The organism is Luoshenia tenuis (assembly GCF_014384745.1).
Taxonomy (GTDB): Bacteria; Bacillota; Clostridia; order Christensenellales.
On the sequence record NZ_JACRSO010000003.1, the window covers coordinates 1 to 57671 of the forward strand.

The following is a 57671-nucleotide window of genomic DNA, read 5'->3' on the forward strand; positions in this document are numbered from 1 at the left end:
GCCAGCGTTCGTCCTGAGCCAGGATCAAACTCTTCAATTTAATCCTTTTATTCAAGCAGGGCTTCGTTTCCTACCCCCTGCTCTTTGGCTCTTACTCAAAGTCCTCTCCGTTTCCGCTTCCTTACTTACGTCAGAACTTCTTGCTATTTCGTCTCTTCTCTGTGCAGTTTTCAAAGGTCTTTTCTGCCGCCCTGGGGCCTCCCCCGTGCGACAGCTTACTTAGATTACCACAGGGGATATCCTTTGTCAAGCATTATTTAGGATTTTTTTATATCCATTTGCTCGAGCAATCCATATCCGACCGGGTTCTTTGATTATATAGAATCTATACACAATTGACAACTATCCTTTACAAAATAAAGATCGATATCGTCCGGCATTATACCGGAGGATATCGATCTTTTAATAATAATGTTCGGATTTTAATGAATTCGGGCGCAATCAGTCGATATAACCCTTCAATATGCTCTTAAAGCCCGATTGCATATCCTGTAACTGCTGCTGCGCTTGCTGCGCCGTTTTCCCGGAAACGGCATAATAGATCTTAATTTTCGGCTCTGTGCCGGACGGACGGATGACGGAAAATGCGCGTCCGCTCAACTCATAGTACAGCATATTTCCCGCCTTATCGCTCAGCGGCTGCTCAGAGCCGTCTCCCGGAACCGTACGCACCCCCGAAAGATAGTCCCGCACCGCGGCCACGAAGAAGCTGCCAATCGATGCCGGCGTATGCTCGCGGAGATATTCCATGATGCTGCGGATCTTCTGCATGCCCTCTACGCCGGTAAAGGTGTAGCTATCCACCTTTTCAACAAAATAGCCATATTTCTCATACAGCTCTTGCAGGCCTTGATACAGCGTCATCCCCCGCTGCTTATAATAAGCCGCGGTTTCTACCGCCAGCATCGCCGCGTTGACCGCATCCTTATCCCGTACTTTTGTGCCGGACAGATAGCCAAAGCTCTCCTCAAAGCCGAACAGGAAAGTATAATCCCCCGTCGTTTGGAACTGCTGAATCTTCTCGGCAATGAATTTAAATCCCGTGGGCACATCGAATAGTTCCACGCCATAATCTGCGGCGATGGCCGCGGCCATGGGCGTTGAAACCAGGGACTTTACCACCGCGCCATTGGCCGGCAGCACGCCCTTTTGTTTTTTCGCTTCTAATATATAATGTAGCAATAGCACGCCGATCTGGTTTCCCGTCAGCGGGAAATAGCGGTCCTGCTCATCTTTGACCACCAGCCCCAGCCGGTCTGCGTCCGGATCCGTGCCGATAATAATATCCGCATCCAGCTCCTGGGCCATCTGGATCGCCTCGGTAAAGACATCGCTGCGCTCCGGATTGGGGGCGACCACCGTGGGGAACGTCGGATCGGGCTTTTCCTGGGAGGGAACCACATGCACGTTTTTGACCCCGATCTCCTTAAGAATACGGCGAACCGGCTTGTTGCCAGAACCGTGCAACGGCGTATAAATTACCGTAAAATCGTCTGCGATCGCCGCCGTGCGCTCCGGCGCCACGGCCAATTCCTTTACCGCTGCAATATAGGCGTCATCCACCTGCGCGCCGATGATCTCCAGCAGCCCCTGCGCTTTAGCCTGCTCAACGTCCATCCGTTTGACGCTTCCATAATCCTCAATCGCGTTGATATGCTGCAGCACCACTGCCGCCGGCTCCGGGGGAAGCTGCCCGCCATCCTCCCAATAGACTTTATAGCCGTTATATTCCGGCGGATTGTGGCTAGCCGTAATGACGATACCCGAAATGCACTTTAAATAGCGAATGGCAAACGACAATTCCGGCACAGGGCGCAATTCGTCAAACAAGAAGGTCTTGATCCCATTTTGGCAGAGCACCTGCGCAGCGATGCGCGCAAATACGTCAGAATACAACCTGGAATCATAAGCGATGACCACGCCCCGCTTTGCCGCATCCGCGTCCGCCTCCAGAATCGTTTCAGCCAACCCCTGGGTGGCCCGGGCCACCACGTATTCGTTCATCCGGTTGGTGCCGGCGCCGATCACGCCCCGCAAGCCCGCCGTGCCAAATTCCAGATCCGTATAAAACCGATCTTCGATCTGTGCCGGGTCCCCCGCAATCGCCAACAGCTCCGCTTTAGCCTGCGCATCGATCCAGGACGCCTGACACCACGTATCATAACGTTTTTGAAAATCCATCCCTTTTCCTCCTTTAAATAGGGCGCCCCCGGCGCGTTTGCCCACCCACTTGGCGGGGGAAGGTCTCTTCAAACATATTTTACCACGTTCTGCCCCCCTGTCCAGTTCCTTTTTCCCTTTTGGCAGGATCGGCCAAAAACCGCTTTCCTTTCCGGCTGGTATGGGCTATCATGGAGGGTAGAAGAACGATTGGGAGGGGCTTTGCATGAGTATTGTTTACTATACCTTACATAACGGCGTCACCATCCCCAGCCTTGGTTTTGGCACTTATAAGCTGCAAGATACCGAACAGGCCCGGGACTGCGTGGCTTACGCGCTGCGCGCAGGCTACCGCAGCATCGATACGGCGGCGCTTTATAAAAATGAAACCGGCGTAGGACAGGGCATCCGTGAAAGCGGCCTGAAGCGGGAAGACATTTTCGTGACCACTAAATTGCCCAACGACCGCCATGGGTATGATGAAGCGCTGCGTACTTTTGACGAAAGCATGGCGCGCCTGGGGCTGGACTATTTGGACCTTTATCTGATCCATTGGCCCGGCAAAGACCGCTATGTGGAGACCTGGAAGGCCTTTGAGAAGCTCTATCGCGAAGGGCGGGTCCGGGCTATCGGCGTATCCAACTTTCTCCCTCATCACCTGGAGACCCTGCGCCAGCAAACCGAGATCATGCCTATGGTCAACCAGATTGAACTGCATCCCTATCTGTGGCAGCGCGAGGCCATCGATTACTGCCAAGGCCATGGTATCCTTGTAGAAGCCTGGTCCCCCCTGATGCGGGGCGGCGCCGCTTTTACAGAGCCCACGGTCAGCGCCATCTCACAAAAGCACGGCAGAACCAATGCTCAGGTGATCTTGCGCTGGGAGCTGCAGCACGGCATCCGGGTCATCCCCAAATCTGCCACGCCCGCACGCATTCTGGAAAACAGCGATCTGTTCGGCTTTGCGCTGGATCAGGATGATATGGCGGCCATCGACGCGCTGGAGCGCGACGGGCGCACAGGCGCGCATCCAGATGAATTCCTCTTTTAATTCAAGAAAGACACAAACAAAAAGCAGCAGGCATGGCCTGCTGCTTTTTTTGCTTTACTCGGTCACCTCATCCTGGTGGGCCTGGACAAACTCACGATACCAGCTCAACTGCTTTTTCAGCAGCGCCGGCGTATCCAGGCCATAGGGGCAGTGGTTTTTGCAGTGTCCGCAGTTGATACACGAGTCGATCCGCGCCATCTCCGCTTGAAAGCTCTTGGATATGAAGCGGGCATAGGGCGAGCGGGTGATCAACCCCTTCATCCTGGCGGCCATATTAATCGGGATATTGACCGGACAGGGCAGGCAGTAGCCGCACCCCCGGCAAAACGCGCCGGCCAGCTCCTTGCGGTCCCGTTCAATTACGGCCTTCATCTCGTCGTCCAGCAAAGGCGGATTAGCCGCCAGCGCGATAAACTCGTCCAGCTCGCTCTCCTTTTGTATCCCCCAGATGGGCACCACGTTTTCAAACTGGCGGATAAAGGTAAAGGTGGAAGCGGCATTGGTGATCAAGCCGCCCGACAAGCCTTTCATAGCCAAAAAGCCCATCCCCGCGGCCTTGCATTTGCGGGTCAGCTCGATGTCGCCATCGGAAGCCAGCGAAGAAAAGGGAAACTGCAAACTTTCGTACAATCCGGAATCGATAGCCGCGTGCGCATTGGCGGGTTTATGCGCCGTAATGCCGATGTGCCGGACCTTACCCTGCTTTTTGGCCTCCAGCAGCCCCTGGTAAAGCCCGTTTGGATCCTCGGGGTCGGGCAGATCAGCAGGATTATGCAGCTGATAAAGGTCGATATAGTCTGTTTTGAGCATCCTCAAACTGGTTTCCAGGTCCTTCATCAACCCCGCTTTGTCCTTTGCCGGCGTCTTGGTAGCGATGTAGATGTTCTGGCGCACATCGCTCAAAGCATAGCCGATCTTTTCTTCACTGTCGGAATAGCCGCGTGCCGTGTCGAAAAAATTGATCCCCGCGTCATAGGCTTTGCGTAAGATGCGCTTGGCCGTTTCCCGATCCACCCGTTGAATAGGCAGCGCGCCGAAGGAAGTGCGCGTGACCATCATGCCAGTAGAACCAAATGCGATCTTCTCCATACAACAGATACCCCCTTTATTTGTATTTATTATAACATATCCCACAGGGTGTAATCTGGCTAATATTGCCTCAGCGCGTTGAATCTTCCTGTGCCGCCAGCAAAATTTAGCTTGCCAACCCTGCCGTGCGGGTGTATGATGGCGGTGAGAAAAATTTTGCGCACTGCGCGAACGGAGGAAAACAAATGGCTAAAATCACCAAGGATATGATCATTAGCGATATTTTGAAACTCGACCAGCGCACCATCCCTGTGTTAATGAATGCCGGGATGCATTGCATCGGCTGCCCCATGTCCGCGGGCGAGTCTTTGGAGCAGGCCTGCATGGGCCACGGCATCAATGTAGACGCGTTGGTGGAAGAGCTCAACAAGCTGTTTGCGGAATAACTTCTAAAAACAGGCTTACGCACCGCGCGTAAGCCTGTTTTTTTCTCTAATTTGTGTATAACCCTGTGCATATGTTGATAAGGTTGTGCATAAACTAGATGCGGTTGTGAATAACCGAGATAATTCGACGGTTTTTTTCGCAGAAAATCATACCGAAGGGCTTGATTTACAGGAAGAATATGGTATAATATCAATTAGGATAAGTTCCTAATAAATAAGTTGAATACCAGAAAGGGGATCTCATAATGGCTAAATATGTTTGCTCGATTTGCGGTTATGTTTATGACGAAGAAGTAGAGGGTACGCCTTTTGATCAGCTGCCCGAGGATTATGAGTGCCCGCTTTGCGGCGCCGGCAAGGATGCTTTTGAGCAGGAAGACTAAGGCCCAATTTTAAGGGCAAGGCGCGGTGCCCGCCCAATTGGGCGGGCACCGTTTCTTTAATGGAGGGAATCAGAATGAAAGCAGTTCAGCCTAAAAAAATCGCGGATGGCATCACTTACGTTGGGGCGGCAGATCCCAACCTACGGGTATTTGACGTGATCATGTCCACCGAATATGGGACAACCTATAATTCTTATTTTATCGAGGGCACCAAGGCCCGTGCGCTGGTCGAGGTCGTTAAAGAGGGCTTTGGCGACGAACAGATCGCGGCGTTGCAGGAGATGACGGACCTGGCCTCTTTAGAGTATATCATCCTGGATCATACCGAGCCGGATCATAGCGGCGCGTTTTATAAACTGCTAGACGCCGCGCCGGATGCCACGGTGGTCGCTACCCGCGCGGGTATGACGCTGGCCCGGGAGCTGGCCAACCGCCCGTTTAAAGAGATGATCGTTAAGGACGGCGACAGTATCGACCTGGGCGGGAAGACCCTCCAGTTTATCATGGCGCCCTTCCTCCACTGGCCGGATACCATGTTCACCTATGTCAAAGAGGACAAGGCGCTGATCTCCGGCGACGTATTTGGCTGCCACTATGGCCTGGCCCCCGCCCAGTACGACGACGAGGTGAAAGATGACATCTCCCAGGTGCGCGCCTATTACTTCGAGGTGATCATGTCCCCCTTTAAGCCTTACATGCTCAAGGCGATGGACAAGCTGGATGGGCTGGCGATCGACCTGATCCTGCCCAGCCATGGCCCGCTGATGCGTGGCGCCGCCGTTGGAGAGGCGATCGCCCTGATGCGCAAGCTTTCCGCCCCGGATACCGCGGCGCTAAACCGTGCCTTTGTGGCCTATGTGTCCTCTTACGGCAATACGAAAAAGCTGGCGGAGACCATCGCCCAAGGCCTGCAGGATGCCGGCGTGGAAGTCGATCTGCAGGATCTGACCCAGATCAGCCTGGAGGATGCGCTGGCCAAGGCGGCCAACAGCGGCGCGCTGATCGTAGGTTCGCCCACCTTTAACCGCGACGCGCTGCCTCCGGTCTGGCAGTTTTTGACCAGCCTTTCCGCCCTGGCGAACCGCGACAAAGTAGGCGCGGCTTTCGGTAGCTACGGCTGGTCCGGCGAGGCGGCCCCCATGATCGAGGAGCGCCTGCGCTCCATAGGCCTTAAGATCGTTCAGCCCGCGGCGCGCGCCAAGCTGCGCCCCTCCCAGAAGGAGCTGGAAGGTGCAAAAGCGCTGGCCGCAGCCGTTGCCGAAAAAATGAAGAAATAAGCTAAAGCAATTGTTGAAGCCGGCGCTGTAACAGCGCCGGCTTTTTTATGGTCCCATGCGTTGCCAAGATGGATAAAATACGCTAGGATAAAAAGAGTTTAAATCAAACGATCGAGGTGGCGCCGCTATGGTATTAACCGTTGTACTCAACCCCTGCGTGGATAAAACGCTATGGGTGGAAAAGCTAACGCTGGACCTGGTCACGCGTGCCGGGCGTATGGATCTGCAATCCGGCGGAAAGGGCACCAATGTAGCCCGCGTGCTCTCCCGCCTGGGTACGCCCTGCCGTTGCCTAGCGCTGACGGGCGGCATCCAGGGCCAGTGGTACGCCACCCTCGCCCGGGAAGAGGGGATCGACTTGATACCCGTACCCGTCAGCGGGCAGACCCGCTGCATCACCACCATGGTGGAGGAAGGCACCTTCCGGCAGGCCGCCTTTGCCGAGCCGGGCGCAAGGGTGAGCGAGGCGGAGTGGCAGGCCTTTTTCCAGGCCTTTGACGCCCAACTACCCGATACGGACTGGGTAGTCCTTCAGGGCAGCTTGCCCTCTCCGGAGCTTAGCTGGGTCTATCGAGAGCTGATCGAGCGGGCGCACGCATCCGGCAGCCGGGTGTGGCTGGACAGCCGGGATGAGGGCTTAACTCAATGCATTGAAGCGGGGCCGGATTTTATCAAGCCTAACGAGCAGGAGCTATCACAGCTACTATCCGTCCGCAAGGCAGCCGGGCCGGAGCAACTGCTGGGTACCGTCCCCAACATCGTGCTCAGCAGGGGCGAGCAGGGGGCCAGCTGGCTAAGCTCGCAGTGCGAACTGAGCCAAAGCGTGTTTCCGGTAGAAGCCGTCAACCCTGTGGGCAGCGGCGATTCCTTCACTGCCGGCTTTTTGCACGGCCTTTCCCGCGGCTATACGCGGGAGGATACGCTGAAGCTTGCTTGCCTGCTGGGCGCGCTCAACGCATCTCAGTGGCGGGCGGCCGATTTTACCCGCGCGGATGTGGAAAGCGCCCTAAAGCGTTACGAACTGACCCTGGCATTATAAACCATAAAGCCCGGCGGAGAAATACTCCGCCGGGCTTTACCGTGCCGCGGTACTATCGATGTGCGCGCTCAAAGTCCAGCAGGTACGCCTTTTTATCCAGCCCCGGCGCGTACCCCACCAGTCCCTTGGCCCCTACCACCCGGTGGCAGGGCACCACGATGGGCAGGGGATTGACGTGGTTCGCCCCGCCCACCGCCCGGGCGGCCGTGGGCTTGCCCAGTTCTTTGGCTATTTCGCCATAGGTCCGCGTTTCGCCGTAGGGGATGCGGCAAAGCGCCTCATACACGCATACGCGAAACGCGCTGCCCGTGAGCTTCAGCGGCAATTGAAACTGCTTGCGCGTGCCGGCAAAATATTCCTCCAGCTGACGCGCAGTTTCTCCCGCCAGGGGGAACTCCCGCGCTACCTCCGTATAAAGCCCCTTTTCCAGGCCGAATTCCAGCCAATGCGTCTGCTCAAAGTCGATCACGGTTAGGCACTCTGCCCCCGCGGCAATGCGCAGCTTCCCCAATGGGGAATCCATTTGAACGATCGATATCTCCACCGCGTACCCTCCTTTTTCGCCCATCTTTAACGGCATCCGGGCTCTTGCGTTTCTCTTTTAACCCATTATAGCATAAACTTTACGCCCCGATGGCGCCATCCCTTGACGCGGCGGGTTTTTCTACCGTATAATATTCACATTCGCCCAAGGCCATGTCGGCGATAGTATTGATGCAAACCCGCGCTTGAACCGCGCGGGTAAAATAAGGGAGTGTTTTAACGTGATCAGCGCCAATGAGCTGCGCCAAAAATTCTTGGATTTCTTTGTGGAAAAGGGACATACCCGCATCCCCAGCGCCTCCGTGGTGCCGGATAACGACCCCACCGTGCTCTTCACCACGGCGGGCATGCACCCGCTGGTTCCCTACCTGATGGGGGAAAAGCACCCCGCCGGCACCCGGCTGTGCGATGTGCAAAAGTGCATCCGTACCGGGGATATCGACGACGTAGGAGACGATAGCCACCTGACCTTTTTTGAAATGCTGGGCAACTGGTCCCTGGGCGATTATTTTAAGGCGGATTCTATCCGCTGGTCCTGGGAGTTTTTGACCGACCCCAAATGGCTGGGTCTGGGCCCAGAGCGGATCGCCGTATCCGTCTTTGCCGGAGAGGACGGCATCCCCCGGGACGACGAGGCCGCCGACATCTGGCGTCAGGCCGGCGTGCCGGAGGAGCGGATCTTCTACCTTCCCCGCGAGAACAACTGGTGGGGCCCCGCCGGACAAACCGGCCCCTGCGGCCCGGATACCGAGATCTTCTACATTACCGATAAAGAGCCCTGCGGCCCGGATTGCTCCCCGGCCTGCGATTGCGGACGCTATCTTGAGATTTGGAACAACGTGTTTATGCAGTACCTCAAGACGGCGGACGGGCAGTACCTGCCCATGGAACATAAAAACGTGGATACCGGCATGGGCTTAGAGCGCACCATCGGGGTGCTGTGCGGCGCTAAATCGGTCTATGAGACCGATCTGTTTACCGATATTATCGCCCGTATCGAATCCTTAAGCGGCAAAAAATACGGCGAATCTCCCGAGATCACCCGCGCCATGCGCATCGTGGCCGATCATCTGCGCTCGGCCACCTTTATCCTGGGCGACGATAAGGCCGTGACCCCCTCCAACGTGGACCAGGGGTACGTGCTGCGCCGCCTGATCCGCCGGGCGGTGCGCTTCGGCATGCAGCTGGGTATGCCCGACGATGCGCCTCAGGCCATCGCCGAGGTGATCATCGCCCAATATCAGGATGTCTACGACGAGCTGCGCCGCCATCACGATGCCATCATCGACGAGCTGGGCAAGGAGGTCACCCGTTTCCAGCGCACATTGCGCCAGGGCATGCGGGAATTTGAGAAGATCTTCAAGCGCATCAAACAGTTCCTGGACAACCTGGATAAGTTTGAATACGTGTTGCCCAACCCCGATAACGTAGAACAGGCCACCCGGCTGGCCAAACAGATCGGCTCCAACCTGCGGCCTTTACCTGAGTTTGAAATGCTGCAAAACGCCGTGGCCCGCATGCGGCAGGGCTTTGAGCTGATCGCCTCCGCTTCAGACGACCTGAAAAAGGCCCGCGACGGCATCGCTGCGATCGACGGGCAGCAGGCCTTCCGCCTATACGACACTTTTGGTTTCCCCATCGAGATGACGGTAGAGCTAGCCCGCGAGAACGGGTTGATCGTCGACGAGGACGGCTTTAAAAAAGCCTTTGCCATCCATCAGCAAAAGAGCCATGCCGGCGCGGAACAGCGCTTTAAGGGCGGCCTGGCGGATCACGCCGTGGAGACCGCGCGGCTGCATACCGCTACCCACCTTTTGCTTGGCGCGCTGCGCAAGGTGCTGGGGGACGACGTGTATCAGCGCGGTAGCAATATCACTGCCGAGCGGCTGCGGTTCGACTTTTCCTTCGGCCGTAAGGTGACCAAGGAAGAGCTGGCCCAGGTGCAGCAGCTGGTCAACGAGGCCATCAAGGCCGACGTGCCTGTGGTTTGCGAGGAGATGACTGTGGACGAGGCCAAGGCGCAGGGCGCCATGGGCATTTTCGAGTCCAAGTACGGCGAAAAGGTCAAGGTCTACACGATCGAGGGCTATTCCAAGGAGATCTGCGGCGGGCCGCACGCGAACCGCACCGGCGAGCTGGGCGAGTTCATCATCAAAAAAGAGGAAAGCTCCTCTTCCGGCGTACGCCGGATCAAGGCGATCCTCAAATACGATAATTAAAGCATACAAAAAACCGCAGGGGCGCCCGCCGGGCGCCCCTTTTTCATGGCATACCCTAGCCGCGGCAGCGCCGCCTTGTTGCTTGCACGCAGATTTGATATAATAACAATAAAATCATCGTATGATAAGTTGAGGTAATGATGGAAAACTGGTTTTCCGTAACCAATAGCGCGATCACCTTTCTCCCCTGGGATCTTCAGATCCCCTATGCGGCTATTCTAAAGGGCGTATTGGGGATCGTGATCATCTTTATCGTGGCCAAGGTGCTAAATAAAGCGGGGGCGCGCATCATCTACGCCTGTTTCCACCGCAGAAAGCTGCCCTTTGGCCAAACGCCGGACGCGCGGTTGGATACCACCAGCACGCTCATAATCAGCATCTGGCGGTACGTGGTCTATTTTTTCGCCATCATCGCGATTTTGGGCGTATTAGGGCTGGGCCAGGCGGCCACCAGCCTGCTGGCCACCGCTGGCATCGGCGGCATCGCCATCGGCCTTGGGGCGCAGGATCTGTTTAAAGATGTGATCAACGGCTTTTTCCTGCTGTTTGAAGATCAATTCCGCGTGGGGGACTATGTCACCATCGGCAGCTTTACCGGCACGGTAGAGTCCATCAGCATGCGCGTTACCCAGCTGCGGTGCTTTCGCGGCGAGGTGGTCACCATCCCCAACGGCGGTATCGAGCAGGTGGTCAACCTCTCGCGCGGCAATTCGTTGGCGCTGGTGGATGTCAAAATACCCATCGAGGGGGATGTGGAACAGGCCATCGCGCTGCTGCAGGATGTGGCCGCTGCATGGGCGGACGAACAGGGCGAGGCCCTGCCCAAGCCGCCGGAGGTGGTGGGCGCGGTGGATATCGGCGGAGAGGGCGTAACGCTGCGCCTGGTCTCAACCACCCAGCCTCTGGGGCATTGGGAGGCCGAGCGCAGGCTGCGCGTCCTCATCAAAAAGCGGTTTGAGCAGGCCGGCATGCCCTTTGCCGTGGAGCGGCGCCAGCTCGTGCCCGCCCCAGCCAAGGAGGAAACGAAATGATAGCGTCTTATGGTCTGCACGATGTGGTGCAAACGAAAAAAAGCCATCCCTGCGGGAGTGACCGCTGGGAGATCATCCGGGTGGGCGCCGACATCAAGATTCGCTGCTGCGGATGCAGGCGGATCGTGATGCTCCCCCGCAATGAATTTGAAAAGCGCGTGCGCAAGGTTTTCCCTGCCGCGGCGGAAAGTGAAGGAAATAAAGCATGAACGATATACAAGAGCCAAAAGGCACCGGCAGCGAACCGAACCTCGACCAGCCCACCACAAGGGTGGCCAAGCTGGAAAAGCGCAAGCGCAAATCCCGCCTGCGCGAGGGGCTGGATTGGGTCATCACCCTCGTGCTGGCTATGGCGCTGGCCTTTTTTCTGCGGCTATACGTGGTAGAATTTATTACGGTAGAGGGGCCATCCATGGAGCCTACGCTGGTTTCGGACGAGCGGGTGCTGATCGACAAGGGGATCTATAACCTCTTTTGCACCCCGCAGCGCGGGGAGATCGTGGTCACGCACTTCCCCGGCGAGAAGGACATCTTTATCAAGCGCATCGTCGGCCTGCCGGGCGAGCGGCTGGAGATTCGCGGCGGCCAGGTCTATATCGACGACCAGCCCTTGGAAGAACCCTATATCGCCGCGCCCATGTTGCAGGATTATGATGAGATTGTCATCCCCGAGGGGCATTACATGGTCATGGGGGATAACCGCAATAACAGCCACGATAGCCGGGCCAGCGTGGTCGGCCCCATCCCGCGGGATCTGATCGTGGGCCGGGCGGTAGCCATCTCCTGGCCGCTGGACGCGTGGCGTGGGCTTTTGCCTTAACGCCTGTTGCCAGTTGTAAACGATAAACCCGCTGAAGAAAAGGACAGGGAAGAAAATGCACGAGCCTAGAAAAATAAAGATCTTTGATACCACTTTGCGCGACGGGGAACAAGCCCCCGGGCTAAACCTGAATGTGGATGAAAAGCTGGAGATCGCCCTGCAGCTGGAAAAGCTGGGGGTGGATTATATCGAGGCCGGCTTCCCCATCAGCTCCACCGGCGATTTTGAGGCCGTGCGCACCATCGCAGGGGCCGTAAAAAACTGCGCGGTGGTGGGGCTTTGCCGCGCCCTGCCCGGGGATATCGACCGGGCCTGGGAGGCGCTTCGGGATGCGGCGCATCCCCGCATCCACATTTTTATTGCATCAAGCGACCTGCACATGGAATATAAATTGAATATGACGCGCGAGCAGGTGCTGGAGGCGGCGCGCACCAGCGTGCGCCATGCGGCGACGCTGTGTAAAGACGTACAGTTCTCCGCAGAGGACGCCACCCGCAGCGACCCGGCGTTTTTAGGGCAGCTTTTTGCCGCCGCCATCGAGGCGGGCGCGACTACCCTTTGCATCGCCGATACGGTAGGCTACTCCATGCCCGAGGAGCTGGCCGGGCTGATCGTCTACCTGCGCAATACCGTGCCCGGCATCGAAAACGTGCAGCTGGCCATCCACTGCCATAACGATATGGGGCTGGCCGTGGCCAATTCCCTCTCGGCCATCCAGGCAGGCTGCACGCAGATCGACGTTACCATCAACGGCCTGGGGGAGCGGGCGGGCAATACGCCGCTGGAAGAGCTGGTAATGGCGCTTTATGTGCGCAAAAGCTACCTGCCTACGGAAACGAATATCTGCCATAAGCAGATCTATCGCACCTGTTCGCTGGTCTCCAGCATCTGCAATATCCCGCTTCCGCCCAACAAGCCCATCGTAGGGGCCAATGCCTTTAGGCACGAGTCCGGCATCCATCAGCATGGGGTGATGAAAAATCCGCTGACCTATGAGATCATCTCGCCCGAGACCGTGGGGGTCAAGCGCAACGGCATCGTCCTGGGCAAGCACTCCGGCCGGCATGCGTTTGAAGAGCGGCTGCTGGAGATGGGCATTACCTTAAGCGGTGAAAAACTAGAAAACGCCTTCCGCCGTTTCAAAGAACTGGCGGATAAAAAACAGTACGTATTAGACCGGGATATTGAAGCCCTGGCCAACGAAAAGATGACTGCCATCCCCGACCGCTACGTACTCGAATATTACCACATCACTTCCGGCAATACCTCGGTGCCGACGGCTACCGTGCGCATTGTCCGCGAAGGGGTGATCATGCAGGAGGCTGCCTGTGGCGAGGGCCCTGTAGACGCGGTGTTTAAGGCAACGTTGCGCGCCTGCGCCTTACAGGATATCACCCTTGAAGAATATTTTCTGCGTGCCGTGACCGGCGGGATGGACGCCCTGGGCGAAGTGACCGTGCGCATCAAGCGCAATAAACTGCTTTGCATTGGCCGCGCCATCTCTACCGACGTGATCGAGGCCAGCGCCAAGGCGCTGATCGCCGCGCTCAACCGCATGGCTTACGAGGCGAATACCGACAGCATCTCCTGATTATATTCTGGAGGTCTGTCATGCCCGCAAGGTACCCTGTACCCCGCACCCGTCCAAGAGCGGTTCCCGCCCGTACCCGCGGCCCTGCCGTGGATTTTGGGCGCTTGCGCTTTGCCAACCGGCGTTACCGGCGCTATCTGCTTTTGGGATTAGCGTTGATCCTGGTCCTGCTCATGATCCTTTCCCGCTGCCAACAGGGCACGCCCTATTACAGCGCCGCGGAGGATTACGCGCCGCAGGCCTTTGACGACCTGTTGTTGGGGCAGCTGTTTACAGTCGAGGTGGAGCAGGATATCTCCTGGCGGGCCGTAGCCGCCGTGTATCTGGCGCAAACGCCGCCGGATGTGCGCGGACAGGAAGAGGATCTGCCTGCCCGATTAGCGGAATGCCGCGCGCTGCTCCCTTTGGAGGGCCCAGCTGAAGGACAGGCGCGGGATTACTTCCGCGCCGCTTTGGGCCAGCCGGGCGGCGATGCCGCCTGGAGCCAATACGCCGCCCTGAGTCAGATTGACCGCGTGTTTCAGGGCAAGCAGTTTCCCCTGGCGCTGGACGCAAATTTCGATTATGCAGACAGCTGGCAGCAATCCCGCACCTTTGGCGGGGACCGCCAGCACGAAGGGTGCGATATCATGGCGGATCAGGGCACGTCGGTCTATGCGGCCTGCGGCGGTGTCGTCACCAAAAAAGGTTGGCTGACTTTAGGCGGTTGGCGGCTGGGTGTGCAGAGCGAGGACGGCGTTTATTACTATTATGCCCATCTATCCGCCTATGCCCAAGGGCTACAGGAGGGCGACGCGGTCCAAAAGGGGCAGCTACTGGGCTATGTGGGCGACACCGGCTACGGCCCGGAGGGGACTTCCGGCCAGTTTGCGCCGCATCTGCACTTTGGCATGTACGCGGATTCCGGCCAGACCGCCTTTAATTCTTACCCCTATTTGAAGGCTTGGCAAGCACTTGCCTTAAAGGATACCGATGAAAAATAAGAAAAGAGGAATAACCATGACCAAGATCACCTTTGACGAGATCCGCCCTTATGACCTGGTTTTGATGGGCCGCGTGGCCATCGATTTTAATCCCCTGGATTATTTTAAGACACTGGTGGAGAGTAGCACCTTTAAAAAATACGTGGGCGGCTCCCCGGCCAATATCGCCGTAGGGCTGGCCCGGCTGGGCAAGCGCATCGGCTTTATGGGCCGGGTGTCCGACGACCGGTTCGGCGAATATGTGGTGAATTTCTTTGAGAAAGAGGGCATCGACTGCTCACACATCAAGCCCTGCGAGAATGGCGAAAAGATCGGTCTGACCTTCACCGAGATCCTCAGCCCCACCGAGAGCAGCATCCTCATGTACCGCAACGGCATTGCGGACCTGATGCTGGACCCGGCCGATATTGACGAAGATTACATCGCCAACAGCAAAGCCCTGCTGATCAGCGGCACGGCGCTGGCGCAAAGCCCTTCCCGCGAGGCCTGCCTAAAGGCCCTGGAGATCGCCAAGCGCCGGGGCACGGTGGTGATCTTTGATATCGACTACCGTCCCTATAACTGGAAGAGCGCCGACGAGATCGCCATTTACTATTCCCTCGTCGCCCGGCGCAGCGATATCATCCTGGGTTCCCGCGAGGAATTTGACCTGACCGAGGCGCTGATCCAGCCCGGCGCGGACGATAAGCAGACCGCCCAATACTGGCAGAACCTGGGCGCCAAGATCGTGATTATCAAGCACGGCAAATCCGGCTCTACCGCCTATACCGATGACGGTCGGCAGTATCAGGTCAAGCCCTTACCGGTGGAGGCGCTGAAATCCTTCGGCGGCGGAGATGGGTATGCCTCCGCCTTCCTGTACGGCATCTTCGAGGGCTGGGATATCCGCAGCTGCTTGGAGTTTGGCAGCGCATCGGCCTCCATGCTGGTAGCCAGCCACGGCTGCTCTGCCGATATGCCCAACGCCGCAGCCGTCAGCGATTTTATCGCCAAAGCCAAAGCCGAGCACGGGGATGTCTTCAGTTCCGAGCTATAAATCTATAACCCTACGGCAAAAGCCGGCGGATAACCGCCGGCTTTTCATTTTATCTATTCTATTGCTATTCTTGATAAACCATGCGCACCACACCGACCTGCGCCGCGCACAAGCACAGGCTGTAGTCCTTTAAAAACGGCAGGCGGCAAAGGCGCGCATCGTCCAGCTGTGTTTTAAGGCCCGCGGCGTCCGCCACCCTGAAATCGCCAAAGCCATCACCGATCCCCTTGCCGGTGAACTTTACATAACTCTCCTTGGCCGTCCAAACGTCAAAGAAGTCGTAGTAATCCCCTTTTGCCAGATACCGGTCCTCCTCCTCATTGAAGAAGCGCCGGGCGATCTGCGCCAGCCTGCCCGCCTGATGGAGCTGCAGATCGATCCCCACGGGTTGCGCGCCAAACGCGCACAGCCAGTATGCTCCGCTGTGACTGATGGAGAAATGCACTTGCGGCACGTCGGGAAAATAGGGTTTCCCCCTGAGGCTTCTGGCCACGCGCCAGGGCTGGCCATGGTACAGGCCTTGCGTATAGTCATCCGCGCAGAGCGCCACGCGCTGTGACGCCGGCACATCGCTATCGGCTGGGTAGATATAGATGGTAAAATCCTCTTTCACGGCTGCGTGATCCCTTTTTGCCGCATGTATTCGATCACGTCCTTGACCTGGCGCAGGTGCCAAACCTCCCGCGTGGGGATCGTCATATCAAAGTGATCCTCAAAAGCGGAGATGATATTCATAATATCGAACGAATTCAGCTCCAGATCCTGAATAAAGTCCGTATCGTAGGTAACATCGCCCTTACCGGTGACCTGGTAGATAATGTTTTGTATGAATTCCAGCATTTTCCTCTTCCTTTTTCCCAGAATTAATAGCGTTTGATCTTCTGCGTGCCGGTCTTTGCAAAGGGCTGTTCCCGAATATTGACCATTTGGACCTGCTGATACAGCGGCAGCGTGGCGTTGATCTGGTCGATCCGGCTTTGCAGCTGCTCCAGGATCTCGTAGGAGGAAAGGCCCTGCGCGCGCTCCGGGTCCGGATAGATACTGGCCGCCAGCTTCACATCATCCGCGGAGGCACCGCTGGCCGCGCCGTAGACCAGCACATCTTTGACCAGCGGAATCTTATGGATCATTTCCTCGATCTTTTCCGGGGAAACCTTGTTGCCGTTTTTAAAGACCACCAGATTCTTTTTGCGCCCTGTGATGAAAAGATGTCCGTCCTTATCCAAATAGCCCAGATCTCCGGTTTTAAACCATTCGCCTTCCATGACTTCGGCCGTTTGCTGGGGGTTATTATAGTAGCCCTTCATCACGTTCACGCCCCGCACCCAGATCTCCTCCTGCTCGATCTTGACCTCGCAGCCCGGCATGACGTACCCTACCGACCCGGTGTTGAACGCCTCGTTGCGGTTGACGGCGATCAGTGGCGAGCACTCCGTAATACCATAGCCCTGGAGCATGGTCAGCCCCAGCAGGGCAAACTCATCGGCGATCTCGCTATCCAGGTGCGCGCCGCCCGAGACCACGATCTTCAGCCGTCCCACGGCCTTTTCCCGTATCTCGTCCAGCTTGCTGCTGCGCCAAGGCAGCCCCATCTTACGGCAAACGCGGCTGACCGACATCAGCTTGCGCAGTCCTTCCGCCTTACCGGCCTTTTCCGCACTCAGCCATATCTGGTTATGGATCGCCTCCAGCATCAGCGGCACGGTCAGCATGGAATCCGGCTGGGCCAGTTGCAGGTCGCGCATGGCGGTTTTGAGATCACCGTTGATATACAGGTGCGCCCCCCGCGCCAGCGCGCCCAGCGCCGTACAGGTCAGCCCATATGTATGGTAAAAGGGCAGAGCGGTAAAGATCTTACGCCCCAAATCCACATAGGCGATAGAATCGGCAATGTTGTGCAAAATATTGCGGTGGCTGAGCATGACAGGCTTTGAAAGGCTGGTGGTACCGGATGTGAAGGCGATCTCCGCGCCCTGGTCCGGGTCCACTTTAAACGCCCGCCCTGGCCCATTGTCCAGTTTTGAAGCGCCTTCCTGCGCCAGGGCCTGCAGACTCTGATAGCTGCCGGCCTCCTTGGCGTTTAAGACGAACATCTGCTTTACCGGGCCGTCCTTTCCCAGCAGCGGCTTGCAGATGTCGATGTAAGGCTCGGAAACAAATATCGCCTCCACATCCGCCATTTTCGCCATTTGGTGGATGGTCTCATCCGATTGCTCGGCATCGATACACACAGCCACGCCCCCGCAGCCGGCGATTGCCACAAAGGCCACCAGCCAATCGTAACTATTCTCCCCCGCGATGGCGATATGCCTGCCCGCCAGGTCCAGCTCCGCCAACATCTCCTGCAGCCCGCGAACATGCTTTACGAATTCGCCAAAGGTAAAACAGGTCTCCTCCTTACGGCGGTTAAAGTATGAAACCGCGGGCCTGTCGGCATATTCCCGTTCCAAACCCGCAATAAAGTCTGGAAAGGTATCGTAATATTTTGCCGGATACAGCGGATAATTTTTCATTTTCCCCCTGCCTTTCTTCCCCTTATCTATTGATATTTTCCTCTTTCGTTTAGGACACGCGTTCTCGTTCCTGTTCCAGTATCCCGATAAAGGCATCCACCAGCTGCGCATCAAACTGGCTTCCTTTGCCGCGGATCAGCTCCTGCACCGCAGCTTCGTATCCCAGGTTCTCGCGGTACTGCCGGTCGCTGGTCATAGCGTCGTACGAATCCGCCACGGTGATGATGCGCGCCTCAATGGGTATCTGCTCCCCACGCAACCCGTCGGGATAGCCCTGTCCGTCCATACGCTCATGATGAGCCCGTACGATGGGGACGATATCGTGAAACAGGCTGATCGCTTCTAACACCTTGGCTCCTTCGGCCGAGTGTCCCTTCATCACGGCGTATTCCTCTTCGGTCAGCCGCCCGGGTTTGAGCAATATGCCATCGGGCACGCCGATCTTGCCAATATCGTGGAACAGGCCCGCCACCCGTACGCGCTCGCACTGCGCCTCGTCCATGCCGATGGCCCGGGCGATCTTCTCCGCCCAGTCGGATACCCGGTCCGAATGGCCGCGGGTGTAGATATTGCGCGCATCCACCAATAGGCGCATAGCGCTGACGATCTCCATATAGCTGTCCCGCAGCGTGCGGTAAGCCTCGGTCAGCTCTTCATTTTTTGCGTTGACCAGGCTGTGCAGCAGGATATTGCGGATCGCCGCAGAGGCCTGCTTGGCGAACACCTGCAAAAGCTGAACCTGATCCGCTTTGGGCGGGGCCGGCAGCGCCACCCCCACAAGCCCGATAGGTCTGCGCCGCTCATCCAAAATGGGGACGATCAGGCTCCCGCCCTCTTCCACCAACGCGTGCCCGTCGCTAAGGGCTTCCCCAGATAGCAGGCTCTCCACATCCGGCCAGGCGTGCTGCCCCCGGGTGCGGGTGATAAAATTTTGCCCGCCCCGCGCATGCTCCTGCTGGTAATACGCCGGGTCCAGCGCCAAAAACCCGCTGACCGTGCCCATCAGGCCCGTAGCCGCCTGCAGGATGCTGTCGGCGATCTGCTCTAGGGACTGAAGGTGATAGATCTGCGGCAGCGAATCCATAATCGCAGCCAGGCCATTTTGATAGCTTTTAATGGTGCGCATCTGCAAAATGGACTTGCAGCAGGACTCGACCAGCAGTTCCAGCTGGTCGAACCGCTCGCTCTTTTCATAATAGCCTTGAATATCCAGCTCTCGGATGGTCTTGATGGGTGGCGCCATGGACTTATGCCCCGTCAGCAGGATGATGAACAACTCCTTGTTGAACTTGCGGATCTCCTCCACCACCTGGTCGCCGCAGATCGGGGTCATCAAAAAGTCCAGCAGCAGGATATCGTATTTTCCCTCCCGCACCCGCTCGATGGCCTGGTAGGGGTCGTTCTCCGTATCCACGCGGTATCCGGAGCGCTGAAAGTACGCCTGCAGCGTAGAAGTCATGATCGCGTCGTCATCCAAGGTCAGGATGGAAAAACTGTTTTTAGCGCTGGCCGATGCCTTGCTCTTTCTCATCCTAAAACCTCCTCTCTTGGTTGCATGGTTCCAATCGTTATCCTATCCCGGGGGATCGACATCCCAAAAATAGAGCCCCCGTCTGGGTTATCCTCTTGCCACATGGCGCCGCCAAACTTGCCGCGCACCACGGCGTTTGAAATATATAGCCCAAGGCCGGTTCCCATCGTGCCTTTGCTGGTCACCATCTCTTTAAAAAGCCGCTTGCGCACGTTGGGGGATATCCCCGGCCCCCGGTCTTTAACAAAGATGCGCAGCGCCTCCTCATCCCAGGAAACGCCCAGCACAATATCCCCGCCGCCCGTCTGCTTTTGGGCGTACACAGCGTTGGAGATCAGGTTATTGAGCACCTGAATCAGGTTATTGATGTCCCCATGCAGCGTGATCTCCTGGCGCGGATCGTACTGGGATACCAGTTTGCACCCGCCGCTGAAAAGTTCATGGCGCATCAGCAATGTGGTGCGCTTAATCAGCTCATCCACCGTAAAGGAGGATTCCTGATCCGCCGATACGCTGGCTGCCTGCCCTTTTATGGCCGTAATGATATCCGACATATAGGCGGAGGACTCGCGCACTTTCTGGAACCAGTCCCGTATCTCGCCATAGATCTCCCGGTAATCCTCCGCTACCACCTCCGGGTCATCCAGGCTCTCCTCACATTCCTCCACCAACGCCTCCGCCGCGGAAATGCAGCCGGATATGCTCATGATCGGCGTCTTTAGGTTGTGGGCCAGGCCGCCCATCATCTGCCCCAGAAAGGCTAAACGCTCCTGCTCCATCATGCGGGTCTGGCTGTCCTGGAGCTGTTGCATGCTCTTTTTCAGCTGGGTGATATCCTTAAAGATCACCACAAAGCCCTGTATCTCGCCCTTGACTACCAAGGATGTCACATCGGTAATATAATAATTCTTCTGCACGCCCTCCTCCCGGGGCAGGGTCACCGCCTGTTCGTAAGAGATCATCGACAGGCTTTCCCGGCAGGATTCGATGGCCGTCATCAGGTTATAAAGGGCCGTTTTATTAGAAATATCCTCTTCCTTCACACAGTCTTTTAGATAGCGGTTCTCCGCAATGCCATATCGGGAGGCAAACACCTCTGCAAAGGGCTGGTTAAAATCCAGCACCAGTCCCTGATCGCTGAGGATCAGATAACAATCCGAGATCCAGTCCAGCACCTGCTGGGTCGCCAGCGGCTTGATATCTAAAAAATGCAGCTGGTAGATGGCGATGCCATGCAGCACGATCGTAACGACGAAGCTCAGCGGCGTCGCCGAGATGGGCATCTGTGTGCCCAGTGTGGCGATCAGGCTGACCACCAGAGGGCAAAACTCGCCCAGGCAGACCAGCAGGCATTGCAACCTATACAGCCGGCTGGGATTCTTGCGGGCAAAATTGATCAGCAGCACGATACTGCTGATCAGGCAAAAATAGCAGTAAACCCCCGATACCACCGAATACGGGCCGAAGATGATCTCGCTGCGCACTGTGGAAAAGACCTCGTATTGCAAGTGATGCCACGGGTTGGTCCACACCACGATATTGGTCAGCACCGGTATGACAAACAGCAAATACGCCTTGCGCGGCAGTTTTTCCCAGCCCTTTACAAAGGTCAGGGCAATACACAGGCAAAGCACCGGCGTAAACGGCCCGCCAATGTTGGTGCAGGCATCCCAGATAAACTGCCAGGTAGCATCGTCGGGCGGGGTGAACCGCAGGCAGATCAGCGCGCCGGCCCAAAATCCATAGGAGATCGCCATGGCCAGGTAGAGCTTGTGGATCAGCCCCATTTTCTGGCTGCGCAGGCTCCAGATCACAAACAGCAATATCGCCCCCAGCGCAGCGGTAAAGATCGCGGTGGCCGCATCAGAGATCATGCCCTTCACCCCCATCCCTAAATTCGGCCAACAACATTTCGGTCCGCCCTTCCGGCAGCGGCGCGCCCAGCCGCGCCAGCCATCGCGCCGTCTTGACGCATACCGGCGCGATCCGCGCCGGGCGCATCTTGGCATGTGTCCAGGTTTCGATCAGCGGCGATAACACCTTGGCCTGTGCGCCCTGCGCCTCTTTTTCTAGCATCGCCTCAAATGCCTGCTCATCCACCATCTGTACCTGCGGCAGCACTGCTCTGACGACCTCGCCCATCGTAGGCGGATGAGGCGAGAGGATGTGCAGCGCCGTCATGGGCGCATCGCGCAGGGCCACCGCCGCCTCGGCCGCCCGGTCCACAGGCGTAATGTCCATCGGGATACCGGCCATAGTGCCAGGCATGGCCCCCAGCGCCTGTACCGCGCGCAACAGCATGTAAAAGGCGTTATTTTCAGGGTTGCGCTGGAATACGCCATCCGTAGCCCGCCCAACCAGCCGGCCCAGGCGATAGACCTGCGCGCGCAGCCCTCTGTCCATTGCCTCATAGACCGCCGCCTCCGCCAAGAATTTACTGCGAACGTAGGCGTTATCCTGCCAATTCTGGCCGATGTCAAAATCCTCTTCACAAAAATCCAGGTACCGGTCCGGTTCGTCTATCAAATATTCCCCGGCGACGCTGGCGGTGGATACGTGCATCAGCGGCACTTTCTCCGTCTGCGCAAGGGCTATCGCCGCTTGCACGCCCTGCAGGTTGATCTGGTCATCCTGCGCCACGTAATGGCGCACATCCGCCGCAGCATGGTATATAGCCTCTATCCGGCCTGCCAGCAGCGCATAGTCCGCCGCGCTCAGCCCCAGCTGATGCTGCCCGACATCGCCGGGCAATACCTTTATAAAGGTTTGATGCGTACGCACCCAACCTTGGCCGAAATACCAGGCCAGCGTCTTTTGCAACCGGCCATCATCCCCGCCGCGCACCAGGCAATATACCCTTTGCGTACCGGCGTCCAGCAACGCGCGCAGCAGATGCACCCCGAAAAAACCGGTGGCGCCCGTCAGCAATACGCTGCGCGGAGGCTGCGTTTGCATGGGGGTAGGCAAGGGCACGTTGCGGGGGTATCGTTTCGCCTTGGGTTCCGGTATATGCTGCTCATACGCCTGTTCCGGTACGCCGCCCGTCAGCAGTGCTGCCTGTGCGGCCGCCGTGGGCTGCCCGTAGAACTGTTCCAGCGTCATCTCCCAGTGGCGGTTGTAGTATTGGCTGAGCACGCCCAGGGCCGCCAGCGAGGTTCCGCCCTGTTCAAAGAATGAAACGTCGGCACGCAGCGCCTCTGCGCCCAGCGCCTCCTGCCAGATCGACAAAATCTCATCCACGCTGGCAGCTTTAGCCCCTTCCGGCTTTTCTTCAACCTGCGCTTTTATGGCTTTTTCCGCCTGGCCGGCCGCCCTATCGGCCGCCTTCGCCCCGGGTCCGGGGGCCGGTTGTAAGGCCTGCGGGCTTTCATTTTCTGCGACTTGCTCCGTACCCTGTGCTGTAGCTGGCGCTTTAGGCGCAGACACCTCCTGCATTGGCGTTGTCCCACAGGCCATCGCCTTTAAAGCCCGCCGGTCGGTCTTGCCGGTGGCGGTGTATGGCATCTGCGCGATCACATAGTATTGAGAGGGCAGCATATAGCCCGGAAGCGCCTTTTGCAACAGCGCCTCTGCCTGCGCCCGGTCCGCTTCCCCTTTTGGGACGAAAAACAGGCCGATCTCGCTGGAACCATCCGGCTTTTCTAATACGATGGCCGCGGCCTCCCTGGCCAGATCGCCCTCCAACAATACGGCGGCGATCTCCTCCAGCTCCACCCGTTGTCCGTTGATCTTGACCTGCGCATCCCTGCGCCCCAGGCAGTCAAACGTGCCGTCCAGCCGCAGCCTCCCAAGATCCCCGCTGCGGTACATCTTCTCCCCGGGGAAGTAGGGGTCCTCCACAAACAGCTGTTCGGTCAGGTCCGGCCGGCCGATATACCCGTCGGCAACGCCCGCCCCGGCCAGGCAAAGCTCCCCGCAGGCTGTGGGCAAAACGGGGCGGCCCGCCTCATCGCATACGTATACGCGGGTGTTGGGCATAGGGCGGCCGATGGTCACCGGCCGGCCGGGCTCTACCTCGGTCAGCGTCGCATAGACGGTATCCTCCGTGGGGCCGTACATATTGATCAGGTGCGCTGGCGAAGCCGCTTTGAACCGCTCCACCAGCTGGGCCGATACCGGCTCCCCGCCCACGATCATCAGCTCCAAGCCCGCCGCAGCCCTGCAAAAAGCCTCGTTACCCAGGCACATTTGCAGCCGGGAGGCGGTAAATTGCATGTATTTTACCCCATGGCGCCCCATCAGCTCCGCCATCTTCCAGGGCAGCATCATCTCCTGCTCATCCGCCAGCACGATGGGCTTGCCCATCGCCAGCGGGATTAGGCTCTCCGAGGCGAAAATGTCGAAGATCAACTGCGTGGTGCATAAAATCGGCCCGGGCGAGCCGCTAAACAGCGCGCTGACCCCGCCATACAGGTTGGTGATCGCCCGCTGGGGGATCATGACGCCCTTGGGTTTGCCCGTAGAGCCCGAGGTAAACAGCACGTGTATCAGTTCATCCCGGCCCACGGCGACGTCCTCAAAGCTATCCGGCGCCTCGCCCTCTAGCAAAATCGCCTTCTGGCGCAGCTCGGCAGGCAGCGCGGCAGCCGTTTCTCCATCGCACAGAATATGGTTGGCCCCGGCGGTATCCAGCATATAGGCGATGCGCGCCTCCGGAAAGCTGGATAAAAACGGCACATAGGCGCAGCCAGTTTTCAGGATGGCCAGCATCGCCGCGTACAGATGCGGCCCGCGTCGGGTTGCCAGGCCCACCCGCTCTCCCTTTATAACCCCGGCTCGGGTCAGCAGGTTGGCCATGCGGCAGGCCTGCGCATTCAACTGCGCATAGGTGGTCGCCTCCCCATGGAAATAGACGGCAACGCCCTCCGGGTCCAAAAGGACCTGCTGGGCGATCAGCTGGGCGATGGGCATGTCCACAAAGGGGGTGAAGGTATGGTTGGGCCGCTCGATCAGACGGATCCGATCCTCCGGCGGCAGGATATCCAACACCTTTAGGCTGCTCCCGGCGCCCGCCATCAGCGCGCGCACGCCCTGGCGCATGCACCGGGCGTAGAACGCCGCCGTTTCTGGGGCAAAATAGCTGGAGGCATACTCTACCGTCAATTCATAGCAACCCGCTTCCCGGGCAACCTCTATACTCAGCTCTCCCTTGGCCGTGGCGTTGGGGATAGCGCGGTACTCAATCCCCTGCCCCATCAGCTTTAGCGCGCTGACTTCAAAGGGACGCATGGAAAACGCCACCTGATACAACGGATTTCGCCCTACGCTTCTGGGCAGATTGAGCGCGGAAATGATCTGCTCCGGCGCGCAGTCCTGGTGCTCCAGTAACTCCGTCACCGTATCCCTTACCGCTTTCAGATATTCTTTCCCGCTTAATTCCCCGCCTGGCATCAGCCGCAGCGGCAGGGTATTGATAAACGGGCCGCAGATCCCCTGCAGCTCGGGCCGCAGCCGCCCGGAAACAGGCGTGCCCACGGTAAAATCCTCCCGGCCGGATACCGCCCGCAGCAGTAATCCATAGGCGGCGAGCATCAGGGCAAAGGGCGTTAAGCCCTCCCGCTCGCAGAATTCATCCACCGCTTTTGAGAGCTTAGCGTCCAGTTTTAACTTTTGCTGCCCGCCTTTAAAGTCGAAAGACCGGGGCCGGGCCGCGTCCGTGGGCAGTTCCAGCGCCTCCGGCATGGGGTCCAGCTTTTCACGCCAATAGGCCAGGTGCTTTGCCTGCCCTGGCCGCAGCGCGCCATTTTGGAGGGCGTACGCATAATCCTGATAGCCCAGCGGGATATCTCCCTGCGTTTGCGCAAGGTAGCCGTCCAGGCGTTCCAGCAAGATGGGCGTGCTCATCCCATCTCCGATTAGGTGATGGCTATCGATCAGCAGATACCAGTCCGCCCCCTCCTGCCAAAGCGCCGCGCGTAACAGCGGCGGACGTGCCAGGTCAAAGGGCTGCAAAAAGGCCTTGCAGGCGGCCTCGAAATCCGCCTCCTGCAAAACGGGCAATGTAAATTCTACCGAGTCGGCAACGGTGGCGACGACCTGTCCCCCCCGCACCGCATACCCGGTACGGAAAATCTTATCCCCCGCGATCAGCGCGCGGAAAGCGGCCTGCAGCCTTCCCGCATCCGGTTTAGCCGGCAGGCGGAAAGCGCCCGCCATATGATAGGCAAAGCCGGTAAGGTCCATCTGGCTTTGCACGTAAATCCCCTGTTGAATGGGCGTAAGCGGATAAAACGCCTGATGCGGCGCGCTTTGCAGCGCGGCCTGGCGCGGTGTAAGGTTGGGTGCATCCTCGCCGCGCAGCAGGCACCCCAGCTTCCGAGGGGTGCGCGCCGCATACAGCTGGGAGATCCGCAGCGCCTGCCCCAGCCGCTCCTCGATCTTGGCCAGCACGGCCATGGCCCCCAGAGAGTCCCCGCCCGAGAGGAAATAATCGCTGTCCACGCCCAGCTCCGGCTTTTCCAGCGCCTCGCGGAAGATCGCCAATATTTCACTTTCCTCCCGTCCGGCAGGCAGGTCATCTTCACCGTCTGTTTGCTGGGGCACAGGCAAATTAGCCTCGTCTACCTTGCCGCTGGCCGTCAGCGGCAAGGCTTCAAGTTTGACGATGCTGGCCGGCAGCATATACCGCGGCAGGTAATCCGCCGCAAAGGTCATCAGCTCCAGCTCCGTCGCCGCGCCCTGCGCCACGTAATAGGCTACCAGCATCGGGTGCCCTTGCTGTATAAACACCCGGGCCGCAGCCTGTTTTACCGCGGGGTGCCGCTCCAGACAGGCGGATACCTCCTGCGGCTCGATCCGCAGACCCCGCAGCTTTACCTGCCGATCCAGCCGGCCGGCCAGCAAAATCTCGCCCTCCGCCGTCCAGCAGGCCATATCCCCGGTTTTATACAGCCGCTCGCCCTGTTCAAAGGGGCTGGGGATAAAGCTGGCCGCCGTCAGCTCCGGCGCGTTGCGGTACCCGCGCCCTACGCAGGCGCCGCCGATATAAAGCTCGCCATACACGCCTACCGGCAGGGGATTGCGCCACTCATCCAACACATACAGTTTGCAATTATCCATCGGCGCGCCCGCCGTAATGGCGCCGGCGCCGTTCATCTGCTTTAAGCTTACGCCTATCGTGGTCTCCGACGGGCCGTATTGGTTGTAGACCCGCGCAGCGGTGCAATCCTCAAGCCTACGCATCAGCTCGCCCGAAAAAGCCTCGCCCCCGCAGACAATGCGCTCGATCCCCCGCATCGCCTGGGCAAATGCGGGCTCTTTTAGAAACGCCGAGAGCCTGGAAGGGGTGATGGACAAAAAGCCCACCGCGTACCCGCGGATCAGCTCGGCCAACCTTCGGGGGGATTCCTGCTGCGCATCCTCAGGCAGTACAACTGTGCGCCCGTTGAGCAGCGCTACGATGCTCTCGATCATAAAGGCGTCAAAGCCCACATTACATACCGATAGTACGGCGCCCTTGGCATAGACCGGCGCCATGGCCCGTACAAAGTTGAGCAGATTGCGCCCGGTGATCTCCACCCCCTTCGGGGCCCCCGTGCTGCCCGAGGTATACACCACATAGGCCAGCTCATCAAGCGCCGCCTTCAGCGGGGGGGCCGCCGGCGGCCCCAGCGGCTCGTCCAAGTTCAGCACGGTCAGCCCTTCGGGCAGCTGGCGCCCGCTCAGCATCTGCCCTCTGGTAATCAGTGCGGCCGCACCGCTTTGCGCCAGAATGCCCTCTAAACGCTTGGCCGGCAGCTCGCCCGAGAGCACCAGGTATGCCTGCCCGGCGGACAGTACGCCCACCATAGCCGCCAGCAAGTCCTCCTCCCGGGGCAGCAACAGGGCGATAAGCCCTTTCCCTTCCCCCATCACGCCCTGCAGCGCGCTGCCGATGGCCCGCGCCCGTTCATCCAGCGCCTGATAGGTGGTGCGCCGGCCCTGGCGTATCACCGCCGCCCGCTGGGGATACTCCTGGACGACGCGGGCAAACACTTCATATAAACTGCAATCCGGCAGAGGCTTTGCCGTGCGGTTAAAGGTATACACCACCCGTTCCCGCTCCTCCGGGCGCAGGACCGAGAGCTTGTAGATGGGCAGATCCGGCTGCCCCAACGCCTCAAGCAGGATGGTGACCAGGCTATCGTGCAGCGCGCGAATCTCCTGTTCAGAGAAAAACTGGGTCAGGTAATCGTAATCCATCGCATAGCGCCGGTGGTTTTCCATATTGCTCAGGTGGATGCAAAGCTGCTCCGCCTGGTAGCCGCTGTAGTGCCAGCGGCCGGAAAAGACCACCCGCGCATCCTCGCTCTCGTAGATCTTACTGTCCTGATAGGAAAGCGCGATGTTGAACAGCCGCCCCTCATTATCCCCGCCGGCCAGCGCCGCGATATGTGAAAACGGAAAGCGCTGGTGGCGCAACAGCTCATACCAGGCCTCGGCCAAATGTTCGTTGAACTCGGTCAGGCTCCATTTATCGCAGAGCTCGTTAAAAAAGGGCAGGGTGCTGACAAACATGCCCGTGCTCTTTTTAAAGGTAAAATTGGTCCGGTTAAAGATCGGCACGCCGATGGTAAAGCGCCTGGCGCCGCCATTGCGCTTAAAGTAGATGGCCAGCGCCATATAAAATACGGCAAAGGGCGCCACGCGATACTCCACACAAAAGGAGTAGATGGCATGGTTAAGCACCTGCGGCAGCGCGAAACTCACCCGCCGGCCCACCGGGCTTACGGCCGCGCTCTTGACGGATTTAATCACCGAGGGTTCGCCCGCCTTGGCTAAAGTCTCCCGCCAATAGGCTTCATCCCGCCTGTAGGCTTTAGAGCACAGATACTCCTGTTCTTCCCGAACATGCAGTTCATAGCTGGGTGCCGCTTCAAGCGCCACATCCTGCCCCGCAAGCAGCGCCAGATAGGTCTTGGATATGCGGTTGCAGATCATCACCTGCGACCAGCCGTCCGAGATGATGTGATGGATCTTGATCAGTACGCCGCCGGCATTTTCCCCCGCGCGGAAAAAGATAAACCGGTACAGCGGCGCGTCCAGCAGCGGGATCAGCTCCCGCGTCATCGCTTTTTCCCAGCTCTCGATCCCCTCGCAAGAGGTGTGAGAAAAATCATATATCGGAAACAGCTCTCTGCTATACGGCGCCTGATACTGCACCGGCTCGCCCTCTTGCAGCGTAATACGGGTGCGTAACGACGCGTCCGCCTCCAAGACCCGGTCCAGCGCCCGTTGCAGCAGCCCGAAATCCACCCGCCCATTAATGCGGATGGTCGTACTGATGTTATTGACCGACGTTCCCGGCAGCGCACGCTCCTGATCCCATATGTTCCGCTGGCTTAACGAAAGCGCAAATCTTTTTTCACTCCTGAACTCCGGCAAGACCTCTACCATCCTTATATCTAATCTCATTTATCGTTTGCGTACAAACGTACCCGAAACGCTATGGGTACATCTATATTTATACCGGCTTTCCCTTATAAAAGCAATAAATATGTCGCAATTTGTCCGGTACATCGGATGTGTTCAGGGTCTATAGTCGTATTTTTATACAATACATCTTTATTAATATTATAAGTGTGACTTTTTTAAAAACATCGGGCGGGGAAACTCCCCGCCCGATCCGTTAGCCGCCTTTATTTAGGCCAGCCCGAATGCTCTGGCCAGCGTGGTGACGATAAAGCACACCGCGACGCCTATCGCCGTGGGCATTAAAAACGAGAGCGCGGTCCATTTCAGGCTGCGCGTTTCTTTATGGATGGTGAGCAGCGTCGTAGAGCAGGGCCAGTGCAGCAAAGAGAAAAGCATGGTACACGCTGCGGTCAGCCACGTCCAGCCATTATCGATCAATAAAGTCTTAAGCGCCGTCAGGTTATCCATCTCGATCATGTTTCCAGTAGCCATATACGCCATAATTACCAGTGGAATGACGATCTCATTGGCGGGAAAGCCCAGTACAAAGGCCATCAGGATCACCCCATCCAATCCAATAACCCGTGCAAAAGGATCTAGGAACTGCGCACAGTGCAGCAGGATGCTGGTATCGCCTACGGTGATGTTCGCCATCAGCCAGATGATCAGCCCCGCCGGCGCGGCAACCGCGGCCGCGCGCCCCAGCACAAATAGCGTTCTATCAAAGATCGAGCGGACGATCACCTTTCCGATCTGCGGACGCCGGAAGGGCGGCAGTTCCAGCGTAAAGGAGGAGGGGACCCCTTTGAGCACGGTTTTGGAGAGCAGACGGGAGGCAAAAAAGGTCATCAATATCCCCAGCAAAATCACCCCGGTAAGCAGGAGTGCCGAGAGCAGGGATTGGCCAAAGCCCATCGCCGTGCCGATAAAGAACATGCTGATCAGCGAGATCATCATGGGCAGCCGGCCGTTGCAGGGTACAAAGTTATTGGTGAGGGTAGCGATCAGCCGCTCCCGGGGCGAATCGATGATCCGGCACCCTACTACGCCCGCCGCATTGCAGCCAAAGCCCATCGCCATAGTTAGGGCCTGCTTACCGCAGGCGCTGCATTTTTTAAACTGTTTATCCAGGTTAAAGGCTACCCGCGGCAGGTATCCCAGGTCCTCCAGCAGCGTAAACAGCGGGAAGAAGATCGCCATAGGCGGCAGCATCACCGATACGACCCAGGCCAATACCCGGTATACCCCCAGCACCAGCATATCGTGTAGCCAGGTGGGCGCGCCCATCCACACAAAAAATTCGCTGAGGCGGTCCTGTACCCAAAAGAGCCCATCGCTTAATAATTGAGAAGGATAGTTGGCCCCCGTAATGGTCAGCCAGAATACCAAAAGCAGCAAGAGCAGCATAATGGGGATCCCGGTCCACTTGTTGGTCAGGTAATAATCGATTTTTCTGTCGGCCGCGTTATAGTTGCTCTTTTGATAGGTTATCAGTCCCTTGCAGGTGTTTTCCGCCATTAACACCAGGCTGGAGACCACCTGATCCCCAAATTGCTCCTGGGAGATGCCCCTATCCGCCAGCCAGCGCCACGCCTCCTCCAGCGCCGCGCGCACTCGTTTATCCTCCATCAGGTCCAGTTCCAGGTACTCTTTTAACGCTGTCAGCAACGTAGGGTCTCCCCCCATGAGTTTAAGCGCCAGCCAGCGGGGGTTAAGCCGGTCCCCCACGATGCCGGCCAGCAGGGGCTCAAGCGCGATCAGCGCATGTTCGATAGGCGGTTTATAATGTACGTCTAGCGCCCGTTTTCGCCCCGTCCGGGCCGAGACTTCGTTCACCCGGTCCATCAGCGTGTCTAATCCCTTGCCCGCGCGGGCGCTGGCCGGGACTACCGGCACGCCCAGCCGCTTTTCCAGCCTTTCAAAGTCGATCGCGATCCCTTTGCGTTTAGCCTCATCCATCAGGTTGACGCATACCACCACCCGGTCTGTGATCTCCAGGGTCTGCAGCACCAGGTTCAGGTTCCGCTCAAGGCAGGTGGCGTCGCACACCACCACTACTGCATCCGCATCGCCAAAGCAGATAAAATCCCGCGCCACCTCCTCCTCTGCCGAGTGTGCCATCAGCGAATAAGTCCCCGGTATATCCACCAGGATATAATCCGTCCCCTTATAGGCATAGCGGCCCTGGGCATTGGTCACGGTCTTTCCGGGCCAGTTGCCGGTATGCTGATTCAACCCCGTCAGCTCGTTAAAGACCGTACTCTTCCCCACGTTGGGGTTGCCCGCCAGGGCGATGACCCTATCCTCGGGGTTTTGTTTTATGATCGTAAGGCCTTTATCCACAGCCCCCGCGCCCGTTGAGCCTGCCGTTAAACCCATCTGCCCTCACCTCCTCTTGCGCCTTGTCAGGAAACGGCCCGCACGGCGATGCCGGCGGCATCCTCTGCGCGCAGGGCGATGACCGTGCCGCGCACCAGATAAGCCGTCGGATCCCCGGAAGGGCTTTTCTGCAGGCATTCCACCCGCGTGCCCTGGATGATGCCGATATCCTGGAGCCGCCGGCGCATGCTGCCGCTCAGCGTCAGCTCTTCTACCTGTACGATATTGCCGATCTCTACGGTGTTGAGGGTACGATTCATGCTTGCTATCATAAAAAAGGACTCCTTATCATAAATTAGTGTGAAGGAAATTTGTTTCCCGCTACTAACATATGTCCAGTCAGCCCCAGGTGTTACGGACGAATGGAGAAGTGGAACCATGGCGCATGCCGAAAATGAGGATTTCAGAACGCTCAAGGGCTATGATCTCAATAGCCCCCATAAAGTCACCTACGCCATGGAAGATTATCTGGAGATGATCTACCGCTATACCCGGGAGGATGGGTACGCCCGTATCAGCACCCTATCCCAGACGCTGCACGTCAAGCCCTCTTCCTCCTCCAAAATGGTGCAAAACCTCAAGGATTGCGGCCTGGTGGATTATGAAAAGTATGGCATCATCAAGCTGACCCAGGAGGGGACGAAGCTGGGGGAATACCTGCTTTACCGGCACGAGACGCTCAACCGCTTTTTTTGCTTGCTCAATCATTCTCAAGGCGAGCTGGAGCTGACCGAGCAGATCGAGCACTATATCACCCGCGATACCCTGCAAAACATCGAAAAGTTAAACGCCCTTTTAACGGTTATCGCGGATTTCAATCCATAAAAAAGCGCGGCGGATTTCTCCGCCGCGCTGCCTTTTCATTCATCCATTACTTATGATAATGCTTATATTGCTCGGTGACCTCTGCCATCGGCCCGCACATCTTGACCTTGCCGTGATCCAGCCACAAAACCCGGTTGCACAGTTTTTCGATCTGTTTAATCGCATGAGACACCAAAATAACCGTGGTCCCGCCCCGCATCATCTCGTCTATGCGCCGCTCGCACTTCTCCTGAAACAGGTAATCGCCCACCGATAGGATCTCGTCCACAATCAAAATATCCGGCGTCACCACCGTGGCGATGGCGAACCCCAGCCGGGCCACCATACCGGAGGAAAAGTTTTTGACGGCTACATCCTGAAATTCCCGCAGTTCGGCAAAGTCGATGATCTCATCATACTTGCTCTTGATAAAATCCGGCGAATAGCCCAGCACCGTCGCGTTTAAAAATACGTTTTCCCGGGCGGTCAATTCCATATCAAAGCCCGCGCCCAATTCGATCAGCGGGGCAATGGTGCCATCCACCACCACGCTGCCCTCAGAGGGGGCGATAATGCCGGAGATGATCTTGAGGATGGTGCTCTTTCCCGCGCCGTTAAAGCCTACGATGCCGAAAACATCGCCCTTGGCGATCTCAAAGGATACGTTATCCAGCGCCACGAACTTTTCAAACATCAGCTGGTGTTTAACAAGCTTGATAAAATATTCCTTGAGGCTGTCCACCTTCTCTTTAGGAAGGTTGAAGTTCATGGTCACGTTTTTTACTTCTACCACGTTCATCTTAACTCGTTCTCCCTAAATATGAAGGATGAAGTTGCGCTGCAACTTACGGAATACCAATACGCCTACGATCAATGCCCCGCCCGCAAACAGCATGCAGATCAGGTTATCGGTCAACCCGGGGACGACGCCGTTCATCATAATGTTGCGGTTATAGGTCACAAAGTGATAGAGTGGGTTGAATTTGAAAACCGTCAGCATAAATGCGGGGATCGCCTGCGGATCGACAGGGTAAAAAATCGGCGTTAGATACATCCAGGCCGTCAGCACCACGCCGTACAGGTGCAGGATATCGCGAAAATATACGGTAAGTGCCGATAGCAGCAATCCCATCCCCAGCGCAAAACAGAATGTATAGATGATGGGTATTGGGAACAGCAGCGCCGTCCAATGGATAGGCGTTTGGGTCACCGCATAGATCAGGGCCATGGCGATGAGAGAAAAAAGCATATTCACCAGGGCAAAGGTCACCTTTTCCAAAGGAAAGATGTACTTTGGAATATACACTTTTTTGATCAGGGCACTGGCCTCTAGTATCGAGGAATTACACATGTTCGTCGCCTCGGAGAAGAAGTTGAACAGCGTGTAGCCCGTCAAATAATAGACCGGGAAATGTTCGATATTAAACTTAAAGATATTGGAGAATACGGCGGTAATGACCAGCATCATCAAAAGCGGATTGAGCACGCTCCACAGGATGCCCAGCACCGAACGGCGGTATTTCACCTTTAAGTCCCGCCCGATCAGATTAAATAGCAGATGCCTGTATTTTACAAACATCGCTAAAGACTGTTTCAAATTTAAAACCTCCTAATAGTGGCCGTTTACGCTTTTCGCCCCTCATTATACCACCCTTTACAAAAAATGTATATTTCTTCGTAAAGGGACGCGGATGAAAAAGGACAGTTTATTCATTATACAAAAACCCCTTTGTTTTCACAAGAGATAGATTTTTTCATCCGCTCTTAGGGTACCCGCAATCGGTACAATTATCGGCCATGAAAAAAGGCCGGCTTTCCGCCGGCCCTTAAAATATTTTGATATTACCTTATGCACTGCGCCACAAAGTAGCGGAACAGCGGCGCCATAGGCTGGCCCGCGCCGCCTTCCTTTTCCGGGTGCCACTGTACCCCATACAGGTTACGCCTCCCGTCGCTTACCGCCTCGATCGTCCCGTCCGCAGCGCAGGCGGCGCATTGCAGGCCTACGCCCAGCCGCCCTACTGCTTGGTGATGAAAGCTGTTTACCTCAATCTTTCCATAGGGAAAGATCGCGCTTAAAAAACTTTCCTCAGGCCAGGTGATCTCATGGCGTACGTTGGCGTGCTTGACCCCTCGCATTTGGGGCAGATCTTGTATCAAATCTCCCCCCAACGCCACATTCAGCGTCTGTATCCCGCGGCAGATGCCCAAAACCGGCTTGCCTGCCTCCAAAAAAGCCCGGGTCAGCCAGAGTTCGGTATCATCCCTTCCGGAAGACACCAGCTCTGTCTTCTCATGGCGCGTTTGGCCATAGCGCGCCGGGTCCATATCCCCGCCGCCGGCCAAGATCAGCCCATCCAGCCGCTGCGCGAGCCCCTCTGCCGCCGCCTCGCCGCAGCGCCATAATAATACGGGCTGCGCCCCAGCATCCTCTACGGATTGGTGGTAATCCATACGCAGCTGAATATGGGTGCCGCTGTCCGAATCGCTGGTGGTGATGCCGATCAAAGGCCGCATAGTTTCCCTCCTTAACTGCTTACGCCATCAGGCGCGATCCCCGCCATGGGGGGTAATATACGCTCAGCAGTCCACTTCGGATCATACTTTTCTCTATTCTTCGCCATTGATCTTGCGCAGGATCCGCTGTTTGTCCTGTAACAGGTCCCTCAGTTTTGCCACCTCTTTATCATCTTTACCCTTACCTCCGTCAAACGCCGTTTTGTTAAGAATCTCGTACACTTCGGCGATCTCCTTTGTCTTTTGCGGATCCTTCTCTTTTAAAAGCCCCAAATTTTCAAGTGAAGTTACCCCCTCGTTAGTCACGATCAAGTGATCCAGTAGCCGCACCCCGCCTGCAGAAAGGGTATTCATCACATCATAGGTTACGGCAAGATCGCCGCTGGAGGGGGTCCTGCTCCCACCCGGGTGATTGTGAGCGATAATGACCGATACTGCCCGGTGGCGCATGGCGCCTTCCAACACCTTGCGGGATTGGATGCCTACCTGGTTGGCAATACCGCTGCCCAATATTTCATAGTGGATCAAACGGCTTCGGGTATCCAGATACAGGCTAACACACCGTTCCTCCGGCAGGCCTTTAAGCAATTCATATACAAATAGGCTGGACGAAGTCGAATCCCCCAACAAGGGGCGCTTTTCAAACCGCTCCAGTTCATAGCGCCGCAATACCTGCGGCAGCATCGTCAAAAACACCGCCGCATTCGGGCCGATACCCGGCACCTTTTGCAACTCATCTGCGTTGGCGTCCAGCACGCCCCGCAAAGAACCGAATTGCTCCAGCAGCGCATGGGCTATTTCATTGGTATTCTGTCTGGGGATACAATAGTATAACAAAACCTCGATGATCTCATGTTCTTCAAAATTTTCTATTCCGCCCGAAAGCAGTTTATCCCGCATGCGGTTCCGGTGCCCTTCGTGCACGTGGCCCACCCCTCTTTCGTATCGCTTCCCAATTTTAACGCCTGCATTGCGGCATATGTCTGCCCCGGTCTGCGGCGTATATCTGTATATTCTTTTGTATTATTCTAACATCAACCAAAATTCGATACAAGCTGTCCGTTTTCATAAGGGCCGGTTCATTGACAGGCGCACGCCGGGGAGTCTATACTGAAATCAACAGAAAAATAACCTTTTAGGAGGCGCCTATGGATCGCTTAAATCAATACCTTGAGCAGCACCGCGACCAGATCGTCACCCAGTTGCAGGGGTTGTGCCGCATCCCCTCGGTGGAGGGCCAGCCGCTGCCCGGCAAGCCCTTTGGGCAGGCCTGCGACGATGCGCTGAATTACATGTTGAACCTTTCCTCCAGCCTGGGCTTTAAGACCGGCAATGTGGATGGCTATGCCGGCTGGGCCGAGTATGGCGAAGGGGATGAGACGCTGGGTATCCTCTGCCATTTGGATGTAGTGCCGGAGGGCGAGGGCTGGAGCGTGCCCCCCTATGAGGCCGTGGTAAAGGATGGGCGCGTCTATGCCCGCGGCGCGGATGATAATAAGGGGCCCACCATCGCATCGCTTTACGCCATGAAGGCCGTAATGGAGAGCGGCGCGCGCTTTACCCGCAAGGTGCGCTTTATCTTCGGCATCAACGAGGAAACCGGTTGGAAGGACATGGCTTACTACGCCCAGAAATTGCCCATGCCGGACCTGGGTATCGTGCCGGACGGGGTATTCCCCCTGATCAATACGGAAAAGGGCGTGGTCCATTTCAGCATCAAAAAGGCCTTTGATGAAGATGATGTGCGTGCCTGCCCGGTGATCTCCATCAGCGCGGGTACTGTAGCCAATGTCGTGCCGGAAAAGGCCAGCGCAACCCTGCGCCTGGATGGGATCGATCAAGACCTGTTACGCGCCGCCGCTAAAGCCGTGGCGCAGGATCGCAAGCTGATCGCCACGATGAAAAAGGAAGATGGGGTGCTGCATCTGCTCTTTGAGGGCAAAAGCGCCCACGGCGCCTCTCCAGATGAGGGCAATAACGCCGCAGCCGGCCTGCTTTTGTGCCTGGAAAAAGTGCTGGGACGGGATAGCGTGGCCTCGGCGATCCGTCTACTTTCCGCCCAGGCCATCGATACCGACGGCGCTGGCCTGCAGATCAAGCTGCATGACGATGTTTCGGGCGATCTTACCTGCAACCTGGGCGTTCTGCGCTATGAGAGCGGCGTGCTGGAGGCCATTGTGGATATCCGCTTCCCCATCACCTTTGATGAGGAAAAGGACATCCGGCAGAATATCCTCTCCGCGCTTTCCCCCTGCGGCTTTGAGGTAACTAAACTCCATGGACACGCCCCCTTGCATATGCCCAAGGATCACCCCCTGATCCAAACGCTGCTCAAAGTTTATGAGGAGCAGACCGGTCTTGAGGGGTATACCGTGACTATCGGCGGGGGCACCTATGCCCGTGCGCTGAAAAACGCGGTCGCCTTTGGCTTCAGCCTGCCCGGTAAAGAGGGTGTGGCGCACCAGAAGGACGAATATGTGGAGATCGACAGCCTGCTTTTGGGCGCCCGGGTCTATGCGCACGCCATCGCGGCGCTTGCTACCGACGGTGTAAATTGATTGCATTGCCAAACCCGGGATTAAAGCTTATAATAAATGGAGTGCCTTACCGCTAAGGCACTCCATTTTTGTATAGAACGCAATAAAGGAGTTTTAAACCATGAAACTTGGTATCGTGGGCCTGCCCAACGTGGGCAAGAGCACGCTATTTAACGCCATTACCCGCGCCGGTGCAGAGGCCGCCAACTATCCTTTTTGTACGATCGATCCCAACGTGGGCGTGGTCGCCGTGCCCGATCCCAGGTTAAAGGTATTGGGCGACCTGTATGATACGGAGAAGATCACCCCCGCGGTGATCGAGTTTGTGGATATCGCAGGCCTGGTGCGGGGCGCCAGCCGGGGCGAGGGGCTGGGCAACAAATTCTTAAGCCATATCCGCGAGGTGGACGCCATCGTGCACGTCGTGCGCTGCTTTGAGGACCCCAATGTCGTCCATGTGGATGGCAGCGTCGACCCGCTGCGGGATGTGGAAACCATCCAGCTGGAGCTCATTCTGTCAGACCTTGAGGCCGTTGAAAAGCGCATGGACCGCGCGCGCAAGGCCCTTAAGGGCGATAAATCCCAACAGGGCCTGATCGATTTGCTGGAAAAGCTGAAAAAGGTGCTGGAAGAGGGAAAATCCGCCCGGGTCGCGGATCTTTCAGATGAAGAGCGTGAGATGATGGACGAGCTGTTCCTGCTCTCCTCCAAACCCGTGATCTATGCGGCCAATATTGCCGAAGGCGATGTGGGCAAGGCGATCGATGAGCTGCCCCCCGTCAAGGCGTTGAACGATTATGCCCAGCAGGAGCATAGCGGGCTGATCACGATCTCCGCCCAGATCGAAAGCGAGATCTCCCAGATGGAGGACGATGAAAAGCAGCTGTTCTTAGAGGAACTGGGGCTGAAAGAATCGGGGCTGGATCAGCTGGTCACCGCAGGTTATGCCCTTTTGGGGCTGATCAGCTACCTGACCGCGGGCAAAAAAGAGGTGCGCGCCTGGACCATCACCAAAGGGACCAAAGCGCCGCAGGCTGCCGGGAAGATCCATACGGATTTTGAAAAGGGATTTATCCGCGCCGAGATCGTCAATTACGACGACCTGATCGCCTGTGGATCGATGACCGCCGCCCGCGAAAAGGGCCTGGTCCGCAGCGAGGGCCGCGATTATGTAATGCAGGAGGGGGATGTGGTCCTCTTCCGCTTCAACGTGTGATCTTAAAAAATTTAAATACAAAAAAGGGCGGCTAAAGCCGCCCTTTGCTTTATCCTTTTAGCGCCCTGATATATTCTTCCAGGCAGAGTTTGTTTTCCGTAATGCACCGCGCATGCTCCTTTCCCACATAGCGGATGTGCCAGGGTTCGCTTGCAATGCCGGTGATCTCCTCTTTATCCGGGGGAAAGCGAATGATAAATCCATATTCAGCACAATGCTGTTTGATCCATTTTTCATTCTGGGTGCCTTCAAAATCGTACAAGCTGGTGGTATTGCGGATCATCAGGTCAAAGGCCAATCCGGTCTCGTGCTCGCTTTCTCCCGGCCGGGCCAGCGTCCGGTTGGCCAGCTGTTCCGCCTGCGCTCTGGAATAGCCCTGATTGGTATACTTCTTAATTTCTTCTTTAAACAGCGTCTCCTGCTTTTTATAGCTGCGGTAGGCGCTCTGTACGACGAAATTGTGGAAGCCTGCTTCCTGTGCCGCGGCAAACATCTCGTTTAAGGCCAGCACCGCCTCCCTATTTCCCTGCAGGTTGCTGTAGCCAAGCGCATAGCTGCCGTTTCCATACTCGCGGATGCTGACCAGATCCTGCGCGCCATTCTGGGCCATCTTGCACGTATGATTGACCAAGGTCAGGCAATAAGCCGTTGCCGCCTGCGGATCGGGGCTGATGCCCTGCACCGGCTGCGCCGTCTCCCCACTGCTCTGCGCGGCGTCTGCGCCCTTCGATGTAACATCGTTTGACCGTTGCACGTCATTCTGGGCTGCGGAGGGCTGCTTTTCTCCGCCCGCCAGGGAAGAGAGCATCCACATAAATACCGCACAACACAGTAACGCCATTAACAATACGACCGTGAACCTGCGGATAAACCGCCTGAACCGCTCTATATCCTTGATATTGACTGTCGCACCCTTCTCCATTTTAACGATCCGCCCGCCCTTTCCATTGGTTTGTGAGCCCAGTCTAACCAAAAGTTTGCACCGACAAATCGCAAAGTTATGAACAAGTTGTTAATATTTGTAATAAAGATTTAAAATCTGACAGTATATCATAAAACGCCTGGCAAAATGCCAGGCGTTTTCGTCATACGGCTAATTTATACTAAATTTCCGGGTCTTCTTCTTGAACGTCCAGGGCATCCTCTTGCTCCTGTTGTTCCATAGCGCGCTCTACCAGCCGGTCCAACCCAGAGTCCGAAGTCACATCGGCTATTTCTTCCGTCTGTTCGCGCTGCGCATCTTCTGTCAGCCCATCGGCCGCCTCTTCTTCCTCCAGTTCATCCTCTTTTTCAGTAATGGCTACGCTCACTACCCTGTCATCCTCTCCCAGCCGCATCAGCGTGACGCCCTGCGTCGAACGGCCCTGGGAGTTGATGGTGGCCACATCCATGCGGATCACGATGCCTTCTGCGGTTATAATCATAATATCCTGATCTTGATCTACCAGCCGCAGTGCCGACAGATTACCGGTCTTTTCCGTAATCAGCAGTGTGCGTATCCCGTAACCGCCGCGGCTTTGCAGGCGGTATTCCTCCGTAGGCGTACGCTTGCCAAAGCCCTTTTCAGAGATCACCAGTACCTCTTTATCCAGGTCGAGAATGGCCATATCGATCACTTCGTCCCCTGGCCGCAGGCCGATGGCATGCACGCCGGCAGCGGTGCGTCCCATGGGCCGCACGTCTTTTTCGCTAAAGCGGATGGTCATCCCTTGCCGGGTCGCCACGATGATCTCATCCTCGCCTGTGGAAAGGTGCACCGAGATCAGATCGTCTCCCTCCCGCAGGCCGATGGCGGCCAGGCCCGTCTTTCGGATATTGTTAAAGGCTGCGACCTCGCTCTTTTTGATCATGCCGCCCTTGGTGGCCATCACCAGATATTTGAATTCTTCCTCTTTGGGCACCGGCAGGGCTGCGCGAACCTTTTCATCGCCATCCAGTTGCAGCAGGTTGACGATCGCAGTGCCCTTGGCCGTGCGCCCTGCCTCCGGGATCTCATAGGCCTTGAGCTTGAATACCCGCCCGCGCGTGGTGAAGAACAAGATCTCCTGATGGGTGGAGGCGGTAAATACGGTATCCACCACGTCCTCATCGCGGGTTTGCAGGGCCGTAATGCCCTTGCCGCCGCGCCGCTGGCTGCGGTAAGTAGTGGTCGCCAGGCGCTTAACATACCCCAACTGCGTCAGGGTAATGACCATGTCCTTATCCTCAATGAGGTCCTCCAGGTCGATCTCATCGGCCAGCTGGGTGATCTCCGTACGCCGCTCATCCCCATATTTATCGCGCACCACCAGGATCTCCTCCCGGACGATGCCCAGAATCTTGCGTTCATCCCCCAATACATCCAGAAGGTAAGCGATGGTCTTTTGCAGCCCATCGTACTCCTCCATGATGCGGTCGCGCTCCAAGCCGGTCAACCGCTGCAGCCGCATTTCCAGAATCGCCACGGCCTGCACTTCGGATAGGCCGAAATTCTCCATCAATCCCGCGCGTGCATCCTGTGTGGTCTTGCTGGCGCGGATCAGGCGGATCACCGCATCGATATGGTCCAGCGCCGTGATCAGACCCTCGATAATGTGCGCGCGCTTTTGCGCCCGCTCCAGGTCATACTGGCACCGGCGGGTGATCACGTCCTTTTGATGGTCGATATAATGGCCGATGACCGTCTTTAAATTCAGTACCTTGGGCTGCCCATCCACCAGGGCCAGCATGATCACGCCAAAGGTATCCTGCATCTGGGTGTGCTTATAAAGCGTATTGAGTACCACATTGGGGTTTGCATTGGCCTTAAGCTCGATGACGATGCGCATACCGCTGCGGTCGGATTCATCTCGCAGGTCACTGATGCCCTCCACCCGTTTTTCGTGCACCAGTTCTGCGATCTTTTCGATCAACCGTGCCTTATTCACCTGGTAGGGGATCTCCGTCACCACGATGCGGTTACGGTTGTTGTGCATTTGTTCGATCTCCGCCTTGGCCCGGGTCACCACCCGCCCCCGGCCAGTGCGGTAAGCCTCCCGGATACCGCTGGTGCCCATGATGATGCCGCCGGTGGGGAAATCCGGGCCTGGGATATAGCGCATCAGCTCATCTACCGAGATATCCGGATTGTCGATCATGGCGACGACGCCGTCCACCACCTCGCGCAGGTTGTGCGGCGGGATATTGGTGGCCATGCCTACGGCAATACCTCCCGAACCGTTGACCAACAGGCTGGGGAACCGGGCCGGCATCACGGCGGGCTGCATCAACGTCTCATCGAAGTTGGGCACAAAGTCCACCGTATTTTTATCGATGTCGGCGATCATCTCCATGGTGATTTTGTTCATCCGCGCCTCGGTATAACGCATGGCGGCCGCGCCGTCCCCGTCTACCGAGCCGAAGTTGCCGTGCCCCTCCACCATAGGGTAGCGCATGGAAAAATCCTGCGCCATGCGCACCATGGCATCGTACACCGCCGTATCTCCATGGGGATGGTACTTACCTAACACGTCACCCACGATACGGGCGCTTTTACGGAAGGGCTTATCCGGCGTTAGGCCCAACTCGCTCATGGAATAAAGGATGCGCCGGTGTACGGGCTTGAGCCCGTCGCGTACATCCGGCAGCGCCCGGTTGATGATAACCGCCATCGCATAGGCGATGAACGACTTTTTCATTTCCGATTCGATGCCTATCGGTTTAATTCGGTTCTCGTTTTCCACGCTCATTCACGCTCCAAATCTATTTCGAGAAAAGCTATTGCTGCGTTTCCTCTTTTGTTTCGTCCTCTTTTTGTAGGGCGGCTTCTGCCTTGGCCGTCTTTTTCCGCTTATGCCTGCGCACAAGGTAGATCACCAGCAGCGTGATCCCCCCGGCAACGCCCAGCGGCAAAATCAAATAGCAGATGCCGATCACGATAAAGCCCAGGATATTGACCAGGATCCGCCAAGAATTGTCCAATCCCTTAAGCATCCCATTGCCCAGCTCCTCGCCCGTCATGGCCTGGATACTCTCCTGGTTGGTCTTAACCAACTCCCTGACCGGCTGGATATGGATGTCCAGCGTCGAATCGTCGATCCTGTCGTCTAAATAGCGCTTTTTTCCCTCATATACTTCCAGCTCCTCCTGTACGCCGGAGAGGCTGTCGTTCACCTTCATGATCTCTTCTACCGTCTGGGCTTTTTCCATCAGCCGCAGCAGTTCCTGCTCCTGCTTTTGCAGGTGCTCGATCCTGGCCTCGATATCGTAATACTCCTCGGTGACCTCCTGCGCGTTCTGGCTGGATTGGGTGACCTTGGCCTTATCGCTTAAAGCGGCGCGGAACACATCCATCTGCTCGGTCGGAACCCGCGCGGTGATGTTGGCGTACAACTGCCCGTCGGCGTTCTCATACACATCGCTGCTGGAAACGTAACCGCCATAGCCCTTCAAGGATTCTACGATCTCGTCGTGCAGCTGGCGCACATCCTGCGCCTCCAGGGTGATATCCCCGGTATAGATGATCTTTTGATTCTCGCGCGCCGCCCCCACCGCAGCTGTGGAGGGGACTGCTGCGGAATCTGCGCCCTGTTCTCCATCATAGACGGCGCTCTCGCTTGTATATCCCGTGGCATTATCCCGCAGTCCGCTATCCATAGGTGCGATCGCACTGCATCCCGCGGTCAGCAATACCCCCGCACACAATAACGCTGCAAGACCCGTGCGTTCAAACGTCTTAATCCCAAATTTCATATCGGCCGCCCCCTTTATTTTCAGGTGGTGCCCCCTGGCGGTTAAACGTCCAAGTTAACGACTAGCTTTGCATTCTCTTCGATAAATTCCCGCCGCGGGCCGACGCGCTCACCCATCAGGGTATCGAATATCTCGTCGGCCGAAATGGCGTCTTCCAGAGATACCTGCAGCAAAATGCGCTGATCCGGGTCCATGGTGGTCTCCCAAAGCTGCTCGGGATTCATCTCGCCAAGGCCCTTATAGCGCTGGATGGAGTAGTTTGAATCCCGCCCGATCTCATTGAGGTATGCTTCCAGCGCCTCGTCGGAATAGAGGTACTGCTCGGTCTTTTGCTTGGTCACTTTATAAAGCGGCGGCTGGGCGATGTACACAAAGCCGTTTTCGATCAGCGGGCGCATATAGCGGTAGAAGAAGGTCAGCATCAAAATCCGAATATGGCTGCCGTCCACATCCGCATCTGTCATGCAGATGATCTTGTGATACCGCAGCTTTTCAACGTTAAAATCCTCGCTGATGCCTGCGCCAAAGGCGGTTATCATGGCCTTGATCTCGTTATTGGCCAAAATACGGTCCAGCCGTGTCTTTTCCACGTTCAAGATCTTGCCGCGCAGCGGTAAGATGGCCTGAAATTCCCGGTTGCGCCCCTGCTTTGCAGAACCGCCGGCCGAATCCCCCTCAACGATAAAGATCTCACACTTGCTGGCATCGCGCTCAGAGCAATCGGCTAGCTTGCCCGGCAGCGCGTTGGCGCTGTCCAGCACGGTTTTGCGCCGGGTCATCTCCCGCGCCTTCTTGGCAGCTTCGCGCGCGCGCGCCGCCGTCATGCACTTGTCGATGATCGCCCGGGCGACAGTCGGGTTCTCCTCAAGAAAAGTGGAAAGATGCTCGTTCATCACGCTCTCCACCAGGCCCCGCATTTCGCTGTTTCCCAATTTAGTCTTGGTCTGCCCCTCGAACTGCGGCTCCATCAGTTTGACCGAGATGATCGCACAGATCCCCTCGCGGATATCCTCGCCCTGAAGGTTGTTCTCGTTCTCCTTGAGCAGCTTATATTTGCGCGCATAATCGTTGACCACGCGGGTCAACGCGTTTTTAAAGCCCACCAGATGGGTTCCGCCCTCGGTCGTCTCAATATTGTTGGCAAAAGAGAAGATATTCTCCACATACGTATCGTTATACTGCAGCGCGATCTCGCAGCTGGCGGTATCCTTGGTGCCGCTGATATAGACCGGCTCCGGGAATAACGGCTCCTTGTTTTTATTAAGGAACTGTACGAACGATACAATGCCGCCCTCATAATAAAACTCTTTAAACTGCTCCTGCCCATCCCGCTCATCGGTCAGGGTGATGCGTACCCCACGGTTGAGGAAGGCCATCTCCCGCAGGCGCGTTTTTAATACATCATATTGGAATTCCAGGGTATCAAAGATCTCGCCATCCGGCCAGAATGTGATGGTAGACCCCGTCTCCTGCGTTTCGCCGATGATCTCAAGGTCGATATCCGGGTCACCGCGGGTATAGGTCTGGTGATAGATATTGCCGCCTTGGCGCACCTCCACCTCCAACTTGGTGGAAAGCGCGTTGACCACCGACATGCCTACCCCGTGCAGGCCGCCGGATACCTTATATCCATCCCCGCCGAATTTTCCGCCGGCGTGCAAAATGGTCAAACACACCTCTACCGCCGGGCGCCCCATCTTGGGATGGATGCCCACGGGGATCCCGCGCCCATTATCCCGTACCGAAAGCCCCCCGTCTTTAAGGATGGTCACCGCGATGGTATCGCAATATCCTGCCAGAGCCTCGTCGATGGCATTATCCACGATCTCATACACCATATGGTGTAGTCCCCGCGCGCTGGTGGAGCCGATGTACATGCCAGGCCTGCGGCGCACGGCCTCCAGCCCCTCTAATACCTGAATCTGGGATTCATCATAAACATGCTCGCCATGGTTGGGTTGTACGACTTCTTCAGACATAAAATCCTCCTAATTTTGGATGATACAGTTGCTTTTTCTCTAACCATTATCGTTAATGGCGGAAAAACCCGCCCTTTTATACAGTGTCTGCGAGGAGATAGGCGAAGCATAGGCCATCATCCCGCCGCTGCCGCCGGTGATCACATAACTTTTGATCCCCTCCGGGGACACCTGCTCCAAACAGCCCTTTTGCCGCAGCCCCTCTAAAAACCTGCGCGTATGTGCCGAGGCGCCTGCCCCTTCGCCTTCTAAGATCATCATGATTTCCTTATCCGGAATCATTTTATCTCCGCCAATATGAACGATCATGCCGCCATCCCTTCTTTGACAGGATTCTAAGTAAAATCCCAATAACCCCCTGCTTTTGGAGGGGGTTTTTACTTAATAATATAGCCTCCACTATTATACCCTATTTTCGGGATAATTAGAAGGGGTTTGAAGGAAATTGGCGCGCCCCTTTCTGCTTTTGAATGAACGGGCTGCATCGCTCATAACCGCGCCGCGGTGCCATAAAAAAACTGCCCAATGGGCAGTTTTTATTCTCTTTGTTCTTAGATCAGGGTACAGCCGGATACCCCTTCGTGCATCCCCACCTCAAAGACCGCCATTTCCCGCTGTTCCATGTGGGGCAGCTGCCGGTAATTTGTACAGGCGATAAAGGTCTGCACGCCCGAGGTATGTTTGAGCAAGAGCCGCTGGCGTTCGTCGTCCAACTCGCTCATCACATCGTCCAAGAGCAGGATAGGCGCTTCTCCGGTTTCTTCTTCCATCAGGCGCAGTTCCGCCAGCTTCAAAGAAAGGGCGCTGGTGCGCTGCTGCCCCTGCGAACCAAAGGCGCGCACAGCGGTTTCCCCTATCTTCAGCTCCAATTCGTCCCGATGCGGGCCAACCGTCGTCGTAACTCGTCTTAAATCCTCGCTGCGGGCTTTTTGAATGCGGGTATATAATTCATCCTGCAAAGCCTCTACCGTGCCATTTAAGTCCAATTTTGTTTGATATAGCAGCGTCAGGTGCTCCCGGCCGCCTGAAATATCATAATAGATCCGCTGGGCAGCCTGACAAAGCCGCCCCACCCACTCCGCCCTGCGGAAGGCCACCTGCGCGCCATACCGGCTCAACTGCAGATCCCAAAGGTCCAAATCCCCCTGGCCTGCGTTCTTCTTTTCCACCAGCTGACGCAGTAATATATTGCGCTGGCGCAGCGCCCTTTGGTAATTGGACAGGGCATTAAAGTATAGCGGGCTGATCTGGGAAAGGCTGATATCCAAAAAACGCCTTCTCACATCCGGACCATCCTTTACCAACCGCAGATCCTCAGGGCTGAACATGACGCCGTTGAGCACCCCCAGCAGTTCGCCGATACGCGGCAGCTCAGCGCCTCCCACCCAGGCCTTTTTGCGTCCCTTTTCGGATAATTGGAGCTTGATCTGGCTTTTTCCGTTCAGGCGGCTGATCGATGTTACGATCTGCGCGCCTTCGCTGCCAAAGTGGATCAGTTCCCGGTCGCGAGGGGTCCTATGGCTGCGCGCCGTACAGCACAAAAAAATCGCTTCCAAAAGGTTGGTCTTTCCTTTGGCGTTTTCGCCCGAAAAGACCGTTACTTCCTGGTCAAAATCCAGTACAGCCTTTTGATAAGAGCGAAAATCCTGCAGTTCCAGCCGTTCCACCCTCATGGGCCCCTCACCTCCTTCATCCCAAAATTCATACGGAAAAAAGGGCCCCTAAAGGCCCTTTTCATTCATCCTTAATAAATGCGCACCGGCAGCACCAGATAGGAGAATTTATCGCCTTCCACCGGATTGACCACACAAGGGCTGATGTTCGTGGTAAAGTCCAGGTTGATGGTCTCGTCATCCATGATCTTGAGCACGTCGGTAAAGTAACGCGCGTTAAAGGCGATCTCTAAGTCCTGCCCCTCCATGGCGATGGGGATCTCCTCGTATACGTCGCCCATCTCCGAGTTGGAGGTTAAGATCAGCTTGTTTTCGCTGATTTGGAAGCGTACCAGGTTATTTTTCCCTTCCCGTGCCATCAGCGAAGCCCGGTCGATACTGTCGAACAGATCTCGCGCGGCCACCTGCACCCGCGTGTGATGATCGGTAGGCATAATCTGGCGGTATTTGATGAATTCTCCATCCAACAGCCGGGCGATCACCCGGGTATTTTTGATTTCGACCATCACATGCGTATCCTGGGACATGATATGGACATCGTCCCCGTCGTCATCCAGCAACTTACCGATCTCGCTTAGGGATTTGCCGGGGATGACGATCTGCTTTTCCTCACTGGGCGCGCTCAAAGCCTCTTTGCGCAAGGCCAAACGATAACCGTCCAGCGCGACCATGGTCAGGTTGTTCTGCTGAATCTCCAGCAGCGCGCCGGTCAGGATCGGCCGGGTCTCATCGGTAGCCACCGCGAAGATCGTCTGGCGGATCATATCCTTTAACACCGGCTGGGCGATGGTAAAGCTAGAGGCGTCGGATACCTCGGCCAGATCCGGGAAGGTCTCAGGGTCTAATCCCTTCATTTTGGTGCGCGAACCCATACACTGAATGGTCACATTCAGATTATCGTCGATGGTGATATCTACATCTCCATCCGGCAGTTTACGTACGATCTCGGCAAATAACCGCCCGGGTAAGACGACTTTGCCCTCCTCTTCAATATCACAGGCCAAAAAAGTTTGGATGCCCAAAGAAAGATCGGTACAGATCAGCTGCAATCCTTTGGCATCTGCACAAATATAGATACCTTCCAAAACCGGAAGGGTGGATTTTACAGCCATCGCCCTTTGGACGGTGTTGATGCCAAAGATCAATTCTTCTTTTTCGATATGTAGAATCATGTAAGTCCTCCTTTTGCCTTTGCTGTGGAATTTTACCCCTCACCGTGTAGGGAGAGATAATAAATTAAGGCGTAGTCGTTGCCGTAGTGCGTGTGTATATGTGGAAAAGCCCCCAACACCGCTATTTTCTGGGAATAGGTGGGTAGCATAACCTGTTTGTAAGTGGCAAAAGTTATCCCCGCCATTCCCAAAGAAGGTGGATAAGAGGGATTGGTCCTTTTTATCCACACGTTATCCCCTTTGGCAGCTGTGCAGATTGTGGATGGATCATCCTTCCGTAATCTGGCGCTTGAGTTCATTAATAATATTGCGCACCTGCATATCCACCTGCATGGCCCGGGTGATCTTATCGCAGGCGTGGATGACTGTGGTATGATCCCGGCCGCCAAAGGCCTCGCCGATGCGCGGCAGGGAAAGATCGGTCATCTCCCGGCACAGATACATGGCGTATTGCCGGGGCAGGGCGATCTCCTGATTGCGACGCTTGGATAGAAAATCCTCCGGCCGGATAGAGAAATATTCGCCAACCTTGCGCTGGATCAGCTGGGGATTGATGGTCCTTTGCACCTTGTTGGGCAGGATATCCCGCAGCGCCTCTTCGGCCACTTCCACGGTCAATGGCCGGCCGGAAAGGGAGGCGTAGGCCACCACCCGTGTCAGCGACCCCTCTAATTCACGTATATTGGATTCCACCTTGTGGGCGATATGCAAAAGCACATCGTCTTCCACCTGAATATCGTCTACATGCGCCTTTTTGCGCAGGATCGCGATACGCGTTTCAAGATCCGGCGGCTGAATATCCGCGATCAAGCCCCATTCAAAGCGGGAACGCAGCCGCTCCTCTAATGTAGGGATCTCCCGGGGCTGCTTATCGCTGGAGATAATGATCTGCTTATTGGCATCATGCAGGGCATTAAAGGTATGGAAGAATTCCTCCGTTGTGGATTCTTTTCCGGCGATAAACTGGATATCGTCGATGAGCAGCACATCCACGCTGCGATAGCGGCGGCGGAATTCTTCGTTTTTATTGGTCTGTATGGCAGTGATCAGCTCATTGGTGAATTTTTCACTGGTCACGTAAAGAATCTTCATCTCAGGATTCTGCGAGCGGATGTAATGGCCGATGGCGTGCATCAAGTGCGTTTTACCAAGCCCCACACCCCCATAAATGAAAAGCGGATTATAAGCCTGCGCCGGCACCTCGGCAACCGCCAGGGCCGCGGCGTGCGCAAACCGGTTGGAATTGCCGATAACGAATGTATCAAAGGTATATTTGGGGTTGAGCTGGGAAACTTCTTCTTTTTGAACGGCGGGCGCCGGCGCCTGCTCTTTTTTAAGCTCCTGCGCGGCGGCAGCCTCTTCGGGCAATATAAAGGAAATTTCACAGTTTTTGCCGGTGATCTGGCGCACCGCATTCTGGATCAGGAAAGAATAACGGGATTCGAGCATGCCGCGGTTAAAGCCGGAGTGCGTCTCCAAAACCAGGCGATCTTCCTGTAAAGAGATGGGCCGCAGCGGGCGGATCCAGGTGTTAAAGCTGATCTCCGTCAACTCCGGCTTCATCAGTTCAAGGGCTTGCTCCCATATCTTCGTCAGCTGATCCATGCTTTTCCTCCATTACTATGCTCGCTTGCCCCATCGCGGTCTGGGTTGGGGGCAAAAAATCCGGACTGAGTTATCCCCAAGTCAGCCCGGAATGATTTACTATATTTCCGCCCTTTTTACCTTAAAAACCTGTATTAAAGGGCATCCGGTGAAAAATCCACCTATTTATCCACAAGTTTTACACAAACTGTGGACAAAATTATTTCTACAAAAATCTATTCATATCATAACAAACTTAAATCAATCCTTCAAGGGTGAAATCCTCTGGCGCATTTAGCAATATTTAGAGCGTATTACCGGTTTAGATAAACTTCTTTGGCGCAAGTTGACAGGCCCGCGCGCTTTAGATATAATACAACAGTGCCTCTGTCAAGAGGTGAACTATGCCCTTTGAGCGGGTCTGTTGGGTTTTAGACCAAAAGGGCCCGATTCATAAATACCAATTTTAAAGGAGAAATGTAAAATGCTTCAGACTTATCAGCCTAAAAAGCGCCAGCGCTCCAAGGTTCACGGTTTCCGCGCGCGCATGAAAACCAAAAACGGCCGTAACGTATTGGCCCGCCGCCGTGCCCGTGGCCGCAAGAAATTATCGGCTTAATGGGGATTAAAGGATCGATATAGCAGTTTAATGGATATGATGTACGTGCCCTTGGGTGTGTGCGTCATATTTATTAGGTGCGGCTAAATCGGTTCCTGTCGACGAAGAAAGCGGAAAGAAAGCGGCGTAAAGGGTAAAAGTGCAAAAAAAGTATCGCTTAAAAAAGAACCGGGATTTTCAGCGGGTATACCGCAGGGGCAAGTCTTATCCCGCCAAGCATATGGTATTGATCGTACAGCGCGCGCGGGGAGAACAGTTTCTGTGTGGTTTTTCCGTTAGCCGCAAGGTGGGCAACAGCGTAACGCGCAACCGGGTCAAACGTCTGATGCGCGAAAATCTTCGCTTATGCATCCCGGAACTTAAAAAGGGATATTGCCTTGTGTTTATCGCAAGAAATACCGCTGCCGGCGCAACCTATAGTGAGCTGGGGCGGTCCATGCGATACTTATTGCATAAGGCTGCATTGTTTTTAACGGATGGCCCGGATACGGGAAACGGCGCACGGCGCCATAAGCGCGGGCCGGAGAGGCCCCAAAAAGCGCCGGATAGAGGCTAACTGATGACAAAGTTATTAGAGGCGATGGTGAGGGGGTACCGTAAATACATTTCTCCCTGCTTTCCGCCCAGTTGCCGGTTTTATCCTACCTGCTCAGAATATGCGCTGCAGGCGCTGAAAAAGTATTCCTGGCCGCGGGCGCTTTGGCTGATCGTCAAGCGCATCGCCCGTTGCAATCCGCTTTTCCCAGGGGGGTACGATCCGCTACCCTGATAGGACGCATGTAGGAGGATACTTGATTGGACTTAGGTTTGACGCCGGTATTGATGCCGGCCCTGGAGTGGATTAACGGGATCGTTCAAAATTACGGTATTACCGTTATCATCTTCACGATATTTATTAAATTGCTGACGCTGCCGCTGGATTTAAAACAGCGCAAGACTTCGCGCCGCATGAGCGCGATACAGCCCAAGATCGCTAAATTGCAACAAAAGTACGCCAATGATAAGGACAAGCTGGGGCAAAAGATGGTGGAACTCTACCGGCAAGAAGGGGTCAGCCCCTTTTCCGGATGTTTGCCGCTGCTGATCTCGCTGCCCATCCTGATGATCATGCTGGGCGTACTGCGCAATTACGGCGACCAGATGATGCTGAATATGTACCATTACATTGAGGAGGGGAACTTTGAAGCGTTCTCCACCCTGATGAACCAATCGAAATTCTTATGGATCCAAAACGTATGGCAGCCGGATTCCCTGTTCGGCGCGTCTAATACCATCTTGCCTTCGGCCGAGACCTTTGCCAGGCTGCTGGGAACTACGGAGCCCGAACAGATACAGGCCATCAGCGATGTGCTGCTTAGCGGCACCGGGCAGATGGGCGAGCTGTTGGCCTCGTACGAAACGCAGATGAACGGGCTTTTCATCCTGCCGATCATCGCCGGCGGTACTCAGTTTATCCAGGCGAAATTCCTGATGCCGCAGATGCCTTCGACGGATTCCAGCTCGAAAGGCTCCAGTGCCATGATGCTGTACTTTATGCCCATCATGTCCATCTGGATCTGCTCGAGTTCAACGTCGGCGTTCTCGCTGTACTGGGTATTTAGCAACCTGTTCTCTATGACGCAGATGCTGATCACCAACAAGATTTACGATGGCAAGTTTATCGTCCGTCAAACCAAGGGGGGTTAATGCATGAGATCGCAAGAAGCTACGGGACGTACAGTAGACGAAGCGGTGGAGCAAGTACTTTCTGAATGGACATTGCCGCGCAGCGCTGTAGAAATTGAAGTATTGGAAGAGCCGGCTAAGGGCCTGTTCGGCCTGATCGGCAACAAGCCGGCCCGCGTGCGGGTGACCGAAAAGAACACGCCCGAGCGCGCCGCTGTAGAATTCATCAAGGAGATGACCTCCCGGATGAATGTCAATGCCCAGGTAACGGCGGTGGAAAAAGATGGCACGCTGGCTGTGGATATCGAAGGCGATGGGATGGGTATCCTGATCGGCCATCGGGGAGAAACGCTGAACGCCATTCAGTATCTGACCAGTTTAGTGGTCAATAAGGATAGCAAAGAGTATATCCGCGTAACGGTGGACACCGAGAATTACCGCGCCAAGCGGGAACAGACGCTTAAAGAGCTGGCGGAGAAAATGGCCTCCAAGGCTCGCCGGACCGGCCGGCGCGTCGTCCTTGAGCCGATGAACCCCTATGAGCGGCGGATTCTGCACGCGGCGCTTCAGGGCAACGCATATGTGACGACCCGCAGCGAGGGAGAAGAACCCAACCGCCGGGTGGTTATCGAACTAAAATAAAGCGTTTACATTAAAGCCGCGCTGATACATCATCAGCGCGGCTTTTTGTATTAAAAAAATAGGTTGGGGTTAGAAAATATGAAACAGAGTTCGCTGCCGATGCGGAAAAGCAGCTATACCGTGGCCCGATCCTATAGCGTGATATAATGCGGAACGATATCCTCATAATGCCCGTCTTTCATCAAAAATCCGCCCGGGATGGTGCCCAAGGGCGTAAAACCTAATTTTTGATAGAGATGCAATGCGGAAGCATTGCTTTTGACGACGGCATTGAACTGCAAGATCCTAAAGCCCAACGCCTTGCCCTTGGCCATGCAATGGCGCACCAGTTTTTCGCCGATATGCTGGCCGCGCAGCCCCTCTTTTACGGCATAGCTGGCATTGCAGATATGCCCGCAGCGGCCCACATTATTGGGATGGAGGATATAAAGTCCAACGACTTCCCCGGTCTTTCCGTCCTGCGCGATGCCGGTAAAGGATTGGCCGGCAAAAAAGGCGGCGCCGCTCTGCTCCGTCAGCGTTTCCATCTGGGGGAAGGCGACGCCCGCCTCGACCACCTGGTTCCAGATTAAAATCGCGGCGGAAGTATCCGCGGCGGTATATGCCCGTATAGTAATTTCCATTAGCGCTCCATGTCCTTTCTTTACTTCAAACCTTACGAAAAATAACTTCATTATTTTTTATTGTAGAAGGCAAAAAAAGAGAAGTCAACAAAATGCAAAAAACGCGTTTATTAAAACGCGCTTTTTGTGAATATTTTCCAGTCCCTTGGGGAATCCTGTCGATAAAGCGTCAGTCCTCGGGAAAGATGGGCGCAAGTGGATCTGGAGGCGATGGCGAGGGCGAAGGCGTGACCTCCGGCGTGGGAGAAGGCGACGCGCTTGGGATCGCATCAGCACTGGGGCTGGGAGAGGGCTCCATCTCGCCGCCGATGGTAACCGTAGCTGAGGGCGGGCCGCTTTTCCCCTCCCGCTCGGGCACGACATAATACCCAGTGGGGCCGATGATGCTGAGCGTATCGTTATAGGATAGCATCTGCCCGGCGCTGCCCGAGAGCGAGCCGATCTCGATAGCCTCCTGCCCTTCGGAGCGGCGGTAGATCCGGTAGCGCACATCCGCTTCCAGGGCCGTAAACTTGAGCAGTACCCGCCCGGGTTCAAGCGCAGTCGCAGTCAGATCGGTCGGCGCTTTCGGGGCCACAGCTTCAGCTTTGCGGGTGGGCACCTTATGTGCGGGGAAATACTCCGTGAGGGTGCGGGCGGAGGAGGATGCGGGCAGCAGAACCTGCTGGTATTTTTCCAGGGCATCCGCGTCGATCTCCACCTTGACCAACCCATCGGGCATTTCAAACGCCGGGCCGTTCCCATCCGGATAGAGGGATTGAAATACTTTTAATAAAAAGGGAGAGATCGCCTTTCCGCCTGTGAGGGAGGCGGGCATGGTGTGCTGGGCGTCTACTACATCGTATCCCATCCAGCCTACGGCGACGTACTCGGCGTTATAGGCTGCCATCCAAGCATCGCGGATGGTCCCATCGCCAAAGCCGACGGTGCCGGTCTTGGCGCTTAAGGGTACGCCCGCTTTTTGCAGTTGTTTGCCCGTACCGTCCGTCACGGTAGAGTGCATCATATCGCTGAGCAAAAAGGCGCTTTGGGTGGAAAGGACCGTAGTGGATGCGGAGGGCTTTTCATATATGGTAGCGCCGGTGCTATCCTGTATGCTCAAGATAAAGCCGGTATCCACCAGTTGGCCCTGCCGGGCAAAGGGGATATAAGCGTGGGCCAGCTGTAATGGGGTCACGCCAGTTGTCAACCCGCCCAGGGCGCTGGAGAGGGTGGCGTCCGCATCGGGCAGGTCGATCCCCAGGGAGCGGGCGTAGCTGAGGCCCGTATCGATGCCGATCTCCTGTAGGGTGCGCACGGCGGGCAGGTTGAGCGAGTTGGCGATGGCAAAGCGCATGGGCACCAGTCCATAGTATTTATCCCCGAAATTTTTGGGCGCGTAGCCGTTAAAATCGCCGGGCGAATCGTCTACGATACGGGTGGGAAGGTAGCCAAACTGCTCGACGGCCGGGGCGTAAACAAAGATGGGTTTGAAAGTAGAACCGGGCTGGCGGGGCTGCTGCGTCGCCCGGTTCAGGGCCAGCTGGGTATCATGGCTGCGCCCGCCGGCTACCGCGGCTACGGCGCCATCCTGCGCGCGTACTACGACCAACGCACCCTGGGGCTTGATCCCATCTTCTGCCGCCTCGGGGAAGAGGCTGTCGTCGGCCAGCAGCGCTTCACAGGTGGCCTGCAATTCGGTATCCAGCGCAGTATGGATGCGGTAACCGCCCGAAAGCAGTTCCTCTGAAGAGATGCCCAGGATGCCGGTAGCCTCCCGGATGACCTCATCCACGTAAAAACCATAAGGATAGCTGGCGTCGTTCTCATGCTCGTGCAGATCGACCGGCTCAGCGCTGGCCGCGTCGGCCTGCGCCTGATCGATAAAGCCATAATCTGCCATCAGGCCAAGGATCAGATTGCGCCGTTCGGTAGATTTTTCCAGGTTCAAATGCGGGGCATAATTGCTGGGGCTTTTGACAATACCGGCCAAAAGCGCCCCTTCGGAGAGGGTAAGCGCGCTGGCAGGCTTATCAAAATAGCGGTAGGCGGCTGCCTCGATGCCATAAGCGCCGCCGCCGAAGTAGACAAAGTTGAGGTACATCTCAAAGATCTCGTCCTTGGAATAGCGCCGCTCCAGCTCCATGGCCAGCACGGCCTCCTGCGCCTTGCGGGCAAAGGTCTTTTCCCGGCTGAGGTGGCTGAGCTTGATCAGCTGCTGGGTCAGGGTAGAGGCGCCCTGGTCCAGCGAGCCGGATTTGATATCCGCCCAGAGCGCGCCGAAGATGCGCTTGATATCGATCCCCTTATGATCGTAAAAGCGCACGTCCTCCGCGGCTAAAAAGGCATTGCGTACGTGCTGGGGCACCTCGGACAAGGGTATTTTTACACGGTTCTCAGCGCCGTGCAGAGAGGTGACCATGGTTCCATCTTCATCATAGACCAGGGTGGTCTGCTGGAGGTTCTCAAGTTTGGTCACATCCAGATCGCCCCAGGAGCCGACATCCAGCGCAAACCACGCCCAAACGCCGCCAATGATGAAAATCAGCGCCAGACTGAGCAGTACATAAGGCCACCTTCTTTTGCGGCGGTTTTTGGATGGGGCAGACATGGAAAAAGACCTCCTTTTGGTGGATATAACACGTTACTAATCTGCCCAGGAAGCAAGGATTCTATCACACTGGCGGTAAAAAGATCAGAGATGGCAAAATTCGATGAAAAGAGAGAAGAACGCCGCCGTTTCACCAAAGGGTTTTGGGGCGCGCAAATGGAATTAAACGGGACACAAAAGGGAGGCATGTATATGATCATAGCACACCGCTATAACGGCAAGACCCTGGAAGTCACGCTGCAGGGCGAGCTGGATCACCATACCGCAGTGGAAACGCGGGAGCGGCTGGACGCGCTGTTGGCGGGCCGAAATGTACAAAACGTGATTTTGGATCTGAGTAAATTGACCTTTATGGATTCCTCCGGCATCGGCGTTTTGATCGGCCGGTATAAGCTGGTACACCGGAAAGGCGGACATATGGCCGTGCGGGGCGTGCCATCACAGGTGGACCGGGTATTGGAGCTGTCGGGCGTGTACCAGATCATCGACAAAGTGAACTAAAGGGGATGAAGGGATTATGCAGATAAAAAATGAAATGCGGCTGGATTTTGCCAGCCTTTCAGAAAACGAGGCGTTCGCCCGGGTTGTGGTGGCAGCCTTTGCAGCCCAACTCAACCCTACGATCGAAGAACTGGCGGATGTGAAGACCGCGGTAAGCGAGGCGGTGACCAACGCCATCATCCATGGTTATGAGAACGGCCCCGGCACCATACACTTAAGCGCCCTGCTGTTTGAGGACGGCATCAAGATCGAGATCGAAGATGACGGGCGGGGCATAGCGGATGTGGAGCAGGCCCGCATGCCCTTTTATACCTCTAAACCCGAACTGGAGCGCAGCGGCATGGGCTTTACCGTGATGGAGAATTTTATGGACGAGGTAGAGGTGCATTCCCTGCCGGGAAAAGGAACCCGCATCGTCATGCTGCGCCGCTTCGAGGCGCGTGACCCCATCGTACAGGTGTAGGCTATGGGTGCGGGACGGGCGCCCGATCTGAAGCAGACCCGCGCGTGGATCGCCCAGGCACGCGCGGGCGACAGCGCGGCCATGGAGGCGCTGGCCGAGGCCCACGCCAGGTTGGTAGCCAGCGTGGCCAAGCGCTTTATCGGGCGGGGCGCCGAATACGAGGATCTATATCAGGTAGGCTGTGTGGGCCTGGTCAAGGCGATCAAACGTTTTGACCTGAATTTTGACGTGCAGTTTTCCACCTATGCGGTACCGCTGATCATGGGGGAGATCAAGCGCTTTTTGCGGGACGATGGGCAGGTCAAAGTCAGCCGGGGGCTTAAGGAAAACGCGCAAAAACTCCGGCTGCTGGAACAGCGCCTGGCAAGCGAATGGGGGCGCAACCCCACCATTGCGGAGCTGGCGAGCGAAAGCGGGATGGATCAGGGCGATGTGATCCTGGCGCTGGACGCGGCGCGCCCAGTGGCCTCGCTGGATGAAGAGCAGGAACTGGGCAAGGATGGACAGTCCCAAGCCCGTATCGACCGCATCGCCGACGAGCGGGCGGATGGCGAGCATACGGTGGACCGCATCTGGTTGCAGGAATTGTTAGAGCAGCTGGAGCCAAGGGAGCGCAAGCTGATCTTTCTGCGCTATTTTGAGGAGAAGACGCAGGCGGAAACCGGGTTGATCCTGGGCGTATCGCAGGTGCAGGTCTCCCGTATGGAGGGACGCATCCTGCGCAAGATGCGCCTGGCAGACAGCGGATAGTAGGGCGCTTAGGCGGACTGAATACCACGGAGAGGCTGCCGCATAGTGCGACTATCCAAAGTCGTGGCGCATCCCGCCGTCGCTGCCCAGTTTTTCAAAGATGGCGACGATCTTTTCGATTCTTTGAAAACAGGTTTCATCGTCAAGCGCAGGATCATCCAGAACACTGCGGATCTCCCGCAGGGCGGTCAAACATCGCATT

49 protein-coding genes (1 of these 49 running past the window's edge) are annotated in these 57671 nt (G+C 56.4%); 23 read left to right on the plus strand and 26 right to left on the minus strand.

The annotated features are described in order from the left end of the window. Positions 1-441 precede the first annotated feature (441 nt). Positions 442-2181 carry a phospho-sugar mutase gene (locus H8699_RS07400; RefSeq protein WP_249285128.1) on the minus strand — a complete coding sequence of 580 codons (1740 nt, stop codon included), beginning with the start codon at positions 2179-2181 and terminating at the stop codon, positions 442-444. 205 nt (positions 2182-2386) lie between these two features. Here H8699_RS07400 and H8699_RS07405 point away from each other — a divergent pair, with 205 nt between their 5' ends. Continuing rightward, positions 2387-3211 (plus strand): aldo/keto reductase, encoded by an 825-nt coding sequence (locus H8699_RS07405; RefSeq protein ID WP_249285129.1) that lies wholly within the window; start codon positions 2387-2389, stop codon positions 3209-3211. A 54-nt stretch (positions 3212-3265) separates the two neighbouring features. On the opposite strand, the gene H8699_RS07410 is transcribed toward H8699_RS07405, so the two are convergent. Further along, a complete protein-coding gene (locus H8699_RS07410) occupies positions 3266-4300 on the minus strand; it encodes an aldo/keto reductase (RefSeq protein WP_249285130.1) in 1035 nt (344 codons plus the stop codon). A gap of 185 nt (positions 4301-4485) precedes the next feature. Here H8699_RS07410 and H8699_RS07415 point away from each other — a divergent pair, with 185 nt between their 5' ends. From H8699_RS07415 to H8699_RS07430, 4 genes are all read left to right on the plus strand, one after another. Further along, positions 4486-4686 carry a DUF1858 domain-containing protein gene (locus H8699_RS07415; RefSeq protein ID WP_138294788.1) on the plus strand — a complete coding sequence of 67 codons (201 nt, stop codon included), beginning with the start codon at positions 4486-4488 and terminating at the stop codon, positions 4684-4686. 245 nt (positions 4687-4931) lie between these two features. Next, a complete protein-coding gene (locus H8699_RS07420) occupies positions 4932-5069 on the plus strand; it encodes a rubredoxin (RefSeq protein ID WP_138294787.1) in 138 nt (45 codons plus the stop codon). A 74-nt stretch (positions 5070-5143) separates the two neighbouring features. Continuing rightward, positions 5144-6346 (plus strand): FprA family A-type flavoprotein, encoded by a 1203-nt coding sequence (locus H8699_RS07425; protein ID WP_249285131.1) that lies wholly within the window; start codon positions 5144-5146, stop codon positions 6344-6346. Between the two features lie 127 nt (positions 6347-6473). After that, entirely contained in the window at positions 6474-7385 is a 912-nt protein-coding gene (locus tag H8699_RS07430; RefSeq protein ID WP_249285132.1) for a 1-phosphofructokinase family hexose kinase, read from the plus strand. Between the two features lie 52 nt (positions 7386-7437). Here the strand turns inward: H8699_RS07430 and H8699_RS07435 are convergent, their stop codons facing one another. Continuing rightward, positions 7438-7929: a methylated-DNA--[protein]-cysteine S-methyltransferase gene (locus H8699_RS07435; protein WP_249285133.1), complete on the minus strand. Its 492-nt coding sequence runs from the start codon at positions 7927-7929 to the stop codon at positions 7438-7440. A 220-nt stretch (positions 7930-8149) separates the two neighbouring features. Between H8699_RS07435 and H8699_RS07440 the strand changes: the two genes are divergently transcribed. From H8699_RS07440 to iolC, 7 genes are all read left to right on the plus strand, one after another. Further along, on the plus strand, positions 8150-10147 hold the full coding sequence (locus tag H8699_RS07440; RefSeq protein ID WP_249285134.1) for an alanine--tRNA ligase: 1998 nt from the start codon (positions 8150-8152) through the stop codon (positions 10145-10147). 140 nt (positions 10148-10287) lie between these two features. Then, on the plus strand, positions 10288-11178 hold the full coding sequence (locus H8699_RS07445) for a mechanosensitive ion channel family protein (protein WP_249285135.1): 891 nt from the start codon (positions 10288-10290) through the stop codon (positions 11176-11178). Then, entirely contained in the window at positions 11175-11387 is a 213-nt protein-coding gene (locus H8699_RS07450) for a DUF951 domain-containing protein (protein WP_138294782.1), read from the plus strand. The genes H8699_RS07445 and H8699_RS07450 overlap by 4 nt, the downstream gene beginning before the upstream one ends. Next, entirely contained in the window at positions 11384-11998 is a 615-nt protein-coding gene (gene lepB, locus H8699_RS07455) for a signal peptidase I (RefSeq protein ID WP_138294781.1), read from the plus strand. Before H8699_RS07450 ends, lepB begins: the two co-directional genes overlap by 4 nt. A 55-nt stretch (positions 11999-12053) precedes the next feature. Then, positions 12054-13589 (plus strand): 2-isopropylmalate synthase, encoded by a 1536-nt coding sequence (locus H8699_RS07460; RefSeq protein ID WP_249285136.1) that lies wholly within the window; start codon positions 12054-12056, stop codon positions 13587-13589. A 20-nt stretch (positions 13590-13609) separates the two neighbouring features. Next, positions 13610-14572, plus strand: a complete 963-nt coding sequence (locus H8699_RS07465) for a M23 family metallopeptidase (RefSeq protein ID WP_249285137.1) — start codon at positions 13610-13612, stop codon at positions 14570-14572. Between the two features lie 16 nt (positions 14573-14588). Continuing rightward, positions 14589-15608, plus strand: a complete 1020-nt coding sequence (gene iolC / locus H8699_RS07470; protein ID WP_249285138.1) for a 5-dehydro-2-deoxygluconokinase — start codon at positions 14589-14591, stop codon at positions 15606-15608. A 64-nt stretch (positions 15609-15672) separates the two neighbouring features. Here the strand turns inward: iolC and H8699_RS07475 are convergent, their stop codons facing one another. From H8699_RS07475 to H8699_RS07510, 8 genes are all read right to left on the minus strand, one after another. Then, positions 15673-16221: a 4'-phosphopantetheinyl transferase family protein gene (locus tag H8699_RS07475; protein WP_249285139.1), complete on the minus strand. Its 549-nt coding sequence runs from the start codon at positions 16219-16221 to the stop codon at positions 15673-15675. Beyond that, the gene (locus H8699_RS07480; protein ID WP_249285140.1) at positions 16218-16448 is read right to left on the minus strand and encodes an acyl carrier protein; all 231 of its coding nucleotides are present in this window, start codon (positions 16446-16448) and stop codon (positions 16218-16220) included. The genes H8699_RS07475 and H8699_RS07480 overlap by 4 nt, the downstream gene beginning before the upstream one ends. Before the next feature lie 23 nt (positions 16449-16471). Beyond that, positions 16472-18121, minus strand: a complete 1650-nt coding sequence (locus tag H8699_RS07485; protein WP_249285141.1) for an AMP-binding protein — start codon at positions 18119-18121, stop codon at positions 16472-16474. A 49-nt stretch (positions 18122-18170) separates the two neighbouring features. Then, positions 18171-19652, minus strand: a complete 1482-nt coding sequence (locus tag H8699_RS07490) for an HD domain-containing response regulator (protein ID WP_249285142.1) — start codon at positions 19650-19652, stop codon at positions 18171-18173. Continuing rightward, on the minus strand, positions 19649-21526 hold the full coding sequence (locus tag H8699_RS07495; protein ID WP_249285143.1) for a histidine kinase N-terminal 7TM domain-containing protein: 1878 nt from the start codon (positions 21524-21526) through the stop codon (positions 19649-19651). Before H8699_RS07495 ends, H8699_RS07490 begins: the two co-directional genes overlap by 4 nt. Next, the gene (locus H8699_RS07500) at positions 21516-29027 is read right to left on the minus strand and encodes a non-ribosomal peptide synthetase (protein ID WP_249285144.1); all 7512 of its coding nucleotides are present in this window, start codon (positions 29025-29027) and stop codon (positions 21516-21518) included. The genes H8699_RS07495 and H8699_RS07500 overlap by 11 nt, the downstream gene beginning before the upstream one ends. 246 nt (positions 29028-29273) lie before the next feature. Next, complete coding sequence (gene feoB / locus H8699_RS07505; RefSeq protein WP_249285145.1) at positions 29274-31424, minus strand: ferrous iron transport protein B; 2151 nt, start codon at positions 31422-31424, stop codon at positions 29274-29276. A gap of 26 nt (positions 31425-31450) precedes the next feature. Beyond that, positions 31451-31696 carry a FeoA family protein gene (locus tag H8699_RS07510; RefSeq protein WP_249285146.1) on the minus strand — a complete coding sequence of 82 codons (246 nt, stop codon included), beginning with the start codon at positions 31694-31696 and terminating at the stop codon, positions 31451-31453. A gap of 106 nt (positions 31697-31802) precedes the next feature. Here H8699_RS07510 and H8699_RS07515 point away from each other — a divergent pair, with 106 nt between their 5' ends. Further along, positions 31803-32249, plus strand: a complete 447-nt coding sequence (locus tag H8699_RS07515) for a metal-dependent transcriptional regulator (protein WP_249285147.1) — start codon at positions 31803-31805, stop codon at positions 32247-32249. A gap of 46 nt (positions 32250-32295) precedes the next feature. On the opposite strand, the gene H8699_RS07520 is transcribed toward H8699_RS07515, so the two are convergent. The 4 genes from H8699_RS07520 to H8699_RS07535 all read right to left on the minus strand — a co-directional run bounded on the left by H8699_RS07520 (position 32296) and on the right by H8699_RS07535 (position 35669). Next, positions 32296-33027: an ABC transporter ATP-binding protein gene (locus H8699_RS07520; RefSeq protein WP_249285148.1), complete on the minus strand. Its 732-nt coding sequence runs from the start codon at positions 33025-33027 to the stop codon at positions 32296-32298. Positions 33028-33042: 15 nt separating this feature from the next. Continuing rightward, positions 33043-33825, minus strand: coding sequence for an ABC transporter permease (locus H8699_RS07525; RefSeq protein WP_249285149.1), 783 nt, complete (start codon positions 33823-33825; stop codon positions 33043-33045). 245 nt (positions 33826-34070) lie between these two features. Beyond that, positions 34071-34745, minus strand: coding sequence for a gamma-glutamyl-gamma-aminobutyrate hydrolase family protein (locus tag H8699_RS07530; RefSeq protein ID WP_249285150.1), 675 nt, complete (start codon positions 34743-34745; stop codon positions 34071-34073). A gap of 93 nt (positions 34746-34838) precedes the next feature. Next, entirely contained in the window at positions 34839-35669 is an 831-nt protein-coding gene (locus H8699_RS07535; protein WP_249285151.1) for a JAB domain-containing protein, read from the minus strand. A gap of 224 nt (positions 35670-35893) precedes the next feature. Here H8699_RS07535 and pepV point away from each other — a divergent pair, with 224 nt between their 5' ends. Beyond that, positions 35894-37303, plus strand: coding sequence for a dipeptidase PepV (gene pepV, locus H8699_RS07540; RefSeq protein ID WP_249285152.1), 1410 nt, complete (start codon positions 35894-35896; stop codon positions 37301-37303). A 100-nt stretch (positions 37304-37403) separates the two neighbouring features. Next, complete coding sequence (gene ychF, locus H8699_RS07545) at positions 37404-38498, plus strand: redox-regulated ATPase YchF (protein WP_249285153.1); 1095 nt, start codon at positions 37404-37406, stop codon at positions 38496-38498. A gap of 49 nt (positions 38499-38547) precedes the next feature. On the opposite strand, the gene H8699_RS07550 is transcribed toward ychF, so the two are convergent. The 8 genes from H8699_RS07550 to dnaA all read right to left on the minus strand — a co-directional run bounded on the left by H8699_RS07550 (position 38548) and on the right by dnaA (position 49637). Beyond that, the gene (locus tag H8699_RS07550; protein WP_249285154.1) at positions 38548-39420 is read right to left on the minus strand and encodes a M15 family metallopeptidase; all 873 of its coding nucleotides are present in this window, start codon (positions 39418-39420) and stop codon (positions 38548-38550) included. A 181-nt stretch (positions 39421-39601) separates the two neighbouring features. After that, positions 39602-42205, minus strand: a complete 2604-nt coding sequence (gyrA, locus tag H8699_RS07555) for a DNA gyrase subunit A (RefSeq protein ID WP_249285155.1) — start codon at positions 42203-42205, stop codon at positions 39602-39604. Positions 42206-42233: 28 nt separating this feature from the next. Further along, complete coding sequence (locus H8699_RS07560; RefSeq protein WP_249285156.1) at positions 42234-43208, minus strand: DUF4349 domain-containing protein; 975 nt, start codon at positions 43206-43208, stop codon at positions 42234-42236. A gap of 41 nt (positions 43209-43249) precedes the next feature. Continuing rightward, positions 43250-45187 carry a DNA topoisomerase (ATP-hydrolyzing) subunit B gene (gene gyrB / locus H8699_RS07565; RefSeq protein ID WP_249285157.1) on the minus strand — a complete coding sequence of 646 codons (1938 nt, stop codon included), beginning with the start codon at positions 45185-45187 and terminating at the stop codon, positions 43250-43252. Positions 45188-45226: 39 nt separating this feature from the next. Further along, positions 45227-45496, minus strand: a complete 270-nt coding sequence (gene remB, locus H8699_RS07570; RefSeq protein WP_138294761.1) for an extracellular matrix regulator RemB — start codon at positions 45494-45496, stop codon at positions 45227-45229. 242 nt (positions 45497-45738) lie between these two features. Beyond that, on the minus strand, positions 45739-46860 hold the full coding sequence (gene recF / locus H8699_RS07575) for a DNA replication/repair protein RecF (RefSeq protein WP_249285158.1): 1122 nt from the start codon (positions 46858-46860) through the stop codon (positions 45739-45741). Positions 46861-46931: 71 nt separating this feature from the next. Further along, complete coding sequence (gene dnaN / locus H8699_RS07580) at positions 46932-48032, minus strand: DNA polymerase III subunit beta (protein ID WP_138294759.1); 1101 nt, start codon at positions 48030-48032, stop codon at positions 46932-46934. 267 nt (positions 48033-48299) lie between these two features. Then, a complete protein-coding gene (gene dnaA / locus H8699_RS07585; RefSeq protein ID WP_138294758.1) occupies positions 48300-49637 on the minus strand; it encodes a chromosomal replication initiator protein DnaA in 1338 nt (445 codons plus the stop codon). Between the two features lie 463 nt (positions 49638-50100). Here dnaA and rpmH point away from each other — a divergent pair, with 463 nt between their 5' ends. From rpmH to jag, 5 genes are all read left to right on the plus strand, one after another. After that, complete coding sequence (gene rpmH / locus H8699_RS07590; protein WP_138294757.1) at positions 50101-50235, plus strand: 50S ribosomal protein L34; 135 nt, start codon at positions 50101-50103, stop codon at positions 50233-50235. Positions 50236-50374: 139 nt separating this feature from the next. Continuing rightward, positions 50375-50791: a ribonuclease P protein component gene (rnpA, locus tag H8699_RS12605; protein ID WP_138294756.1), complete on the plus strand. Its 417-nt coding sequence runs from the start codon at positions 50375-50377 to the stop codon at positions 50789-50791. Between the two features lie 3 nt (positions 50792-50794). Then, a complete protein-coding gene (gene yidD, locus H8699_RS07600; protein WP_138294755.1) occupies positions 50795-51004 on the plus strand; it encodes a membrane protein insertion efficiency factor YidD in 210 nt (69 codons plus the stop codon). Positions 51005-51030: 26 nt separating this feature from the next. Further along, the gene (locus H8699_RS07605; protein WP_138294754.1) at positions 51031-51921 is read left to right on the plus strand and encodes a YidC/Oxa1 family membrane protein insertase; all 891 of its coding nucleotides are present in this window, start codon (positions 51031-51033) and stop codon (positions 51919-51921) included. 3 nt (positions 51922-51924) lie between these two features. Continuing rightward, the gene (gene jag, locus H8699_RS07610; RefSeq protein ID WP_138294753.1) at positions 51925-52542 is read left to right on the plus strand and encodes an RNA-binding cell elongation regulator Jag/EloR; all 618 of its coding nucleotides are present in this window, start codon (positions 51925-51927) and stop codon (positions 52540-52542) included. Positions 52543-52673: 131 nt separating this feature from the next. On the opposite strand, the gene H8699_RS07615 is transcribed toward jag, so the two are convergent. Together H8699_RS07615 and H8699_RS07620 are read right to left on the minus strand one after the other, a co-directional pair. Beyond that, positions 52674-53165 (minus strand): GNAT family N-acetyltransferase, encoded by a 492-nt coding sequence (locus tag H8699_RS07615; RefSeq protein ID WP_249285159.1) that lies wholly within the window; start codon positions 53163-53165, stop codon positions 52674-52676. Between the two features lie 169 nt (positions 53166-53334). Then, on the minus strand, positions 53335-55755 hold the full coding sequence (locus tag H8699_RS07620) for a transglycosylase domain-containing protein (RefSeq protein ID WP_249285160.1): 2421 nt from the start codon (positions 55753-55755) through the stop codon (positions 53335-53337). A 192-nt stretch (positions 55756-55947) separates the two neighbouring features. Here H8699_RS07620 and H8699_RS07625 point away from each other — a divergent pair, with 192 nt between their 5' ends. From H8699_RS07625 to H8699_RS07635, 3 genes are read left to right on the plus strand one after another with little or no spacing between them, the layout of a single operon-like run. Beyond that, positions 55948-56256, plus strand: a complete 309-nt coding sequence (locus tag H8699_RS07625; protein ID WP_207670652.1) for an STAS domain-containing protein — start codon at positions 55948-55950, stop codon at positions 56254-56256. Between the two features lie 16 nt (positions 56257-56272). Further along, a complete protein-coding gene (spoIIAB, locus tag H8699_RS07630) occupies positions 56273-56719 on the plus strand; it encodes an anti-sigma F factor (RefSeq protein WP_147517416.1) in 447 nt (148 codons plus the stop codon). A 3-nt stretch (positions 56720-56722) separates the two neighbouring features. After that, positions 56723-57469 (plus strand): SigB/SigF/SigG family RNA polymerase sigma factor, encoded by a 747-nt coding sequence (locus H8699_RS07635; protein ID WP_138294747.1) that lies wholly within the window; start codon positions 56723-56725, stop codon positions 57467-57469. 51 nt (positions 57470-57520) lie between these two features. Here the strand turns inward: H8699_RS07635 and H8699_RS07640 are convergent, their stop codons facing one another. Beyond that, positions 57521-57671: the 3' portion of a hypothetical protein gene (locus H8699_RS07640; RefSeq protein WP_249285161.1), read on the minus strand. The gene runs 98 nt beyond the window's last position; only the last 151 of its 249 coding nucleotides appear in the window; the start codon falls outside the window, past its right edge — the gene reads right to left on this strand; its stop codon occupies positions 57521-57523.

What these genes read in the sequence shown, in the direction of transcription:
- H8699_RS07400 (WP_249285128.1), bottom strand. Translation starts at nt 2,181, where the DNA reads ATGGATTTTCAAAAACGTTATGATACGTGGTGTCAGGCGTCCTGGATC.
- H8699_RS07405 (WP_249285129.1), top strand. Translation starts at nt 2,387, where the DNA reads ATGAGTATTGTTTACTATACCTTACATAACGGCGTCACCATCCCCAGC.
- H8699_RS07410 (WP_249285130.1), bottom strand. Translation starts at nt 4,300, where the DNA reads ATGGAGAAGATCGCATTTGGTTCTACTGGCATGATGGTCACGCGCACT.
- H8699_RS07415 (WP_138294788.1), top strand. Translation starts at nt 4,486, where the DNA reads ATGGCTAAAATCACCAAGGATATGATCATTAGCGATATTTTGAAACTC.
- H8699_RS07420 (WP_138294787.1), top strand. Translation starts at nt 4,932, where the DNA reads ATGGCTAAATATGTTTGCTCGATTTGCGGTTATGTTTATGACGAAGAA.
- H8699_RS07425 (WP_249285131.1), top strand. Translation starts at nt 5,144, where the DNA reads ATGAAAGCAGTTCAGCCTAAAAAAATCGCGGATGGCATCACTTACGTT.
- H8699_RS07430 (WP_249285132.1), top strand. Translation starts at nt 6,474, where the DNA reads ATGGTATTAACCGTTGTACTCAACCCCTGCGTGGATAAAACGCTATGG.
- H8699_RS07445 (WP_249285135.1), top strand. Translation starts at nt 10,288, where the DNA reads ATGGAAAACTGGTTTTCCGTAACCAATAGCGCGATCACCTTTCTCCCC.
- H8699_RS07450 (WP_138294782.1), top strand. Translation starts at nt 11,175, where the DNA reads ATGATAGCGTCTTATGGTCTGCACGATGTGGTGCAAACGAAAAAAAGC.
- lepB (WP_138294781.1), top strand. Translation starts at nt 11,384, where the DNA reads ATGAACGATATACAAGAGCCAAAAGGCACCGGCAGCGAACCGAACCTC.
- H8699_RS07460 (WP_249285136.1), top strand. Translation starts at nt 12,054, where the DNA reads ATGCACGAGCCTAGAAAAATAAAGATCTTTGATACCACTTTGCGCGAC.
- H8699_RS07465 (WP_249285137.1), top strand. Translation starts at nt 13,610, where the DNA reads ATGCCCGCAAGGTACCCTGTACCCCGCACCCGTCCAAGAGCGGTTCCC.
- iolC (WP_249285138.1), top strand. Translation starts at nt 14,589, where the DNA reads ATGACCAAGATCACCTTTGACGAGATCCGCCCTTATGACCTGGTTTTG.
- H8699_RS07480 (WP_249285140.1), bottom strand. Translation starts at nt 16,448, where the DNA reads ATGCTGGAATTCATACAAAACATTATCTACCAGGTCACCGGTAAGGGC.
- H8699_RS07485 (WP_249285141.1), bottom strand. Translation starts at nt 18,121, where the DNA reads ATGAAAAATTATCCGCTGTATCCGGCAAAATATTACGATACCTTTCCA.
- H8699_RS07490 (WP_249285142.1), bottom strand. Translation starts at nt 19,652, where the DNA reads ATGAGAAAGAGCAAGGCATCGGCCAGCGCTAAAAACAGTTTTTCCATC.
- H8699_RS07495 (WP_249285143.1), bottom strand. Translation starts at nt 21,526, where the DNA reads ATGATCTCTGATGCGGCCACCGCGATCTTTACCGCTGCGCTGGGGGCG.
- H8699_RS07500 (WP_249285144.1), bottom strand. Translation starts at nt 29,027, where the DNA reads ATGGTAGAGGTCTTGCCGGAGTTCAGGAGTGAAAAAAGATTTGCGCTT.
- feoB (WP_249285145.1), bottom strand. Translation starts at nt 31,424, where the DNA reads ATGGGTTTAACGGCAGGCTCAACGGGCGCGGGGGCTGTGGATAAAGGC.
- H8699_RS07510 (WP_249285146.1), bottom strand. Translation starts at nt 31,696, where the DNA reads ATGATAGCAAGCATGAATCGTACCCTCAACACCGTAGAGATCGGCAAT.
- H8699_RS07515 (WP_249285147.1), top strand. Translation starts at nt 31,803, where the DNA reads ATGGCGCATGCCGAAAATGAGGATTTCAGAACGCTCAAGGGCTATGAT.
- H8699_RS07520 (WP_249285148.1), bottom strand. Translation starts at nt 33,027, where the DNA reads ATGAACGTGGTAGAAGTAAAAAACGTGACCATGAACTTCAACCTTCCT.
- H8699_RS07530 (WP_249285150.1), bottom strand. Translation starts at nt 34,745, where the DNA reads ATGCGGCCTTTGATCGGCATCACCACCAGCGATTCGGACAGCGGCACC.
- pepV (WP_249285152.1), top strand. Translation starts at nt 35,894, where the DNA reads ATGGATCGCTTAAATCAATACCTTGAGCAGCACCGCGACCAGATCGTC.
- ychF (WP_249285153.1), top strand. Translation starts at nt 37,404, where the DNA reads ATGAAACTTGGTATCGTGGGCCTGCCCAACGTGGGCAAGAGCACGCTA.
- H8699_RS07550 (WP_249285154.1), bottom strand. Translation starts at nt 39,420, where the DNA reads ATGGAGAAGGGTGCGACAGTCAATATCAAGGATATAGAGCGGTTCAGG.
- gyrA (WP_249285155.1), bottom strand. Translation starts at nt 42,205, where the DNA reads ATGAGCGTGGAAAACGAGAACCGAATTAAACCGATAGGCATCGAATCG.
- H8699_RS07560 (WP_249285156.1), bottom strand. Translation starts at nt 43,208, where the DNA reads ATGAAATTTGGGATTAAGACGTTTGAACGCACGGGTCTTGCAGCGTTA.
- gyrB (WP_249285157.1), bottom strand. Translation starts at nt 45,187, where the DNA reads ATGTCTGAAGAAGTCGTACAACCCAACCATGGCGAGCATGTTTATGAT.
- remB (WP_138294761.1), bottom strand. Translation starts at nt 45,496, where the DNA reads ATGATCGTTCATATTGGCGGAGATAAAATGATTCCGGATAAGGAAATC.
- recF (WP_249285158.1), bottom strand. Translation starts at nt 46,860, where the DNA reads ATGAGGGTGGAACGGCTGGAACTGCAGGATTTTCGCTCTTATCAAAAG.
- dnaN (WP_138294759.1), bottom strand. Translation starts at nt 48,032, where the DNA reads ATGATTCTACATATCGAAAAAGAAGAATTGATCTTTGGCATCAACACC.
- dnaA (WP_138294758.1), bottom strand. Translation starts at nt 49,637, where the DNA reads ATGGATCAGCTGACGAAGATATGGGAGCAAGCCCTTGAACTGATGAAG.
- rpmH (WP_138294757.1), top strand. Translation starts at nt 50,101, where the DNA reads ATGCTTCAGACTTATCAGCCTAAAAAGCGCCAGCGCTCCAAGGTTCAC.
- yidD (WP_138294755.1), top strand. Translation starts at nt 50,795, where the DNA reads ATGACAAAGTTATTAGAGGCGATGGTGAGGGGGTACCGTAAATACATT.
- jag (WP_138294753.1), top strand. Translation starts at nt 51,925, where the DNA reads ATGAGATCGCAAGAAGCTACGGGACGTACAGTAGACGAAGCGGTGGAG.
- H8699_RS07615 (WP_249285159.1), bottom strand. Translation starts at nt 53,165, where the DNA reads ATGGAAATTACTATACGGGCATATACCGCCGCGGATACTTCCGCCGCG.
- H8699_RS07620 (WP_249285160.1), bottom strand. Translation starts at nt 55,755, where the DNA reads ATGTCTGCCCCATCCAAAAACCGCCGCAAAAGAAGGTGGCCTTATGTA.
- H8699_RS07625 (WP_207670652.1), top strand. Translation starts at nt 55,948, where the DNA reads ATGATCATAGCACACCGCTATAACGGCAAGACCCTGGAAGTCACGCTG.
- spoIIAB (WP_147517416.1), top strand. Translation starts at nt 56,273, where the DNA reads ATGCAGATAAAAAATGAAATGCGGCTGGATTTTGCCAGCCTTTCAGAA.
- H8699_RS07635 (WP_138294747.1), top strand. Translation starts at nt 56,723, where the DNA reads ATGGGTGCGGGACGGGCGCCCGATCTGAAGCAGACCCGCGCGTGGATC.